A 57,671-nucleotide genomic window follows, 5' to 3' on the forward strand; every position below is an offset into this window, starting at 1 on the left:
TGGCGGTCATACCCAAGCCAGCCCAAATACCCGGCAACTGATCAAAGGTTTTGGTACCCGCAAGCTCAATGCCTCGAATATAACCACCCTTGTCGTTGTTCACGTAAGTTTCGAAAGCGCCGGCTTCCAGACCAACGGGAATTTCAATGCCCAGGGAATCAAACAGCGCCGTTCGATCTGCCTGGCTATCCAGGTAGATATACTGCTTTTCTACCAGGCTTTCGATATCTTTCCAGAAAATGGCTGCAGTTACCGCACCGCCATCTTCAAAATAGTGCTCATAAGCCAGGTCAAACTGGTTTGCACGGAAAGGATCGAGGTAGGGAGAACCTTTGGTCCATACATTGTATTCAGTATCGTTCGTTTCGTTATTAACGCTGTTCCAGGAACCAGCGCCGCCTTTCAGCTGCCCAACCGGTGGACGACCCATCACTTTAGCTGCAGCAAAGCGAATGTAGTCCTGCTCGGTCAGCTCAAAGTTCAAGTTAAGGGAAGGCAAGGTGTCTGTGTATTCGGGGCCGTACTCAACATAGTCGAAGCTATCTGAAGTTACACCCACGTCATCAGTAATTTCGATACCATTGCCGGCACCCACATTTTGGATACCGCTAGACTTCACATCGGTTTCAACAACCCGTACACCGAAATTACCAGTTACTGGAATGCTCCCCAGCTGAGTATCGATATTGGCCATCAAGTAGTAGGCAAAGACTTCCTCTTTCATCGTCCCGGACTCAACGAAAGTCCAGTCCTGGCTAAATACCTTTTTACCTTCGTAGTTACCAGCTCCAAAAATACTGGAAGCCAGGGCATCCATATCGTTGACTACGAACTGTGGTATCCCGCTGGTGGATTCAACACTCACATAGCCGTCCAGTAGTTGCGGCTCACAATCGATGTCGGACAGGTTATCCGCACAGTAGCCATTGAATTGGCCATCGCGGCTACCGTAAAGGAAGGCTCCACGCTCAGAGTCAAAAGTGCGCTCAGAGACACGGAATCCTGCCTCAATAGAGGCAATGGCTCGCCACTCCAAATCGAACTTGTAATCGAACTTGAAGGCTTCCACCTTATCGGTGTACTCGTGGGGGTATTCTTCGTAGCGCGACAAACGCATGGTATCCAGATCGGTAAAATCTACACCGGAGAAAACGCCTGAGGGAATACCATCGCCATTGAGGGAATAGGCAAAGCTCTGCCCAGCAGCTTCCTCCCAGGTATCTAAGTTACCATCGTCATCGTAGGTCAGGTCGTAAGCGTGCATGGACACAATCTGGTCCTTGCGCGTCTTGGTGCCCTTACTGTAGGAGTAGTCAACGGCCAGGGTGTGGCGATCACCTAAATTCCACTCCAGGTTTAGACCAATACTATCGCTGTCCGCCTGGGTGGATTGATCCTCAGAGCGGGATTCAAACCAGGGGCTGGAATCATCAGTTGTCTTAGGGTCGGTAATAATTACCGTACCATCGGTAACCACACCGCCATTCACTTCGGTATCGGAAAGGGTGTAAAAGTTTGTATTGGCCAGGCCACCAACCGTAATACCGTGGCGAGTATCAACACGCTCAAAGTCAGACTTAAAATAATCTAACTGGGCCTTGAAGCTATCGGTAGGCTCGAAAACGACGCTGGCCAGGTAACCATTACGAGTATCGGTACCATCACCGGATTGCCACTGGAACGCTCGCGGTAAAGCATCTTCACTGCCATCACCATCGAAATCGTTCCCTGGCTCATAACCGATTTGGCCGTCTGCACCCGTGCGGGACTTTACAAAGCTGTTCGGCTGCTCAAGGTGAGAATAACCCAGGGCTACGCCCACCTTGTCATCCATAAATTTACCCATGTACGACAGGGTGACGCGCTCACCGAATTCGTCGGCACCGACGTCGTCTGCTGCATCGTTATACGACATACGCACATTGGCATTAAAGTTGTGTTCTTTGTCGGCGTCGAGAGGATTGGCTGTTTTCAGCTCTACAGAGCCCGCTACACCACCTTCAATATGAGAGGCTTTCGGAGTCTTGTAGACCGCTGCCTGATTAATCAGCTCAGCTGGGTACTGGTCAAAAGACATCCAGCGAGTACTTTCGGTATAACCACTGGTAGAGGCCTGCTCGCGACCATTCAAGGTGGTTTGCAGGAAGTCGCCGTTCATACCGCGGATATTTAGCTGTGAGGACTGACCGTTGGATCGCACGGTGGTTACGCCGGGCAGACGACCCAGGGCATCGGCGATTGATTGGTCGGGAAGAGATGACAGAGCGCCCGCATCTACCACATCGGCCACAACATCGGCGGCGCGCTTGGCTTCAACTGAGTCCAAAACGCTGGTGCGAATACCGGTAACTGTTACTTCTTCCAGTGTTTCCTGCTCCTGCGCATAGGCCCCAACCGAGGTGGACACGGAGGCCGCGATGGCAGCAGATAGCAAAGTGGGTCTGAGCGCCCCTTTACCTTTATTGGATAGACTCATCATCTTCTCCCTGGACTTATCGTTATGTTGAGACCCTGCATCCTAGGGCGGCCCCTAATCCATAACATCCTCCCCCGAGGGGGGAGGAGACGGGAAAAAGTGTGAGATCAATCACAGGTGTAATTTAATACACGTTTGTCAGGCCATAACCCAACAAAAGTACCGAGTAATTACCCCTCAAGCTGTACTGCAGCGCCAATCAGAGCCTGATAACCCGCATTCAACGCGTATACCGGAACGGCCTCCATCCATTGAGCGACACGCCCTTTCGTCAGGAAACGCTGCTCAAACTCGCTCTCAGGTAGCAGTTCAGCGATCCTGGGCAGTATACCACCCCCCAAAAATACCCCGCCACGAGCGCCCATATACAAGGCCGCATCCCCGGCCGCACTGCCGAGGAAATTGAGGAAATCTATCAGAGCTTCACGGCACAGCGGATCTGAACCTTCAAGGCCTCGGGCGCTGATATCGGGGGGCGTCAAGTCCTCAGCGATCTCTCCGTTCAGCTCGCAAACTGCGCGATAGAGATTAACCAGCCCATTGCCCGACAAAACCCATTCGTTGAAAACGGGTAGCTGGGTTTTCATCAGGATTTGCAGCAACTGCAATTCACGCTCAGTGGAGACTGTCAGGTTGGCATGCCCGCCCTCTCCCGCCAGCACATGGTATCGGCCATCGGCTTCAGCCAGTCCGGCAACACCGAGGCCGGTTCCGGGACCGAGCACCGCCATAGGGGCACCTGCCTGCCGGGGAGTATCGCGCAGTACCTGGTAATCTGATTCGGCCAGACGGGGCAGAGACTGAGCCAAGGCGGCAAAATCATTAATCAGCTCTAGGTGGGGAAAGCTAAACTCTTGCGCCAGCTCGCCGGCGTCAATAGTCCAGCCCAGATTGGTCATATAAACCTTTCCACCTGTTGGAGTCATCTCCAGCGGACCGGCTGCTGCAATACACGCCTTCTCCGGGCGCGGCTGGTTTAACCCATCGAGCCAGTGCTGTAGTGCTGCATCAAATCCCTCGAAGCGTTGGCAATCAACGACTTTGAGTTCTTCCAGCTGGTAACCCTCTGCTACAGGCTTGGCGATGGCAAATCGGGCGTTGGTCCCACCGATATCCGCTACGATACTCGTCATAGTTATCCTTCTAACTTCCCCCTAAAAAAGGCGATATAACTTAAGGCGTCAGACAAAATATTGCCAGCCCCAAAGCTTACTACAGAGGACAACTCACCCTAGAAAGAAACCGCATGGCCCCAGTTTGACCCAGATAGACCTGCCGAAATACATTGCTTGAAACTACCTAAATGCTTTCAGTCACCTTTTTACCGGTCCGCTGGCGGGATACTTTTTACTTGCTGAACGAATACTTGGATCTCTTCCTGGCTGTAAGGCGTATTCACCCGCTTTTTTGAAGCCGGCTGATATTCGATGCTCACCCCATTGCGCCGTGCACTTTGCGGGCGAATCGGTCGTGAACAAAAGTTACCCCCGCAGTTTGGGCACACATTATTCAACAGCATCTCAACACAGAAGCGACAGAAGGTACATTCGTAAGTACAAATCATCGCCTCTTCTGAACTCGGTGGTAGATCCTTATCACAGCTCTCGCAATTTGGCCTTAATTCCAACATGAATTACCTCCCCTAACTTAAAATTTTGATCCAAACCGATAATCTCCATCAGCCCCTGAACCTTATACCGTAGAATTTAATTACAATACTTCGGGCAGTTTACTGAATTCACTATATTCAGGTACAGATTTGGATTTCAACCACAAGGCCATAGCTGCCATAGGCTTCATTGGGCCTTTAACCAGCAACCTATAACGCCACAGCCACCATGCGGAGCACTGCCCACAAGAGCGATAAATAATGGCTCAAAACCAGTTTAAGCTACTCGGTACGCGGCGTTTCCTACCGCTGTTTGTAACCCAGATTGTTGCAGTTTTCAGTCGCAATATGTACAAAAATGGGTTAATAGTTCTACTCGCATTCCGCATGGCTGAAGAGGAAGCTAACACACTGATCAATATTGCCTTTAGCCTAATGATTCTGCCCTACTTCCTCTTTTCCTCCTTGGCAGGTCAAATCTCCGATAAGTTCGATAAAAGCAAGCTCATTAGAATCTACAAATTGGCCGAAATAGGCATAGGTATCGTGGGTATTATCGCGATGTTTACCCAACATTATGCCCTGAGCATGGTGGTCTTTTTTTGCTATGGCACTTCCTCTACACTTTTCAGTGCGGCAAAATTTTCCCTGATACCCCAGCAATTAAATAGAAGTGAGCTACTCGCTGGTAATGCGTTGATCCAAATGGGGGCCTTTATTGGTACCCTGGCTGGAACAATTGTCGGTACTATATTGGTCGGATTCACCCATCCCGGACAACACGGATTGACATTTATCGCGGTCATTTTGATATTCATGGCCCTCATTGGTTTTCTGGCAAGTTGCGCAATTCCCAAGGCCCCGCCTTCATCCCCTAAACTGCACATCAATTGGAACCCGGTGGCACACGTCATACGTGTCATGTACTTAGCTTGGCAAACACCTCCAGTGTTTTACTCCATTTTCGCTATTTCCTGGTTCTGGCTGACAATCACAGCATTCCTTGCGCAGATTCCCAACTTTACCCGCGATACTCTTGGTGGAAACGAAGATGTTATTACTTTTTTGTTGAGCAGCCTCACTGTAGGCACTGCCTTGGGGTCGTTGCTGTGCAACTGGCTATCTCGAGGTCGTATCGAATCGGGTTTAGTGCCATTGGGTGCTATTGGCATCACTTGCGCTGGATTGGCGCTGGGTCTCCAGTCCAATAGCTTTCAAACACTTCCCAACGCAAACCCGACTCAATTTTTTAACCATCATGGCTCCTATTGGATCCTTCTCAATATGGCGCTCCTTGGTATTTTTGGCGGTATTTTTACTGTTCCTTTGTACGCAATGATCCAAGACCGCTCAAGTGTAAAGATCCGCTCGCAGATTATCGCGATCAGCAATATGGTCAATGCACTGTTTATGGTGGCCGCTACTCTCGTGAGTATCACTTTCCTGGATATCCTAAAGATCTCTATCCCCACATATTTCATCATTATCGCTTTACTAAACCTGATTGTGGTCGCCCTGATTTTCGCCAAGCTACCAGAGTTCATCATGCGCGGGCTGCTATTGCTGCCTGCACGAATCCTCTATCGGGTCAGCCTAAAAGGATTGGATCAAATCCCCAGAGAGGGACCCGCCCTCATTATCAGTAACCACATCAGTTTTCTAGATCCAGTAATATTAGCGGACACCATCGAGCGTTATGTGCGCTTTATCGCACACCCTAAAATCTATAAATCCCGCTTACTGCGCTGTATATTGCATATGAGCGATGCTATTCCCATAGGTTTGGATCTCGATGATCCAAACAGCCGTGAACGCACTTACAAAACCATAGTGGAGAGTTTTGAAAATGGGGAATTACTCTGTATTTTTCCTGAGGGAAAAATCAGCGAAGATGGCGAGTTGCAGCCATTTCTGAAAGACCTTGAGGAAATTTTAAAGCGCAAGTCTGTTCCGGTTATTCCCATTGCCTTACATGGAGCCGGTTCCCAAGCCGAGAATTCAGTGCAGCAGTTTAAAAAGAAAAGAAAACGACGCTTATTTCCCGAAGTTCTTGTTATCGCAGGGCAACCGGTAGAAAGTATTAATACAGATTCGGAAAGCCTACAAAAACAAATGCGAGATCTTAAGGAAAATCAGCAACCACCCGCATAGCGGGTGGTATGGTGAAAGCCCCCAGAGGGGGCTAGTTACAACCCTGCCAGTCGCATCTGCTCTTGGCGGCGCTCTTCAACCTCTTGATTTTTGATGTACTCTCGAATCACCCGCTCATCAAGCCCCTCTGTACTCACGCAGTAGCCCCGAGCCCAAAAGTGTCTTCCTGTGAAATTTCTCTGTACATGCTTGTACTTCCGAAATATCTGGATCGCAGATTTCCCTTTCAGAAACCCAATCGTATTGGAAACACTGAACTTCGGAGGAATCATTAACAACATATGGATGTGATCCTTCATTGCGTACCCCTCGACCAACTCAATGCCCTTTTGACGACATAAGTCTCGAAATATTGCTCCAATCTCCCGCCTTAATGTCCCAAATAACGCTTTCTTTCGATACTTGGGCACAAACACCACGTGGTACCTGCAATAATGTTTCACGTGAGCTTGGCACTGCCAATCTCGTATATGGCCTCCTTATAGAACTTGCCGGTTCATGGAGGCCATATTTTTACTCTGCACGCCGGAACGGCAGAGCCCTGTCAAGTCTCACCGCCAGAGGCGGTGGTTTACCTATGTGTTAATTAATAAGGAAGGAACGATAGAAACGAGAATGCGTACAGAGGCTTAGTTATTCTTAGCTCAGAAAATCAATAATTCCTTTATATTACCTGAAGCCAAGTTGTATATTTAACTGACTCATACTCACAGTAGGAAGCTACGCGCGCTCCTTCTATAGCATTCTCATGAGAGAAAGTGCTTTCTAGAGTTCGCCAATTTTCTATGTCTCGATCACTCTCATCACGGTGAAGCCACTTATAAAACTCCTGGGGTGAATCGCTCAAATATCTACATAGGTACCTGACACCAATGCCCTACGGATTAAGGGCTGCCCACGCGAATCTTTCAGAAATACTTCCCACTTTTTAGGGAAGCTTCCTCCTTATATAATTTCTTAACCTATTTTCTTAAACATTTTATCTCATTATCACCATTTTGAGATTGAGATTGAGATTTCGCTGTCTTTGTCATACTTATTCTACGGCTGGGCCTCTCGACCAATTTGCCTTCTCTACTTTCAGTTGATTAATGAGAACTACCACTCTAACTTTGAAATCTCTTGTGTATTCAATATACATGTTCTTCACTCTGTATTTTCACCATTTTTTTCCTACCCTATCCAAAAGGTTGGCGTCTACTCAATAGAGATAGATTTCCCACGCCCACGCCATAGCGTTGTAAATGTGGGCTACTAATCCGTTGCCGGGCGCGCACCTGTATCGCGGCTTTTGTATAAAACCTGCAAGAATGGCAATCCCTGCGACATTGGGCCCTGTTCATAGATCCATAGGACTGTGGTGGCCTGTTCGCTGCAGAGGCGGCAGACAAAGTGGAGCCCTGTGTGTGCGCACTACCGTAGAGAGTTGCAGCCAAGCCTCTATCATTGATGTGATCAGTAGCAATGAGAAGCCACACCCAAAGGTAAACCTGCGTAGAAATGGCTAATGACGGCAGTTACTTACCCGCGATAACGAAGCGGAACACAGCCAAGTGTGATAATCCCGTACTAGCCTAAATTACTTTATCGCCGTTAATTCTGAGTTTTATGACGTCAAAATTGACGCCGACAAGCACCTATATACAACAAGAGTTATAAAAAGATTAGTGAGTCAACTTTTTAAGTAATAAACAGGATGACCAACCTTCATGAAAAAGATTGTGATCATCGGTGGCGGAGCCAGCGGCCTTCATTTAGCAACTCGACTTGGACGCCATTTCAATTCTACTCGGATGTTTGGGCTTAAGCGTAAGGCCCCATCTGCTCAGATCACTTTAGTCGATAAGAATCGCACCCATATCTGGAAGCCCCTAATCTATCAGGTGGCCACTGGCATATTAGATACCAGCATGGATGCTCTTAACTACCAAATTCACGCCAGCTCTAATGGCTATGAATTCCAGCTCGGCTCACTACAATCCCTCGACAGGAAGCGCCAGATTTTGACCCTAGGGGCGGTGCTGAATGACAAAGGCTGCGAACTAATACCTCCGCGCGAGCTAGAGTACGACTATCTAGTGATCTGCGTTGGCAGTATAAGCGATGACTCCAATACACAAGGAGTGCGCGAGCACTGCATTCCTCTCGACAGCATTGAGCAGGCACACAAATTTCACAAGCAACTGCTCGATTACTTTTTATGCCTAGAAACACACCCCGATAGAACATTACAAATTGCCATTATCGGCGGTGGCTGTACTGGGGTCGAGCTTTCTGCCGAGCTGGTGGTGGCTATTAGACAGATTGGTCAATATGGGCGTATCCATACCGGTGCCATTGACATTACCTTAATCGAAGCCGAGCCTCATCTACTACCGAGATTACCGGTAAAATTGGGCAAAAGCGCCGAGTGCGAACTATGTAAAATGGGGGTTCGTGTACTTACTAACTCCCATATTACCAGTGTCAGTGCCAACAGCCTCACTACCGATGACGGCAGAGAAATACCAGCAGCAATTCGAGCCTGGGTCACCAGGGTTAAGGCACCGGAGTTCCTCACTCAGCTGGATGGTCTCTTCACCAACCAACTCAACCAGATAGAGGTGAAAACCACCCTGCAAAGCAAAAATGACCCCAATGTCTTTGCTATAGGGGATTGTGCCAGCTGTATCGACGGTAACAAGCAGCGTGTACCATCACGTGCACTAGCTGCGCAACAGATGGCCAAGCTCTGTTCCAGCAACCTGATCGCCCTGATAGAAAATAAATCCCTGGGGCACTTCTATTACCGGGATCGTGGTTCGCTTGTTTCTCTTAGTACAAACACTGCTGTAGGAAACTTAAGGGGTCCTTTTGTAAGAAGAAACCTTACTCTTGAGGGCCGTATTGCCAGTTTGGCCTACCACTCCCTTTACCAAATGCACTTGGCGGCGATCCACGGCTGGCCCAAGGCCATACTGCTCTATTTACTTAGCAAGGCCAACCGTGCAATGAATCCCCGTCTTAAATTGCACTGATAAGGACAAACAAAAAACTAACACGATAAAAAAAATGGCTACACACCGAGGCCGCCTTGTTTAAGGTTAATCCCCACCGGGGGGTCACTGAAGTAGTGCCAATGCATAGGATACTGACGCGCCAGCAGAGCAAAAGGTCTTCAGAGATCGGGGAGTGGGCTCATTAGTAATATCGACAGGAAGACAACCTCCCCATGAAAGAAATTATCTCCATACACAACTGCTTTACCTCACGTCGCAGGTTGCTGGTATTGGTTCCTACAGCCTCTGCAGTCCTAAAAAATGAATATCCTTGCTCAGAGACTAGAGCTCAGACACCTTTCTTGAATTCCAGCTTGAATTTCTTTCGTGTACTTTTTGTTTTCATACTTAACCTCGCTTGACAGTTTTACTATCTTAGCGAGGTACCCGGAAGGATCGAACCTTATTTTCCTCAGGGCCTACCCAAGGACCGACCTGCTTTACCGCCTAAAACTGCGCAAAATTTTTAGGATATGGCAAGCTATTCGAAATAGTTTAGACAGAAAACTATATTCAAGATAAACCAACTCTAAAATATTGTTTATGGCGAGCCATGTGATACCCCCACAAAATACAAAATCTTGTGGTCAGCGATATAACCATAACCATCTTTAAATATTGAAAGTGCATGCTTAGCAAGCTCACAATTGGCACTCCAAACAGCATCTTCCAAAACATACGTCTTGAAGCGAAATGAAGCACTTTGCGCAGTAGCCAGGACACATATGTGTGTTTCCACGCCAACAATAAAAACCGTATCAACCTCTAAACTTAGCAATTCCTCTTCCAGGGAGGTACCAACAAAGCCGTTATAAACATGCTTATCAACTACAACTACACCCTCTTCTGCCATCTGCCAAATAGGCTCTATTATTTCCGCACCCCAAGTACCTAACTTACACGGGTAGTGACACCTACCTCTATTTTCCTCGCCACGAAGAAAAGAATTACGATATTTATGATCTGGCTTAATAACTGTCTTCAACAGAAGAACAGGGATCCCTCTCTCTTTGGCAACCCTCATAGATAAAATAATATTATTAACTACCTTTTTCAGATCATCACCTTTGCGGATGATCCGCGGACTCCAATCTCTACTTGGTGACGGAGTTTCAAGCTCAATATTGCTGGAACCCTGTCGCCTACGGTCGTAATAGCCCCCCGCGCAACAAAAATCGTTTTGCATGTCGACAACAACCAGAGCCGCGCTGATATTTGTTGACAGGTAATTTACCACATTGCCATCTCCATCATCAGCCATACTCAAGTCTTAGTTGTTAAGGTTATCGATGAAACAAAACTGTTATAGCAGCCCCTCGGAACCACAGCAGGACTATCTTCTTAGTCTTAAATCGTGATACTTCGGATCGCGCTATCCGCCTATAGCCCCGTAATCACTATGCAGTTCGTAAATACTGGCAATTTTTTCACATCTTAGCCCCAGATCTAAGTCGTTGAAAATTATGTCCATGAGATGCCAGTTAAACTTATGGCGCTTCCAACAGGCAATTTAATAACCGTTGCTTCGTCTATTTCTTCTATTTTATTTAAATTTAGGAATGTCAATGCTGCATTTACCTGTAGATTGATAGCCTATTTTCGTGATGACTGGCAGTAGATTAGACCTGGATACTGTCTGGCATCTCTAAATGAAAATTCTATTTGAAATCTTGACTTGCAATAGGTCATCCAGTTCTGCGCCTGTCGAATACAGCAGTGAGCGATCATCTTTGTCGCCATTAATAAACTTTAGCATCACAACCCGAGTAGCTCTTTTCAATAAGCTGACATAGGAGTCTTTGCGTAAACCTCAATTATATTATTCGGAGCGCCAACATGTTTAAAACGACTCAAATTGGCAACAAAGTCAACCGTTCCATCGTATCTTCTTGGTCAACCTGTGCTGCTGTAAGCACTTTCATACAGCTACCGCAAGTCAGCGTCAGATCGCTACTTAACAACGAGATTTAACCTGACTGAAATAATGACCAAAATATATTTCGCCCTGGTGTAGAAAGTATCTGCAGCAAGATAATTAATATTTAGATAAAGGAATTTTGGTATATATTAGAAAGTATGGTGAGTATATAGCTCAATTTGAGATAAACCTTCTTCGTACAGTACCTGCTGGGCATCCATGGCATTAACAGTATTCGACTTCAGGTCAGTGACGCTAATCATAGAGATTTCAAGGCCACGGTGTGAGGCTCCGAAACCATCATTGTAATACCTGCCTGATTTCTCAGTCGTGTTTTCTGATTTACAGATAAAAACGACATCTTTAACAACCATATATTCATGGTTGCTTGGGAACGTCTGCCTGAAAAATTCTACATTGAACTTACCGAAATAAAAATTACGACGAGGCTATCGACGATTGCATTTTCTCATTAGCTAAACTGTACCGTTTCACGTTCAGAAATATCACCTTTCCTGAAAGTACCATCGGTACAGCAAGTAGCGTGAGTATGACGTTTCTTTGTAGTTTTTAATTGGAAATTCGAACGAAAATAACTTTCACTACATCTTCCATGGGCAGGAACTGCACCAAATAGATCTAAGAGCCTTATTTTCTCAATATCTGTTCATAACTCCGACCCATTTCACCTCTTAAAACTACCTGAAGTATTGTAATTAGTACCATCTAATAAAATCTGCAGACGAGCAGTATGAACCTCATATCGGATAAGCTGGATATTAAAATTAGCCCAATTGATATTTTTCAATTTATCGTCTATTTATACCTAGCCCTATACAGTCTACAGTCACTTTCCAATATTACTGATTCTACCGCTTTACATTCAGTAATATTGGTATTTAAATGACAAGAAATCGACCTATACAGTCATCCTGAAAAAGCAGACACCTTACGCTAGAGATCGCTTGAATGCAGATCCCAATTGTGAGCCGACAGGGATGCTTTCACAGTATATTTCGAGTGTAATGTCTTCTTTAAGGCCCAGCAGGACATAAACATCCCCTTAAATACTACCCTCAGACTCGACTACTAAAATGCGGGCCTCTCCGATAGGGTGTGCAACATGCTCGGTTCCTTCAGAGGCATAAAATATATCACCAGATTCCAACAGGGTGGACTCTGTCCTCCCCCCAGTTTTAAAAAACATCTCCACGCAGCCATCGAGTACAGCAAAAACCTCTTTTCCATCGTTGACATGCCAAACATAAGGCTTATCACTCCAATGCAACCTGATGGTAATTCCATTCATATTGGCGATTAATTTAGATGCCCAGGGATTTTCACCTGTAAAATCCCTACTTCGAAAAATATCCACAGCTTCAACTCTAATTATATATTTCAATTTATGATTCAAGAATAACTATTATTCTCTGTCAGCCTCCACTGGCACCTGTGAATTTTCACTGACAGCTTCATCACAGGTCTCACCGCCAAATTCATCCACTCGCCTTACGCCAAAAGTTACCGTCGGCGGTATTCCCATTCCCAGGTCAATATCGGCAACCCGGTAATTACAGCCCTTGGCTTGCAAAATAGCATTGACCTTTTCCTGCTTTTCAACGGCCTTAATCACAGTATTTGCTAGGACTTCATCGCTGCTGAATGCAGTTACTGACTCGTTAACTTTTTCACCAAGCTCCTTAGCTTTTTCAAAAATTCCCATAAGGCTTCCTCTCTCCCCTAATTATTGAACGGAGAAATCATAGGTGAAATATCAAAGAGAGGAAACTGGATAGTATCACTCCATACGGTAACTCACCCCTACCCTAAATGCTTAACATACCTTTGCTCCAAATTGATCTGCCACCATCGACTATCTTGCCCTCTAATTCAGAAGCCTTGGTCACGCTCTCCCGGCTCAAAGACTGCCAAGCTCTCTGACTAACCATCCACATGTGAAATATCAATCAAAAACCTGCCCTGTCTTGCCCACCCCAGATTGATGTGTCACTATCATTTTTTTGAGGTTTGGTAACGATAAATGAGTGGGCGCAAGCAGTTCGATGAGTCACAAGTACTAGACAAGGCCATGCGCGTTTTCTGGGAAAAAGGCTACAAAGCAACTTCCTTGTCGGATCTTGAATCGGCCATGGGGCTGAATAAATCCAGTATCTACAACACCTTCCAAAGCAAGGAAGGGTTGTATGGCCGCTGTCTGGAACATTTCCACACCCAATACGCCTGCGATGCTATGGATACCTTGAATCACCCGGACTTCCGCACAGCCATGGGCGGCTTCCTGGAAATGCTTCAGTCAGGTATGGAGAGCTCTGAAACTCCAGAAGGCTGTATCGCTACTATGGCAGCTATGGAGGTGGGTGCCAGTGAAGGATTTCTCGCTGACCTGGTAGCCAAGGGTACCAATGATATGCTGAACCGGATCGAAACCCGTATGCAGAAGGCTATTGACGATGGCCAATTGCAGGCCGGTGTCGATTGTGCCGCCCTCGCCGCGATGGTTATGGCGGTAAGCCGAGGCGTAGTGGCCCTGAATAAAGGCACGGGCAGTACCACAGCAGGCAAAAACAGTTACCAACAGCTATCCACAATTCTGGACCAGTATACACTTCCCTAAAAAAAGCCCACCCCAAAACTTCTTGCCTCTTTGGGGTGGGAATGGGGGTATTCCTGTGAGAATTAACTTTTAAAAATAGCGACGTAATTCCAACTGAAAATAGTCGTCGTTGCGCAAATTGTAGGTAGGGTCTTCTTCATCGGCATTACCGAAAAAACGCGCCTCTGCTTCCATTAACCAGCGGTCATTTAGTCGGTGGGTCAGTTCCAGATTGGAAAAACGACTACCGTTATCCAAATCGGTACTTACGGCAAATAAAAGCTCCGTATCCTGGGTATTATTTAGGGCGTATCGCGCACCTATCGCAATGTCATTTTGACTGGCCGTAGACCAAGGTCCGGTACGATCATCAAATTGATACTCCATTAATACCCCAAGATCTGAGACCGTTTCACCAATACCATAAAATGTATATTCGAAACCGCCGACAGCTGCTGTCTGTCGATCTTCACCGCGAGGTTTAAATGAAATAGCTTCAAACTTCCACAACCAATCTCCACGGGTAGTTTGGATGTCCACACCCGTCTGATCGATCTGTGCATAGTAAGGCGCAAGCAAGCCATCTTCCGTAAGCAATAATAATGGATCCCGATTAGTGCCGGAAAAATGGCTGAGGCCCAGGTCCCAATCCCCAAGTACATGGCTGTAACGCAAGGCCCAATCTATGTGCTTCTCTTCCCGGCCAGATTGATAGACCGCAGCATCCTCATCCACCGGCAGCGGAGCACGCAATCGCCCTTCCCGGCCAGCAAACTGACGCTCGCGAAAGCCCAGTAAACCGTACACCTCCAGTGTTCCCCAATCGCGCTCCATCAGGAGGTTAATCATGGGTTGGCCAAGCTTGTCTTCACCATCGATATTTTCCAGCGCATCATCCTGGTTAATCACATCCACCAAATGCACGGTTTCAGTAACTCCCCAAAATACTTTGCGCACCCCGGCGTAAAGCTCGAAACTATCGTAAGCTTTCCACCAGTAAAGCTCGCCGAGATCCGCGTGACTGCGATCGTTATCCTCACTGTCCCAGCGCCCAAAGACACTGGCCACAACACGCTGGTTTCCATCGTCAAAATCCCGGTAGTACTCGAGATTTAAAGACGCAGAAAGACCAGCATCACTTTGTGCTGAATCCAAAGGGGCTGCGGTGAATGCGCGGGCCTCCAGGCCCGCATAACCGCTCAACTCATTTGCTCCAGCCATATGACTCAACGCCGCCAATAGTGGCAACAAAGTGAGTATTTTTCGGTTAACCATGGACGCAATCCCTATTTCGCCCTGGAGAGACTATTTTTGGTGAAGTCGCGATCGGTAAAACCATTGCTAAATACCCAGTCGCCATACAACAACTCCGTGGATTTACCAGTCTGGTGATTAACCATTTCCATTTTATTGGCTCGCCAGTATTGATCGCCGTACTGGTTGTAGTCGGAAATCGTGAGGGTCTTCATCAGGTCCCCTTTTCGATCATAGTAATCCGTTCTCCATGCGCGGTACTCCTCTGTATCAACCCAAAGGTGTTGAATGGAATAACCGGATTTAGGATCAACCGGGTCCAGCTCCAGAACAAAGTGATCGCGGCCATCGAAAGACTCGTTGCGCAAATATTTGTAGGTGTATTTCTCCACCTCCTGTGAGGCGATATCTTCATAGGAGAATTCACTACCCATAAATGGTCCAGACTTGTTACTGGAGGAAATACGCTTTACTCGCTTTAAAGCAGGCAAATAGAGCCACTGGTCATCGGAGCCCACTTTATGAGTAAAGGACAAAAATGCTGTGCCCTTTACATCCCGAGGGTTGTCAAAAATCACCAGGGATTTATCTCCGTCATTTTCCTGCTCCAGAGTTTTAGTGCGCATAGCCCGCACACTCTCCTCACCATATTTATTGCGCAGGGTCATTGTAAGGCTGTTGCTGAGATCGCCGAATCCCAAGTCGCGACGGTCCGCCTCCTTAGCAATTTCCAGACCTTTTTCTGCGGCCAGGTCCAGTTCACTGGCAGAAACAGAGAAAGCTGCCAGAGCCAGGGCACCTGCTAGGGCCCGCGTCAAAAACTGTTTTTTAGAGCGGCTGGGTTGCATAGTTTTGCTCCTTATTTTCAATAGAGGTAATAGCGGGGTCGTATGCCTTGGCATCGAGCTTCATCAAGAGAATCGGAAGAAGTAGGAAATCCGCCAGCAAGGCCATCAAAATGCAAATTGCGGTCAGAAGTGCCATGGAGGAATTCATACCGAAGGAGGACTGGGCCAACACCATAAATCCGGCAATCAGAATGACTGAGGTAACAACTATCGCTACCCCCACTGAAGAGAAGGCGTAACGCAGTCCGTCCTCCACGTTGTAGCCTGCACGGCGCTGGCGCAGGTATTTACTGAGGAAGTGCACTGTATCATCTACCACAATACCCAGTGCCATACCGGTCACCATAGTGACAGCCACATTGACTTCAGCTACCAGTGCACCCCAGAGGCCAAAGGCCAGGCCGGCCGGCAACAAGTTGGGAATTAAGCTTAAAAAACCGAGTTTGACACTGCGCAGGGCAATACCAATCAGTGCAGAAATTAACACCAGCGCAACCAGAGTGCCCACCAACATACCCTCCATATTGCGCTCAGCAATATTGGCAAACATGATCGCCGGACCTACACCATAGGCAGTTACACCAATGTTTTTCTCCAGCCAATTACTGCCGGCATCAGCTACCGCTTTGAGTTCTTTCGACTTGAGATTATCGAGAGTTACAATAATCTGCGTTGACGACTTAGCCACATTCAGCTGATTATTTAAATCCAAGCCATAGGGGAGAGACAGCTCGTACAGTAATAAATACTGGGCTGCCAATTCCTGGTCTTCGGGCAACCTGTAGTAGGACGGATCGTCAGCATGCAGATTTTTGTTCAAGCGCTTGAAAGTATCGCCAATGGTATTGACATGGCGCACCCCGGGCTGGGCCTGCATCCACTCAGTGAAACGCTCCAGATTGGCAAGAAATTCCGGATTGCTGACACCATTGTTGTCACCGGATTCGATCGAGTAAATCAGCTGGTAAATACCAGAGAGGTTCTCATTGATATAATCTGAATCGGTTCGGAACTCCACAGATTCATCAAAGTAACCAACAAAGTCATCATTAATCTCATTGTTTGGAATCATTGCCAGTAATCCCAACGAGACAATGACTCCCACGAGTAATATCGGGCGCTGACGGCGAATCACAAAATCTCCCAGAGTATCCATGGAGCGTCCAATTTTGGACTCACTGGCGCGGCTCCTGGCTGGCAGTATCGCCATCAATGCAGGCAGTAAGGTAACCGATAAGAAGAAGGCCACCATCACACCCATCGCGGTAATATTTCCCAGATCGTGGAAGGGAGGCGCATCGGAAAAGTTCATCGACAAAAAGCCAATGGCGGTAGTGATCGAAGTTAAGAACACAGGCCCCATGTTGAGCTGCAAGCTCTCTTTAATTGCATCGTGCTTGCTGAGTCCACGGCGCATTGCAGCAAACAGACTCACCAATATATGTATCGAATCCGCCACTGCGAGAGTCATGATAATGGTGGGCGCAGAAGCGGAGGGCGGTGTCAATTTAACACCTATAAAACCGGCCAAGCCCATGCCTGCAGCCATGGAGAAGACGATAACCAACAGCGCTGCAAAAGTCGCACTGAAGCTCCGCACCAACAAAAATACAACTGCAATAATCACCAGGTACATGAGCGGAACTAAGGTGCTCATATCTGACTGAGAGGCTTCAAAAAATGCATTACTCAGTAAAATAATACCGGTCGCATAGACCTCTACATCGTATTTTGCTTCAATCTCTTCCATCAATGCCTTTGCAGCTTCAGCCGCTTCAGGGGTTTCATGCATGGATTTTTGTGGAAGCTGGAAGGTGATATTTATCCCTGTAACGGAACCATCACTATTTACCAGGCGCTCCTTCAAGGTGGGATCTGCCAGCGCTACAGCCTTGATAGAGGCCAGGGTTTCCGCATCTAAACTGCTGGCATTTTCCACCAAGTCCTGTACTAGTAGGTCATCTTCTTCGGCAATGGTGTGCTGGAAGTTGGTAATTGAATCCACCCGCAGCGCATAGGGTAACAACCAGGATTTCTCGGTCATCTCCTCTACGGCTGCCAGGGCATCATTGGAAAAGGCATTGCCATCTTTAGGCACTACCGCAAACAGAATATTGTCATTCTTGGTGTAAGTGCGCTGGATTTGCTCATAAGCTTGTAGTTGAGGATTAGCTTCACTAAAGAATGCCCGGTAATCATTGTTGAAACCCAGGAATCTTGCTCCACTTACCGCAAAGAAGGCTAACAGTAGTGCGCCAATGGCTACCAGCCATCGATATCGAATAAGCCAATCCGCATAACGGCTGACCCAATTCGAAGGTAATTGGGGGGATGACATTAAATCAGCTCCTTCAAACAACTTGATAGAAAAATAATTAATCAACAACCTAAGCAAATGGGTATTTACTTACGGCCACAGAATCCCGTAGTAGCCAATATAAGATCAGCTACAAAATTTGATAAAAAGGCACACTAATGCCATCAGCCAAACCGTAAATATGGCCGAGACATCAATAAAAAGTTATCGCTTTTGGCGCTATAAGAGCCACTTTTTTGTAATTAATGGTAGCCAACTATCAGGCAAAGCTTACCTTTCTCCAACACAGGGGCGACCACGAGAGAGCCGCCTAGTTAAGAGAATACCTAATTTACAGTGTCGTAAATCTAACAATAAATATAATAATTATTTATATATATCTGAGACATACAGATATATTAGTAACCTGCCTATTATTATCACTATAAATTAACTCGTTAATTATCCTCTAAGAGATAATTAGAGGGCTCGACAAATTAAACATCTCTAATTGTTTCCAACCATTACTTTAATCACGCATTAAGGCCCAAAGTGATTGGTCAGCAATACCAATAGCCTTGGACTTCATAGATACTTCTCGACATTCCATTGTGCCTACTAAAACAGCTTTCCCAACCTATGACCGATCAGTATCACCTTCTGTGTCACCCAGCTTCGTGAAAACCTAGAGAGCCTCCTGCAGCCCTCATTATTCTGTGGTTATAGCTCTTTCCACAATCTATGCAAAACATCTTGAACCGTTCGGTTCATTATGTCAACAGCGGAAATTCAAAATATATAAATGCAATCCAGCCTGAGTGAGTCTGCTGTGCAGAATCTGGGGTAGAATCGGCCGACGATAATGAGAATGAAGGAATTGTGCTGTGAAAAAACTGCTCCTGCCCATCGCAATCGGTGCATCGCTGCTAGCTACCCATGCTTCTGCAAGCGACCCTAAGCCTCAGCATTTGCTGGAAAATACTGAGTCCAAAGTGATTGAGTGGCGCCGCCACCTGCACCAGAACCCAGAACTGGGCAATCGCGAATTTGAAACAGCCAAATATATTGAAAAACACTTACGTGCACTGGATCTTGAAGTTGAAACCGATATTGCCCATACCGGCCTTGTGGGCTTTTTGAGAGGCGGCAAACCGGGACCAACTGTGGCCTTGCGCGCAGACATGGACGCTCTGCCAGTCACCGAGAGAACCGATGTGCCCTTCGCTTCCAAAGCGAGAACCACTTACCAAGGTAAAGATGTTGGCGTTATGCATGCCTGTGGCCACGATACCCATGTGGCCATGCTGATGGGCGCTGCCGAGGTCCTGGCAGGCCTTCGCGATGAGCTGGCTGGAAACGTCTTGTTTATATTCCAGCCCGCAGAAGAAGGCGCACCGGACAATGAAGAAGGTGGCGCGGAGTTGATGCTCAAAGAAGGGATCTTCAAGAAGTACAAGCCGGACGTGGCTTTTGGCCAGCATGTCACTTCATCACTACCCACCGGCGTCATCGGCTATCGCTCGGGCCCGCTTATGGCCGCTGCCGATGAATTCCGTATTACCATCAATGGCCGCCAAACCCATGGCTCACGCCCCTGGGGTGGAGTGGACCCTATTGTCGCCGCGGCACAAGTCGTAATGGGTACCCAAGCCATAGTCAGCCGCCAGATCGACATCACCAAAGAGCCCGCAGTCGTTTCCTTCGGACGTATTGACGGTGGTGTCCGCAACAATATCATTCCCGATAGTGTCTATCTGAATGGCACCATCCGTAATTTTGATATGGATAACCGTGCAGAAATTTTCAAACGCTTAAAAACCACTGCGGAGTTAATTGCTGAAAGCTCCGGTGCAAGCGCAGATGTGGAGATTCTAGAGGGCTATCCGGTAACGATAAATAATGCAGAGCTGACAGAAATGGCCCTGCCTGTTCTGAGATCTGCTGTCGGTGACAAGAATGTTGTAGAAGTACCCAAAATCACAGGGGCAGAAGATTTCTCCTACTACGCCAATGAGGTCCCTGGCTTTTTCTACTTCCTGGGGGTAACCCCTAGAGATCAGGATGCCAGCCAAGCTCCAAGCAATCACTCACCGCTTTTCTATGTGGATGAGGACGCTTTGCGCAAGGGTACTGAAGCGCTGACCCTGTTAACTTTGGATTATATGGCGAACTATAGAAAACAGTAATTATAAAAAGAGCCCCTTTTGGGGCTCTTTCAATTAATTTGTAGGAGTCAAATCATAAACTCTAATTGATGCGTTAAAAGTACTACTTTCTCCATCGTCATCGGTTAGAGTTATAGAAAAAACCAAACTGGTATTTTCAGAAGGTGCTGTAAATGTTGCCATAACGCTATCTGGATTAAAAATAGAGACAGAGGGACCAGATACCTGTTCCCAATGATAACTTACTACTTCACCATCCATATCAAAGGCTCCTGAAGCATCAAGGCTTACAGTGGAGTTAGCCTGAACCCCCTTTATTAGCTCTTGAGGTATCATAGGAGGTCTATTTTTTTCCACAAGGACACTAACCAAAGCTGTAGATTTCAAGCCATCATTATCTTCCACCTCAACTTCAAACAACAAACCAACTTTGAATCCTGGAGAAACCGTAGGTGCAATAAAACTAGCAGTACCATTTGGATAGTTGATTACTGGAACATTAGAAAGTGAACGCCAGTTATAACTAACGATATCACCATCAGTATCACTAGATTTCCTGCCATCTAGAAGTACCTCTTCCCCAGAAGTTACTGTTTGAGCAGTGCCTGCATCAGCAGTCGGATAAATTAATCCTTCAACTAAAACATAAGTATGTGATGTTCCTATTACTCCACCATTGTCTTCAACTTCCAACTCGAAGCCTAAAGATTCGATGAATGCTACGGAATTTGCAAAAATTGGGGCATAAAAAGTAGCGATACCATCGCCCAAGTCTTCTATTTCTACAGGAAGACCAGAAGTTTGTTTCCAACGATAGCTAACAATAGTGCCGTCTAAATCAAAAGATCGGCTGCCATCCAGACGAATTAAATCGCCCGGTCGCGCCATAGAGTGGGTACTTGGTACAGCAAGTGGCTCAGAATTTTCACCAACACTAATCGTTATCGTATCAGAATTTATAGACCCGATATCATCTTCAACTTCAAGATGAAACACTAATTTTTGTACTAAACCAGTAATTTCTTCCGGAGTAACAAAGCTAGCTAAGCCATCAACCGTACTAGTTAAAGCAACCGGGGTTCCCGAGATCTGTGCCCAGCGATATGTAACAATGCTACCATCTGAGTCAAAGGATTGAGTTCCATCTAGCAATACCGCTGTATTTCCTCCAACACTTTGCGCCTCACCAGCGATAGCCGTAGGTTCGCGATTAATATTTTCAGCATTGGCTTTTAATACTATTAATCCCTGAGAAGGGTTTGCTATTACAATATCTGAAGCTCCATCTCCATTAATATCACCAATAGCAACACTTTGAGGGTTTTGATAGCTTCCTTCTGGAATATCCACTTCTATCATTTGTTCCGAAGATTCACCATTCTGTAAAAGGTAGACCTTTACAGAGCCCCCCCTCCTTGGCAATAACAACAAATCAACAGAACCATTATTATCAAAATCTGTCGCCCGCACTTCTCCCGACAAATTTCCAGTAGCCACAATTTGTGGCTCCTGCAGTAGGTTATCTTCTCCCTGAGAATAAATCACTAGACTTGATTTTTCCGAACTTTCACCCACTGATACAGCAATATCATTACGGCCATCGCTATTTAGGTCTACGATTGAAATACCTGCAATCTGGGTATCTTTACCAACTTGTGGATCATCAGTTAAGTCATAACTGTTAAACCTATTCCATCCTAATTGACCATCATTGGGAAGTAGAGTCAGGCGATTATCAGGATAAGAAGTGGTGATCACTGCGATATCAGTTGTGCCATCACCATTCCCATCCCCTACGCTAAACTGCCCTGGGCTATCCATCAACAAATGATTAAGTATTCTCACATAGCCAAATGGCTCTCCAGCTTGTCGAAAGACTTCCAATCCATAACTTTCCCAGCCAATCCCGAAGATATCGTTTTTACCATCATTATCGAAGTCAGCAATTGCTACTCGAGTAGAATTAGATGATTCAAACGAGTCTGTAAGAACAAAAACACCGTCAAGATCCTGCAGGAACGTATCAATTCGGGAGCCATTAAACCCTACCACCACATCCTGAAGTCCGTCATCATTCAAGTCTCCAACAGCGATAGACTTGGGAGGGTTAACATTACTCCCATCCAGCGAGTAATCTATAGACTCCAGCAACTGTCCATATTCATCCTGTAAAAATATCTTCAACTTAAAATCGTTTTCAGGATCAGAATTGCTAGAAGTACTCACTACCACATCATCACGACCATCATTATTCAAGTCCGCAACGGCGACAGCCTCCGCTCTTGACCCTGTCGAATAAATCTCTGCTGGCTGAAATTGAACTTCCCCGCTCACAGCACTTGCACATAGTAAGGTAATAGAGGGTAGAACAAAGAATTTCGAGAGTAACTTAAGCTTCACAACATCTCCTTGTATAAAATCGCTTCAAAAGCGGAAGCAACTTAGCACAAAATATGAAAATGAAGTGTGATCAATTATGAAATAAAATATCAAGAAAAAGACACAAAAGCAGACACTAGTACCGAAAAATAAATTTGAAAATTAACCTTCAAAACGAAAAAATATATTTCTTTAAGTAAATTAGGCGGTAAATAGATAAAGTTAAAAGGGACCTCCTAGATTTTTTTCTAAGAAATAAAAAAACGGCCTAAGCCGCTTTTTTATTTCTTTTAATTAAACACGCTAAGCGCTTTCCGAACGTCCTCTACTAGGACGCCGTCTCGGAGCTCGTTGCGGTTTCTGTCCATCACTGCGACCAGCCTCAGCACCACGCCCTTTACCGTTACTGCCCGCGCGCTTAGCTGGGGCCCCTTTACCCGCAGAGGCGTTACCACTGCGGCCGCCAGAATTTCCACGCCCCTCAGGCTTACCGCGTCCATTACCGCGGTTGCCCCGACGCTCCTCGCTATTGCCGCGCGCTTCACGCCGCCCTTCACTCTTCTGTGAGTTACCCGCTGGGCGCTTGCTGGAGCCGGGCTTTTGCAACCCACCCCGCTTTGGATTTCCGGATGCGGGCACCTGGTGGTCTGGCTCAAACTCTTCGATTTCCTCGCGCGGAATTGGCTTGCCGATCAAGCGCTCAATATCGCGAAGCTGCTTAATCTCATCAGCGCTAACAAGGGATACCGCTTGTCCCTGAGCGCCCGCACGCCCTGTGCGGCCAATACGGTGGACATAGTCCTCAGGCACATTGGGCAAATCAAAATTTACTACCTGGGGCAGCTGGTCAATGTCGATGCCTCGGGCCGCGATATCAGTCGCCACAAGAATCTGAACCTTGCCAGCCTTAAAGTCCGCCAGGGCACGAGTTCGTGCATTTTGACTTTTATTACCATGAATGGCTGCTGCCAGGATGCCGTCACCTTCGAGCTGCTTCACCAGCCTGTTGGCACCATGTTTAGTTCGGCTAAAGACCAAGGCTTGGTGCCAGTTATTCTCCCTAATCAAATGACTAAGCAGTTTCGTTTTTCGAGCCTTATCCACAGGATGGAGTTTCTGTCGCACCGTTTTAGTAGTGGAGTTGCGTGGACTGACATCAATTTCCAGCGGATCTTTTACCAAGCCTTTCGCCAGCTGACGAATATCTGGTGAAAAAGTTGCGGAGAATAGAAGGTTCTGGCGCTTGGCCGGTAAAATCCTCAATACTCGTTTGATATCGTGGATGAAACCCATATCCAGCATGCGGTCTGCTTCATCAAGTACCAGGGCTTCTAAGCGATCGAAGCGAATTGCCCCCTGATTGTGCAGATCCAGCAAGCGCCCAGGGGTAGCTACCAAAATATCCGCTCCGCCTCGCAGGCGAGAAATCTGGGGGTTGATCTTCACACCACCAAACACCACCGCATGGCGCATAGGCAGGTACTGGCTGTACCCCTGCACATTATCGAAAACCTGAGCCGCCAATTCACGGGTTGGAGTGAGTACCAATGCGCGTACTTGCCCTTTTCTAGCGCGCTCCCCCTGGCTAAGACGATGCAGCAGCGGCAATGTGAAGCCCGCCGTCTTACCGGTACCAGTTTGGGCTGCAGCCATAATATCGCTGCCCTTCATTACCGCAGGAATAGCTTGTGCCTGGATTGGCGTAGGCGCAGTGTATCCCTGCTCTGCAACGGCACGGGCAATCTCCTGGGCAAGGCCCAGATCTTCAAACAACATAAATAAACCTCGAACTGCGCCGCAGGCGCAATCAAACACACTCACTCCCCCTTAGGGAATGAAGAGAGAAATCGGAGTCGACATCGGGAGCCTGTATTGCTCCCAGCGTGTACAGCCGTCTAATCGCCAGTCCTCGTAACCGGCGCGCGGCATTCAGTAGAAATTTCCTGGAAGAATTTTTGAAAAGTTCCGGAGGGGCTACCGGCGGATCACCGGCCTACAAATGACGCAGCTGAGAAAAATCAGCGGCGGTACTATACCACACAAAGGCTGACTGTATAGTTTCACCCAGCCAAACTCCTTTCCTTTATAGGTTTATACAGAGCAGTTGTTGGGGAGGTCATCTTCAGGACCGTAACATAGTTTCACGTTCGCAACGCGAGCGTCTATCTTTGAGGTACCCCATCCCGTTGCGAACTTGTAAAACAAAGCTGCTCAAAGCAGCCAGGATAGGAACCGTTATGTCACCCAACAACAGTGTGAATACTGAACACCAAGTTGAGCTGATCACCCTCGGCAATGGACGCAAAGTCTCAATACGCCCCATCTGTCGCAGTGATGGCCAGCTTGAGAAAGAACTAATTGAACAGTTGTCTCCAGAAACTCGCCGCGATCGCTTTATTGGCGGAAGCTGTAAAGCCAGCCAAAAGCTATTGGAGTTACTCACCGATAACGACCACCATGTACATGAAGCTTTTATTGCACTCTGCAGTAGTGACAGAGCACAGAGAGCCGTTGCTATAGCACACTACGCACTTGACGTTGACGGGCGCGCTTGTGAGTGTGCCGTTGTGGTGAGCGATGACTGGCAGGGGTTAGGTTTGGGACGCTTAATGTTAAAGCGACTCATCAACTGCGCTCAGGATCAGGGGCTTGAACGAATCTATTCGATTGAGTCAGCACAAAATAGACGAGTGGACAGTTTCGCAAAATCCATGGGCTTTACCTGTAAAGCCGATGCCAAAGACTATACCCTGCTCACCTATACACTAGAGTTGAAAACTAATCTTGAGACTAATGGCTTTAGTCACAAAGAGGAAGTTTCCCGAATAAATTTGGAGTAAGTGAGTAATTTAAGAATTTAAGTCCATATTTATATTTATTTATCTATATGAAGCAGGTGCCCTTGGTACTTGCTTCACCTATTTTCTACTTAACTTTACATCGTTTTCCTAATACAGCCTTGGCGACCTCAAAATTTCTTACAGTTATTGGTCTTTTATAATACGACCTCAAGAAAAGTTGGATCACCACCGTCCGCCAAATTTCCATATACTTATTTTGTATTTATACGCTCCACACCAGGGTACCGCTCACTTGCCCATTCATGGCAGATATCTGCCAAGTATTGGGCTAAATCTTTCTCACTAATTTCTGAAGGTATTGATATCCCGGCACTGCGACGCTTACCTTCATTGCCCTGATAGAATGTGGCCCAGCTATTCGACTGCCTTTCGATCAAAACCTCTCTACCAAAAACATTGAATTTAAGCTTTTTCATAAATAACTATGTACAACTAAAATGCCTCAAAGCTTTGCAATTGCTCACACAAATTTCGAAAACCTATTTTCTTTGCATGGATACAATACGCTCTCCATCAGATACAATAAAGTATTTGCAGGAGTTAATTTAACTCCTGCAAACCCAATAATTTCTTCTTTTATACCACTCTTCTTAATCAAAAAAAGCATCACACGCCAATGGCCCACTAAATTCGAGCAAGGCCTGAGGCATTTGAATTTGCTCCTTCAACTGTCCAAATTGATACAGATAGAAGTTGACATCTGCCTGCATGGATTTCATATAACTCTGCTCACCACCAAAAATAATTACAGAGGGAAACTCCAGTGGATAAAAGCTGGCAATGTCTGCCTTTGCTTCGACAACTAACTTGTATGAAATTTTGTTAAGTTCAACTTGTAGATAACCAGAACAGGCATCTGCTTCCCGCTTAACAGAGAAGCCATTAAAAGCCGGTAAAAAAATCAGGTCATACTCTTCAGAAACATATCGCCCCGCCCACATTTCAATCTCTGAGTCACCCAGTTTAGCTCCGGTAATCATATAGTAGAGGTCATCTGTTAGCCCCATTGAATAGATCATACCGGCACTGGATTCTTTGTCATACCAGCCCTTATCCAATTGCGCATAGCCAGCACCGGCTAGAGACATAGAACCATCAAAATAACTGTAATTGACTGGGGTACCGACCGTATAAAGGAACCACTTTCCTCCTACCCCAGGTATCTCAGGAATAAATCCAAAAGGGGTTTGACCGGGGTTTAACCCATGCCAGTAATGGTGGTGTTCACCAGCCCACTCCATATTAAACAGGAAATCTGGATGTAAGACCTGTACACCCTGCTCATCGGCCACAACTACTCCCGGTACTTCATAATAGAACTCATCAATACCTTCGGGGTGCTTCAAGATCACTTCATCAAAAAAGAGATCATACTTCGTGGTAGCTCCGGTCTCTGAAGAAAAAGCTAAATGGATATAGGCTTTAGGCTTGACAACTGCAAAGTCAGGTGCAATATAGGTTTGTAAACTAACTTTGAAATATCCTACATCGGGAATTGCAATGTTATAGAACCATTGCTCGGCCCAGGTTTCGTCAGAGCTAGGCTCATGTGCACTTAAGTCACTTAGAGTGGTAGCACCAACAAATATGGGAGATATCATTAATCCGATTACAATCAGTATTCTTTTTATCATAAAACACATTGAATAATCCTCTTTTACTCTTCACTAGTTACATTACGACAACAACATTTAAGCTAGGCATTAATCCAAAGCCGAATTGCCAGCCACAAGATACTAGCCGTACAGTGCAAGATTATTTTTTCATTTCTTATGGGTGTTAATTATTTGCGATCTATTCTACAAAGATAATCAAATACATTTATTTTAATTTTTTGGTCAATCAACCTTCTGCTCAGCAAAAGTGAATAGTCATAAAAGCAGCGTGATATTCCTCTTTAATCGCGAAAAAACACCTAAACTGTTGGATAAAATCCCCTCCTCTCGGCGCTTTAATTAACATGAATAAGAATATTCCTTCCAAGTTACCAATAATGATTGGTGGTGAGTGGATTCAGTCCAAAAGTACTGAGTGGCTGGATGTAACCAACCCCGCTACCGGCGATGTTCTTACACAGGCGCCATTGTCTACCCAGACTGAACTGGAGAATGCAGTAATTTCCGCCAAAGAAGCATTTGACCAATGGCGAAATACGCCGGTTACTGCAAGAGCACGGATTATGTTGAGGTATCAGGCGCTTCTGAAAGAAAATCAGGAGCTGCTGGCTGAAATCCTCAGCGAGGAAACAGGTAAAACTTTTGAGGATGCCAAAGGGGACGTCTGGCGCGGTATTGAGGTTGTTGAGCATGCAGCCAATATCGCTTCACTAATGATGGGTGAAACCGTAGAGAATGTTGCCAACACCATCGACTGTTACTCCTATCTACAACCTATTGGAGTTTGTGCGGGGATCACACCATTTAATTTCCCCGCAATGATTCCACTATGGATGTTTCCAATGGCGATTGCCTGTGGGAATACTTTTATTCTGAAACCTTCTGAACAGGACCCTGTCACGCCTTGCAAACTGGCCGAATTATTTGCTGAAGCTGGGGCTCCTGCAGGTGTTTTACAGGTAGTACATGGCGGCAGGGAACAGGTGGATTTTCTTCTAACGCATCCCGGCATTCAGGCCATTTCATTCGTTGGTTCAGTCCCCGTAGGGCGGCATATTTATCAGACGGGTACCCAGCACCTAAAACGAGTTCAAGCTTTTGCCGGTGCAAAAAACCATATGGTCGTGATGCCCGATGCCAATAAGGCTGCGGCTATAAATAATATTGTTGGATCATCCATCGGAGCTGCCGGGCAACGCTGCATGGCGATTTCCGTCGCTGTACTTGTTGGGGAGACACAACAGTGGGTAGACGACATTAAAGACGCTATGTCAGCTATCAAGCCCGGTCATTGGAAGGATACGCAAGCGGGCTTCGGCCCACTAATATCACCCGCTGCTCGTGAGAGGGTGCTTGGGTATATCGCCCAGGGCAAAAAGGAAGGCGCCCGCTGTGTGTTAGATGGCTCTGAAATTACTGTCGAAGGGTTTCCCAATGGGAACTGGGTTGGTCCCACCCTATTTGCCGATGTTACCTCGGACATGTCGATCTATACCGACGAGATTTTTGGTCCCGTACTTTGCCTGGTAAATGCCGACTCCCTGGAAGAAGCAATCCAATTAATCAATAACTGCCCCTATGGCAATGGCACCTCAATATTTACGGCTAGTGGCGCTGCCGCACGTAAGTTCCAACACGAAATATTAGTGGGGCAAGTCGGTATTAACGTGCCTATCCCAGTGCCGTTACCTTTCTTTAGCTTTACCGGCTGGCGAGCGTCTTTTTATGGTGATCAACACGCTTATGGAAAACAAGCTGTACGGTTTTACACCGAAACCAAAACTGTTACAGCACGCTGGTTTGACAGCGATATAGAGCATGCAGAGCACACCAATTTAACCATACAGCTCAAATAATGTTAACCGGAGAGCAGCATGACTAAAACAGTCGCATTTTTAGGATTGGGCCATATGGGACTGCCTATGGCCACCAACCTGGTCAAAGCAGGCTTTGAAGTTAAAGGGTTTGACCCGGTCACTGAAATACTGGATGCCGCTGTAGAAAGCGGTATCAAAAAGTGTTCCTCTCCCCAAGAGTCCGTCGAGGAAGCAGGTTTTGTGGTAAGCATGCTGCCTAATAGCGCGGCGGTTGAGTGCCTGTATATTGATACCGACAAACTGCTCGACAGTATTTCTCGCGACTGTTTGATTATCGACTGCTCCACTATTTCTTCCAACAGTTCTAAGCGCCTTATTCGTGAAGCCAGAATCAAAGGCCTGCAAGCCATTGAAGCCCCGGTATCCGGGGGAGTGTCGGGTGCTAGCAAAGGAACTTTGAGTTTTATGTGTGGGGGAGAGGCCGGTGATGTCGATAGGGCCCGGATAGTTCTAGAGCCAATGGGTAGCAATATTTTCTATGCCGGAGCAGCGGGATCTGGCCAAACAGCAAAGATTTGTAACAATATGCTGCTGGCTATTCATATGATTGGTACCGCTGAAGCCCTACAAATGGGGGTAGATAATGGACTCGACCCCAATGTGCTCTCCGACATTATGTTAAAAAGTTCAGGAGCCAACTGGTCCCTACAAAATTACAATCCCTATCCCGGAGTAATGCCCGAAGTTCCAGCGAGTAAAAACTATAGCGGTGGTTTTATGGTAAGACTTATGTGTAAGGACCTGGGGTTAGCCCAGGAAGCCGCCACTCAGAGTAAGAGCTATACGCCTCTCGGCTCAATGGCGCGCAATCTCTATGGAATTCTCAATTTGCGGGGAGGTAGTGATTTGGACTTCTCATCTATTCAAAAGCTATTTCAAGAAGTGGATTAGCTGCGTAGCAGGCTGGGTATCCCCAACCCCAGCCACAGCTCCACTTCTCTCCAGCGCCAGTTACTGGCTATGGTTGCATGACTTTACCGAGAATTCGGATTTCACGCACTTGATCCCACTCTATAGCAAAGTAGAACTTTTGTTTGCGTCCAGCATTACTGGGAATCGTGAGTTCTTCAGGGTTTCCTTTTCCCCTAAACAAGTTGGTTGCATAGCCATCCTGGTCAATAAGGATCACTGCCTCGGAGCTATCCAGGTCGATTAACCTCACGGGGAAGTCATTTTGATTTTTAAAACCAACTTCAACATAGCAACCACTCTCCGCATGGGCGGTCACTGCGATAACGTCGGTTTCCAGATACTTATTGAGATCTTCCAGCGTATTGATAAGTACAGCACCATCAGTACTCTGCCCTGTTTTACGTCCATCAACCACACCTTCACTGGCACCATCCATCAGGTTTTTACCAAATCTGACGATGTTAGACATCACTGATTTTGCCGTTTCCGCTACGCCACTCTCTTGCTCATCTGTATTTTGCTGTGCAAACGCAGAGGAACATAAAATCAGGCCGGCAATTAAAATCGTTCTTCGCACTGATATCTCCATATCCTTTACTATCCATTCCAGCCTAAGCCAGCTCCGGTTAGCTGGCTTAAGTTGGGAATATTAGCAAAAGAAATATTGCTTGGAAAAACGATTAGTGTTTGCGCGGTACAAAATCAGGATTACTGTCCCTGCCCTGTTGCTGCAATTTGAACCTCGCGAATATTTACATGCTGGGGCTGGGAGTACATGAACATTGCTGTACGAGCAATATCCTCTGCATTAATTGCACCACCAATGGATTCTTTCCATTGTTGATAGGCCTCAATAATTTCTGCTGAGGTAGTGTGGCTTAGCAGCTCTGTTTCCACCGCGCCAGGGCATATGGTCATTACACGTACTCCGGTAGGTGCCACTTCCTCACGCACGGTTTCACCAATAGCAGAGACAGCATACTTGGTACCACAGTACGCAGCATGATTGATAAATGTTTTTACTCCAGCAATAGAACTGATATTGATAATGGTCCCGGAATGACGAGTTTTCATATCATCCAAAACCGCCTGCATACCGTTAAGCAAGGCCAATACATTCACATCAAACATTTGCCGCCACTCATCGGGGTTCTGGGTTTCAATATTGCCCAGTAACATTTTGCCAGCATTGTTAATCAGACAGTCAACCGGGCCGAACTGAGTCTCAGCCTCACGAATTGCCTCGCGCAAGGCTGCCATATCAGTCACATCCACTTTCCTGCAAAGAGTATTTGGCAGATTTAAAGCTTCCAGTTTGTCCACACGCCTTGCCAACAATAATAGTGGGTGCCCGGCAGCAGACATATGTTGGGCAATGGCAGCACCAATACCTGAACTGGCTCCAGTAATAACAACGAGTGGTTTGGACATGGGCTCTCTCTCCTTCAATGAGTTATCCCGGCGGATAGTTTTGTTTAAGTAGACCCAGTATAGGAATTCCGACTAATATGATTAGCCCAACCAATTAGAAAACATTGTTTGGTTTTTATGAACAATATCTCATGGCGCGCTATTCGTGCATTTATTCAGGTGGCCGATGCCGGAAGCTTCACCGCTGCAGCGCGGGACAGCGGCTTTTCCAAGGCCAATTTGAGCCAACTGGTCACTGAGCTGGAAACAACCCTGGATATACAGCTTCTCTACCGCACGACAAGACAACTGCGTCTTACCGAGATTGGTGAGGGTTACTATTTGCGTTGCAAGCAAGCGATGCAGCAGTTGGATTCAGCCGCCGATTGGGCCAGTGAATCAAAGGGGGGACTGGAGGGAAACATCCGCATAAACGCTGTTGGTGGCGTTATCGGGGAGAGCTTAATTGCTCCGCTGGTGATCAAGTTTCAGCAGGCCAATCCAGGAGTTAGAGTTCATCTGGACTTTTCCAGTACCCGAGTAGATTTGATTCAAGACCAGTACGATTTGGTTATTCGTATGGGCAGTTTGCCGGACTCCTCTCTAATCGTGCGTAAACTTCACACTATCAAAACCCGATACGTAGCCAGCCCAAAGTTCCTTCAGGAATATGGACCTATAGAAAAACCTGCTGACCTAGCATCTGTACCGCTAATTTCCGGCAGTGTGGATCAATGGCTGCTAACACGAGGTAAGAATCAACAGGTTGTGCAAGTTGAAAACAGCACTAAATTGATTAGCGGAAGGGTAATGCATCGCGCTGCAATTGAGGGACTTGGAATTACCCGGCTAGCAGATATCTATGTCCAGGCAGATATTGCCAGTGGACGCCTGGTTGAAATTCTGCCCGGCTGGTCTGAGTCTACCGAGCTCTCGATGGTATGCCCGCCCCTACGCCACCAATTATTACGGGTGCGCAATTTGATGCAGTGGCTCAAGGAGGGTTTTGCAGATATTTATTTACAGGCTTTAACTGTTAGTCCTATTGAATAAAGTACCTCAAATAAACGCGAACAATTTGTCTCTGTGACTAGCTTTTCCTGATTATCGTCAAAGTTCACCTTCTGATTTTTTTATTGCCTGTAATTCCACCGGTGACAAAGCCTTGTAGCCACGCAAATAGGGCCAGCCATACCCCCAGCGAAATGGGGTGGGTAAAAAAGGCGTACCGCCAACCCGAACTCCAAGTAACATCATTAGTGCAACTTCTTCTTCCCCGGTTCCAGCTACACAGACTTCAAGATCTTTATCCGCCTGCTCGCGTTCATCGTATGTGCCCCCTTTCCAGTAGGCATAATCATGGGCAATACAGCAGTCGAGCCACAACTCCTGTTGATCAAAAGTTCCATCGGGAAATGCGCTACAACCATCAGTAGTAAATGGTTCTATTTCCTGCGCAAAGGCTTCCAAACTCAATAAGGAAATGAACAACAACCAGCGGCACATCAGTTCTACTCACACACTCGAAAAAAGTAAATCGGCTCGAACACTGGAATATAACCCCACCTCTTCGATAAACCACTAAAAATTGAATTTAAGCCCACTTGCCATTAGTGTCTATTGGACACATAATATTTCAAGACCTATTATTCAAGCCCTGGAGAGACCGGGGTTTATTCACAGCAAGGAGCTTGCTGCTATGGCCCAGCACTACGATTTTGCCGTTTTCATCGGTCGATTCCAGCCATTTCATTCCGGACATCTAAAAGTAGTCCAGTGCGGATTAGCTCAGGCCCAGCACCTGATTATCCTGATTGGCTCCGCCAACCAGCCCCGCAACCCTCGCAACCCCTGGACTCATCGCGAGCGGGAACAATTTATCAGGAAAAGCTTAAGCGAGAGTGACAACAAGCGCCTGACCTGCCTACCTTTAATGGATGTGCCCTATAACGATGAGCTGTGGGTACGCAATGTACAAAACTCCGTTAACGGCATAGTGACCGCTCATCACACCATTCCCCACAAGCCACCTCAAATTGCATTAATCGGGCACCAGAAAGACCAGAGCGGTTTTTACCTCAACCTCTTCCCCCAGTGGGAATCCCTTGGGGTGGAGAATCACAACGAAATCAGTGCAACCCCCTTTAGGGAGGCACTATTTACCGACAGCGCCGATAGCTTGTTGAATTCACTCAGTCAGGAAATGCAATTGCCAGAGGGCACTGTTGGCGCTTTAAGAGAGTTTGTGGAGACCAATCCAGCCTACGGCGAGATGCGCGAAGAAATGGCATTTATCCAGCGCTACAGATCCTCCTGGGCCACCGCTCCCTATCCGCCAACTCACGTTACTGTCGATGCTGTAGTGGTCCAATCTGGCCATATCCTGCTGATAGAGCGACGAGCTTTTCCCGGGCGGGGTTTATGGGCGCTGCCCGGTGGTTTTGTCGACCCCGGTGAGCGACTGATCGATGCTTGCCTGCGAGAATTGCGAGAGGAAACACGCCTTAAAGTCCCGACACCAGTGTTGAAAGGATCTATACGCCGGCAGGATGTATTCGATGAACCCTATCGCTCGGCCCGTGGAAGGACCATCACGCACGCCTATTACATAGAACTGGCTCCCAGCCAACAGCTTCCCAAGGTAAAGGGCGGTGACGACGCTCGCCATGCCCGCTGGGTTCCCCTCGCTGATCTGGACCCTCAGCAGCTATTTGAAGACCACTATTACATCATTCAATCCCTGATTGGCGGTGCCTAAAGCTTATAAGAGGTGGCCAATTGCCGCCTCTTGCACATTCAACAACTCGCATTACCTCCACCAATACCCAAAAAAACACGCCAATACTTGACAGCTTAGTATCGAAAAGACACTATTAACTTAGTTAGTGTCCTTTGGACAATAATTGGCAAGGCCCGCACTGGAGAGACCGGTGCTAACAACTACTCACGGAGGATTTCCGCGATGAACCAGTACAACCCAATCCTGAATGTCGACAGCTATAAAACCAGCCACTACCTTCAGTACCCAGAGGGAACCCAGTATGTCAGCAGCTATATCGAGAGCCGGGGCGGCCAGTTCAAAGAGGCTGTTTTCTTTGGCCTACAGGCATTTATCAAGCAGTACCTGACTACCCCGATCAACGCAGAGCACATCGAAGAGGCAGAGGAGCTCTGTCTGGCCCATGGCCTGCCATTTAATCGCGAGGGATGGGAATACATTCTCCAGGAGCATCAGGGTTACCTGCCCATTGAGATTCAAGCAGTTCCCGAGGGCAGCGTTATCCCGACTAGGAATGTCTTAGTCCAAGTAGTCAATACAGACCCCAAGTGCTTCTGGCTAACCAGCTATATCGAAACCGCCCTGCTGCGCGCAATTTGGTACCCCACCACAGTTGCCACCCAAAGCCGGGAAGCCAAAAAGGTCATTCAACGATATTTACTGGAAACTGCTGAGGGCCTCGACTCACTGCCCTTCAAGCTACATGACTTTGGCGCACGCGGTGCTAGCAGCGAAGAGACAGCTGCGATTGGGGGCCTGGCCCACCTGGTAAATTTCCAAGGCACAGACACCATTGCCGCCGTACTCGCCGGCCGCCGCTACTACGCAGCCCCAATGGCCGGATTTTCAATACCCGCTGCAGAGCACAGCACCATGACCAGTTGGGGACGCGAGCAGGAAGCCAAAGCCTATGAAAATATGCTGACGCAATTCAGCGGTGACAATTGTCTGGTCGCCGTAGTGAGTGACAGCTACGATCTTTGGAGTACAATCGAGAATATCTGGGGCGGTGAATTAAAAGAGAGGGTAGAAAATAATGGCGGCACCCTGGTAATTCGCCCGGATAGCGGCGATCCCGTTGATATAGTCACTCAGACTATTGAGCGCTTGATGAGAATATTCGGAGCGACCATTAATAGTAAAGGTTTCCGAGTACTTCCTGACTTTATTCGGGTGATCCAGGGTGACGGGATTTCTCTACACACCATTGAGGGCATCCTCAGCGCAATGAAGGCCAGAAAACAGAGCGCTGAAAATATTAGCTTCGGTATGGGAGGTGAGCTTTTACAAAAAGTTAACCGGGATACCATGAGGTTCGCCATGAAAGCCAGTGCGGTTCGAGTCGATGGCCTATGGCGGGATGTTTACAAAGATCCCGCCACCGATAGCGGTAAGCGCTCCAAGAGAGGGCGCTTGGCATTAATAAATCGTACCGACGGAACGCCCTACACTATTCGTGAGCAAGATATTGGCGGCCGTAATAATCTGCTAAAAACCGTATACCGCAACGGGAAATTACTCATAGAACAAGACCTGGATACTATTCGAGGGCGGGCAGTTATTGTTGAGGGTAGAGATATATTGGCTGTTGCCAGTTAATATTAACTAATCGGTAATCTTTTAGGGGGCTTTGATGTTATTGGAAATTGCAGTTGGAGATGCCTACGGAGCCGGATTTGAGTTTTGTAGCCGTGAGATTATTAACAATAACAATCATGCTAACGGGTATATCTCTCATCCCCTTGGCATCAAACCCGGTTGTTATACCGACGATACTCAGATGAGCTTGGCTATTGCTGAGCTCCTTCTTGAGAATTCGAATCCCCAAGAGTTGGACTTTGCACAAGCTTTTATCCACACTTATAAGCGTGATCCTCGCCTTGGATATGCATCAGGCTTTCAAAGCCTTCTCGATAGCTGTGAAACTGGAAAGGATTTAACTCGCAAGATAAGGCCTCACAGCAAACGTAACGGTGCTGCAATGCGCTCAGTACCCCTTGGGCTTATTCCCGATATTGATCAACTACTAACAGTGGCTAAATGCCAAGCTAGCGTTACGCACAATACCGAAGAGGGGATCTTATCTGCTCAAGCAGTTGCCCTAATGGCACATCTATTAATCTACCAAAAATCAACTCTAATTGAGTTGCCCAAGCTTATTGAGAAAAAGCTCAACCTAAAATTAATAGGAAGCTGGTCTGGCAAGGTCAACTGTGATGCCTTAGAAACCTTGGCTGCGGTAAATATAGCACTACAAAGTAATCGAGACTTCCTTGGACTATTGAAGACCTGTATAGATTTTGGTGGTGATACTGATAGTGTCGCCGCAATTGCCTGCGGGCTTGCAGCACTTACCAGAGAGTACGATTTGGAACTTCCTTTCAGTTTACTCTCTGGCCTGGAAAATAGTACTTATGGATACCAATACTTGATTGAGCTAGATAAAAAATTAGTTAATAATTTTTTATCTTAAGAAGCTAAACTATTTTTCAGTTAAAGCTCTAAATTTCTTATAAATTTATGATCAGCGGAGCTTTCACTCAAACGATAAAGCACTGCAGGCCGACCTTTTTCGGAACGTTTTTCACCAGTATCCACTAACAGATTTGCCTGCTCAATTCGCCTGCGAAATGATTTTTTCTGTATTGGTTTCCCAATTATTGCCTCATGTACTTGCTGCAACTCCGGCAAGGTAAAAGTTTCCGGTAATGCAAATGCAGGCACAATAGTATAGAGCGCTTTTTGAACCAAACGCTCATGGGCACGACTAATAATTTCCTGATGATCAAAAGCCAGAGATAATTGAGATATCTGAGAGTAAGGCAACCAGGCCACACTCGACACAGTATCGATTGCACTTGCACAGCATTGGTGGGCAATCAAGGCAGTATAGGCAACCGTTACCGACCACCCCCGTTTATCCCTGCTGGGCCCTCCAAAAGTATAAAGCTGCTCTAAATAGGGCGGTATAACTGATGTCTTTTCTTTTAGCTTTCGGTTAGCTGTCGCCTCCAGACTATTATCTTCGGTTTCAGAGACAAATCCTCCAGGCAAAGCCCACTTCCCTTTCTCTGGGTGAGCAGAGCGCTGCACCAAGAGCACCTTGAGTAGCCCTTCGTGATAGGTAAATAGAACTGCATCCACAGTAACTAAAGGAGCGTCAAAATTACGCTTCTCATAGCGAGCTATGTAGTCTTTTTCATTCATAAGGATAGACAAATATCATTTAGACACTTAGTGTAACTCGAAGGTATTGGTGGGATAAAGTTATTTACTTTCAGGTAATTCTGAGCTGTCAATTTCCTCTTGTAGCTTTTCCAAGTCGTCCAGAATTCTCAGGAATTTCTGTCCAAATTCTGTAACGTTATATTCCACCCGAGGAGGAATCTCTGCATAGCTAATCCGCTCCAGTATCCCGAACTCCATATTTCTTCGTAAACATTCATTCAGGACCTTGGTAGTCAAACCCTCAACGCTGCGAACCATCTCCCCCGGTCGATTTACCCCTCTAGCCAGAAGCTGATAGACAGTAAGGGACCATTTACAGCCATAGATAGTCTCAACCATTCTGGAACTTCTCTTGGGCGGGCGCTTTCGCGTGAGCATGTTTTTCTCTGATTTCATCAATACTTACCAAAAAGTAACTAGTGCACCATTTTGTGCTTACTTTTCAACCTATCCGATTCTTTTCTAAACTCCACTCACGTAATGAGCATATCTCAGTGAGGAAATAATATGAGTGACTCCACTAAAAGACCAGATTCTGCTGAACAAAAAGAAGTTGCCTTAATCGTTGGTGGTTCCAGTGGTATGGGACTCGCCATTGCAAACCTGCTGGTGAAACAGGGAATCCACACAGTTATTATTGGCAATAATCTCAACAAACTTGAAAGAGCCCACAACGAATTAACTCAGATGGGCTCTGCAGAAGCACTTCAGGCAGACCTCTATCAACAGGCTGATATCAGCAATATTATCGAATACATAAAATCCAGTAATCATCATTTTAAATACCTGGTAAACGCCGCTGGATATTTTAATCCTACTGCATTTCTTGAACATACCCAGGAAGACTACGACACTTATCTCGACCTCAACCGTGCCACCTTCTTTATTAGCCAGGCCGTAACAAGAAACATGGTAGACAACGGCGGAGGCAGTGTAGTGAATATTGGCTCCATGTGGGCCAAGCAATCCGTAAAGGCGACACCCTCCTCAGCCTATTCAATGGCCAAAGCCGGTTTACATTCGCTCACCCAACATATGGCGATGGAACTGGCCGATCACAATATTCGTGTTAATGCAGTATCCCCTGCGGTGGTTAAGACGCCTATTTATGAATCTTTTATCGATCCGGGGGAAATAGACCAAGCACTTGCCTCCTTCGATAGCTTTCACCCTATTGGCAGAGTTGGTACTCCCCAGGACATCGCTGATGTCGTAGATTTTCTTTTAAGCGACAAAGCAAGTTGGGTAACTGGAGCCATTTGGGACATTGATGGCGGGGTAATTGCTGGGAGAAACTAGAATACCAAAACGCCCGGATAGAAGTATTTTATTCGGGCTCAATTTAGATAAATTCCTGCACTGCAAATCCTGCTAAAGAATTGTTATTTTAGCTTTTATTTAAATATCCAGAGTAAACCATCAAAACCATCTGAAGTATAAAATTAAATCCTAAGACATAACCAATCGCTTGTGCAACAAAATACCACTCACGATAAGGTATTTTACAGCATCAACAACATTCTGATCGGCTTGCAATAAGCTATCACTCTTCTCTAAAAATCTAATTGCCTTCTTATGATCCAAAAACGGCATATCCAAAGTTGCACGGCTATGAACAATATCCTTCATATATTCATGAAGTTTCCTGTTTTTCTTATCTGTAAGTGGCGGAGTCCAAAGAGGCTGTTTTTGCTTCTTGTATACTTGCTCTATTAATACAGGCTTCATGGCTTCTCTGAGTATATATTTCTCCGTTAACCCGCGAATCTTGTATTTATCCGGCAATACTGAGACATACTCAACCAGGTGATGATCCAGAAACGGTAGGCGCCCTTCGATAGAGTGAGCCATTTCTGTTCTATCCCCCATCATTGTAAGAACATAGTGGGGCAGCATAGACTTGGTAAAGGTATATAGACTTTTTGATAAAATAGACCTGTTCTTAACTGAAAAGGCACCTCCCAAGTGTTGCAACAGGGTTTCTGCGGGCTGTAAGTGCTGTATATACTTGGCATAATCCTCACAAAACAATGGGAATATCTTTGTGCCCATATCCATAAAGCTCTGCATCCAGTTTGGAAAGAAGCCAAGGGCTGACTTCACCACCTGTGACTGATGCATTCTTGTAGAGGCCATAAAAACGCCTTCGGAAACAGGATCACCAGACTGCAATTTCTGCAAGATAGCTTGCTTTTCTTTTTTTGGAATTGTATCTAAATAATTTTCGATAAAATCTTGCCTGAACCAACCGTAACCAGAAAATACCTCATCTGCTCCATCCCCAGTAATAACCACTTTATAACCGTGCTCTCGAACAACTCGGCTTAGAACATATTTAGTGATAGCGTTACCGTTAAAGAACATTTTTTCGCCGGTATAAGCAGTATCCTCAAAGCAAGAGATCAGTGTGTCACAACCAATTTCAACAGGGTGATAATTACTTCCCAAGTAATCAGTCATGGATTTTGCGTTAGAGGACTCATCATAGGCCGGATGATCAAAAGATAAGGTGAATGCATCGATCGGCTTATCCACCATACCTTGCGCTATACCAAGCACGGAAGAGGCATCTATACCACCACTCAAATAGCAGGCAACAGGTACATCAGCTTTGAGCCTTAACTTAATCGATTCAGAGAAGCGCTCGCGCACCTCACTAATAACCTCTTTCTCATCGAAAACACTACTTCCTTGTTCCGCAATAGTGGGGAAGTGTAAATTCCAATAAAGATGAGCCGAAAATTGTAGATCATCCAAATAGGCCAAACCATAATGACCAGGAGGAAGCTCATGAATATTGTTAAACAAACTAGAGGCTGGAGCATGCAAGAAGCTAATTTCTTGCCAAAAAGTATGTGGATTCCAATCTATCGGCAAGCCAAGCGCTTTGAAAGCCTTAACTTCTGATGCAAAACACAAGCATCCATCTGCCCAATAATAAAATAGAGGTTTTATTCCAAACCTATCCCGAGCAGAAAATATTAAGTTTTTTCTTTTATCGTAAAGTACGAAAGAAAATTCCCCTCGTAGATATTCCAGGCAATAAACACCAAACTCTTGATATAGGCCGATAAGTATTTCACTATCCGATTGTGTAAGAAAACGATAGTTCCGCCTTATCAAATCATCCTTTATCTCTAAATAATTATAAAATTCACCATTAACAATGCAGACTACCTCTCCATCATCACTCAAGAGTGGCTGCTGACCACCTTCCAAGTCAATAATACTGAGGCGCTTATGAGCCAGCCAGGCCCGTCCATCTCCTGATGACCAGAACCCTTCACCATCAGGCCCTCGATGGGAAAGGGTCTGTAATGCTTGATAAATCTGTTCCCGATTGTATGCAACGGTATTTGAAAATACAGCTAGTAGCCCACACATTTTGCTGCCTCCCCAATATCGATAGAAGGACTGCCTCAGATTAGCAAAAAAGTACTTCGCGCCATCTACTCAAAAAAAAGCGAACAAATACTTATGCATTAAAGAATTGAACTAGATATAAGTATGTGATTAAAGTTTAGAACCAAACTCACATTTCACTAGCTGAGCTTGATTACAAGCTCAGACTTAAAGAGAGTTATAAATTTTAAAGATATCCTTTTCTTTCACTATCCAGCTAAGCTTTAGCAAAAACTCTAGATATATTGCTGCTCTAGGAAAATCTTTTGATTTACCTGAGCAGCCTAAAATCTATACTTAGAATAAAGATCTCTAAAATTTACATTGTACGTATTCCGATCGGTCTAGATTAATGATAACAATACCATTTAAACTCAAACAACTAACTTTATACGTAAATACAAATTATACAGCCCAATTAATAAATATAGACCGCTCCTGCATTTTCAGCTTCATTGCTCTCAGGGTTTGCGAACAAACCGCTATCCGTTCCATCCTCACCGTTCGCCCCTACTGCTAAACTAGCTCCATCTCCACTTAGCGCAACAGAGCCACCAAAATGGTCTCCCGAGTCTGTGTTGCTCGCCTTAATATAAGCTTCACTAGACCAGTCTACGCCATTAAATATATAGGTATAAACTGCTCCTGCTCTAGTTGAAGATTCGTCTGTACTATCTCCGAACAATCCTTTGCTATAGCTTTTCTCTCCCCATGCTCCCACGGCGATAAAACTGCCATCATCACTCAGCTTTACCGCCTCTCCAAAGTTAGAAAATGCATGAGTATTGGAAGCTTTCAAATAGGCTGTTTGCTGCCAAGCGTTTTCTTTTCGAGAAAAAATGTAGACAGCGCCACTAGAAGCTACATTTCGATCATCCTGATTTTCATTAGACCCATCTTGATATGGGGCACCTACAGCTAGAGTTTTCCCATTACCACTTAAATTAAGTGCAAATCCAAACCAATCACCAACATATGTATTACTAGCCCATATCTTGCTATCTTCTACCCAAGATTCACCATCCAACTGGTATAGATAAACGGAACCTGCCTCTGCATTGTCAGCATAAGCCCCAACTGCGAATGAAGCCCCGGCATCATCAATGCTTATCGAAGAACCAAAACCTAACCCCTCAGAACTATCAGTAGCCTTAATGTAGGCATACTGTGACCAACTTCCCTCCTCATTACGGAACACATATACCGCTCCAGAATCTTCAATAGAATCGCCATCAAGACCACCATCTTCACTGGGTGCGGTTACTGCTAAAGTAGAACCATTCCCACTAAGGCTAAGGGCATAGCCAAATAGGTCATTATTTCCTTGATTGTCTGCTTGAAGTCGGGCGCTATGGACCCAACCTTCATTACTTCGGGAAAAAATATGAACAGCGCCCGCAGAAAAATTATCATTTTCCCCGTTCTCCTTGAATGCCCCTACTGCAAGCGTATAACCATCATCACTAAGACTCAATACAGTTCCAAACTCTGCAGCTTCTTGAGGGTCTGGAGACTTAAGATAGGCTTGCTGTGTCCATTCGCCATCTTCCCGACTAAAAATATAAACTGCACCTGAATCAGGTGTCAGGTTATCCTCTTGGTCACCACCGCTATCTTCGAGAGGAGCACCTACTGCAAGCAGGTTGCCATCATCGCTAATTGCTAGATTCCAACCAAACTGATCGTCAGCATCCGTATTACTGGGTTTAAAATAACCGATACTGCCTATCACATCCTGATCAATCGCTACTGCATCAGAATCGATACATCTCTGATCATCGCAGGTTTGCAATAAGTATTGGGCATTAATCTTTTTGAATAAAGGCACCACTAATTCAATGTGCTCTTCTTTTGGCGCAATGGGGTTTCCAATAGGTTCAAACCCCAGGGCTGTCCCATATAAATCAGTCTAAATGGTGGCTGTAATTATCTTGTCCAAGGTTTCATTATCCCAGCCAGCCTTTTTCCGAAGCCTTTTAATGCTCATGTCTTTTTTAAAGCTGGGCTTTGCCGCTTGCAACTGATTGAGTGCCGAATGCCTCAAGATCGCCATGTTTTCTGGTGCATTTCCTGATCTGAAGCGACTATCATCCTCACGAAAAACCACATCTAAAATCCAGTGTAACGAGTTTTCAACACCCCAGTGAGAGCGAATAATATGATTAAGTTCTGCTGAGCACGGCTCTAAACTACTGATATAGTAGCGCGTTTCGCAACTAGTTCGCCCATCTACAGTTCGCTTCGCCTGGACTGCGATAACACTTCTTAGACCGTGCCATTGCTCTTTACCTCCGAGCCAATCAATACTGTTAGTAGAGAGACATTTTCTGGATTCTATTCGGCCTCGGCTCACCTCTTCCACACAATCAGTATCGACATCCTTGTGGTACTGCATATCGAACAAATTATTAAAATGCGTGGTAATTTGCTGGTGCAGTTTGTCCTGATTGCCCTTCACAGCAATCACATAATCGCCGCCTCGTTCGATAATTTTCTGGGTGATCGTTTTCTGGCAGCCCATGGCGTCAAGCGTAATAATCGCACCATTAAGATCAAGAACCTCCAGTAACTTCGGTATGGCCGTAATCTCATTCGACTTTTCTTCTACTTTTTGCTGAGCAAGGACAAGTCGCGCCTCGGACGCAAAAGCACTCACCATATGTATAGGAGATCGCTTGCTGGCCTGATCGAAGCTGCGCCTTAGCGCCTTGCCATCGATCGCAATTACGTTACCGAGTTCTTGCTGAATACCTTGGACCCACTGCAGAAAGCAGCGCTTAAATTGTTCGGGGTCTAAGCTTGAAATAACACGGCTAAAAGTGTTTTTTGAGGGTATTCCGCTATTTAGCGGGGTGAATCGTTTTAGGTAATCTATTTTAGATTCTGCGAAATCGACAAAATCTCTACAGCTTTCAGCACCACAAATAACACCGCAAAACATGATAAGTAAAATATCGGGCAGGGCGTGCAGCTTGTGCCGATCAACTCGAGGATCTTCCATGTCGTCAAAGTGATGTAAAAGGCTTACGCTATCCATTTTGTCTGAAAAACACTCTATTTATCAAAAAAGATAGCTATTCTAGGTCTATTTTGTTCGTTTTTACACCGATTTATATGGGACAGCCCTGGTTCAAACCCAGAGTGCCCATCAGCATTTTCAAATAACTGATAATAAGTTGCCCCAGAAACATCGCTCCATCGAAAGGTTAGCGTTTTAGGTTTCTCATAATGGACCGCCATGGTAGCAGCTGTAAGCTCGCCACCTGTGTCTGGATCATCTCCCCCACTCGAAGATCCATTACAACCTGAAAGATATACACTGAACATCAAGATTGCTAGGTTAATATTAAATTTCACTATATGCTTTCCTTATAGGTCATCGTATAATTTTTCAAAACTCTCTTATCCTTAGCTCTTAATTAGATATAATTTTTATTGTCAACACGAAAATACAGACTATTCTCGCATCGCCTTAGCACTAAAATATCTCCAACAAGAACCACTGCGAGAGGTAAAATTAGAATAAACTTCGAATATATTCGTAAATAAACAACCCCTTTCATAGATTTAGGTTTAATTCTCTTTTAAAGCCTTGACAGGATTAAGGGCTAAGACTGCTTTATTAATTTTCCAGTTAAGACTTAGAAATTCACTTCTTGAACTCACAATAGCTAATATGAACTTTAAGACTGAAATAACCAGCATAAAAAAACATATAAAGCAGACGAGTAGACATTATTATATATATTTTATTTGCTCAGCAGCCGGCAGTAATAACTACTAAACAAAGTGTAAAACTCTAATAAACGTCTACACTATTTATCTTTTATCATTGGGTTTGCGCCAATTATCCTGCACACCAAATGGAACAACCGACCAATACGAAACCAATAGTAATGTCTATAAACATAATTTATTAATTTAACCTATAAACTATCACTCTTCACATTACATCCGAGACTGTATAAGGCACTTATAATGAAACGACCATCTAAACACACTGATACTTTTAAGCAGCCTACAAGATTCAACTGACAGAGTGAACTTTTTTTAATAAATATATTATTACCCTCCGAATTAGAGCAATAGGTCCAACTAAAAGTCTTTAATGGCTAGATATCTGTCCGAACTTGAGGGTACGTTTTCATAAAGAAGTGTGACTCAAAACCTCTTAGCAAGCCAAAATATGGATAGCTTTTTAGCAATTTGAAGCTAGATAGCCCATATAATTACACAAAATAAATCAATAAAGAGATGGCAGCTTAAAAATTTTCGCGCATCAAAAATAAGAAATTTGGGCTTCTAGCCATTTGGATAATAGAGTATTATTTTTATCGTATCTCATACCTTTTATGCATGAAAGCAGTTTAAAAAGGTGTAGTAGTAATTTCTTGTAACAAAAACCTGTGAGTATTCCAATATTTATTTGGAGCTCAAACTATTGGATACTCAACTACTCTTCCAGCTCGCCCTGTATGTAATTTTCGAATTCACGGCTTCATCCTGGATTTACTAACTCCCATGACCTCACAATATTCATTCATTATATATTTTGCCTGACTATCGGTTATACAACCTAATATTGGTACTCGGAGAGAGAAAATACCTCTTTCACAACTTGATCATTATTGATCTTGTTGAATGTAGTGCGACCAGTGGCCAAATTTAATATGACGATTCCTTTTACAACATCTAGATAAATCACAGCCCTATTAAGGCATGATTTAAGATTAACCTTTAGAATCACCCCTATTACTAATTGAATTTGGTAAAACCAAATCTACTGGTTTTCTTGAATTAACATAATCACGGAACTCGGGAGCTACATATTCAGAGCGCAACTCCCATATCCTTTTAAAAGGTGCCATTGATAAGTATGCTGTATATTGACGAGTCATTGAGTCCCAAATAGTAAAATCGAGTCTGTTTGCCTTGTATTGGAAATAAGCTTCTTCCCAGATCTTAAAAAAACGATATACAAAACCAATGACTCTCAAGGTGTCAGCACTAGATAACGAATCGAAATCCTTCATCGCACTCGCAAAAACATCTGCCATTGGACCTTCACAAATTGCTGCTACAGCTTCTCGATGAGCAATAGATATCTCATGCATAGAAGCAATCTTGGATTCTTTATTCTGAACTCTTATTAAAGCAGCAAGATAGACCAAGGATGCGACAACCGCGAAGGCTCCAACAAGCTCGCCAACAGCACTTAATGTATCCCATACCATAATCCGGCTCTACTCCTTCGAACAAGACGGTAATTTGCATAACTTTTAGTGCCAACTCTTATATTTTACAGATTTACCAACAGATAACGTTCTATTACCAAAATTATATAATCACCTACCCTGTAACGTTCATTTCCTATTTCTAGGCATCTGGAAGACTGACGACCTAAGAAAACAAGAAGAAGGTTAACGTATCCATAACTCTAATATTATTGTCATCTAATAGATCTCACCAAGCAGAAACAAATACTTGCACGCCTGAATACCCTATATACAATCAGCCAACGACATAACCTTTAGATAAAAGCAAAAACAATTCCTCTGCAATTAAATTTCAGAAATTTTAAATTAGTAAGTGAATGCACCCGCCAAGATTAAACCGAGAAGGAAGAGATGACGTATATCAACCTAAAGAAAATCGCGGCCATATGTGTTAAACATATTTCTATGCCAACAGAAAACAGGAGAGGAGGGTGAAAGATGAGTTGTGAGCGAAATGAAAAAGGCATTTCGCTCAGTTATAGCTACCTAGCCGAGAATTTTCTTAACGTGTCTTCTGATTTTTCTGTGTACATTTCTATCATTAGCGATAGAGTTCAGAAATTCCTTGTACTCACTTTTATTAACCGTACCTAGTGCTTTGCAGTACCAAGCGAGTGTATCGATATGCAGTTTATCTATAGGCTGTCGAACATCCTTCTCTACCGCCTGGTAAAACCACTCCTGAATTGCAACTTCAGCAGTTCCGTCACGGACAACTTCCTCAGCGGCAAATCGCTGCATAATCATATCGTTACTATTGAGCAAATTTAATAACCGTGTAGTATGCAAGCTATTAGTGGCTACATGGCCTTCCATATTCTGCATCAATGCATTGCGCTTTTGATAAAAACTAAACTTGGTCAGCACATGCTTCGCTCGATTTCTAATCGCACGATTACCACTTTCGCGCATTATCTTATTGATAGTGGGGGAATATTTTGTATTCCCAGATGACGAAAGTGTACGTAACAAATTAACGATTTCACTAATCACTTGTTCATCACGTTGAGCAACTGTCATATTCGCCTGGTGTTTTTCCAGGAGAAGCTGTTCAGCCACATCAAATAAACGTTCATCACTTAATCCAGATCCTGTAATACGATTAGCAGCTTTGGTTAAAGCTAAGTTATCTTCACCTTTTAATTCAGCTATAAAGTTATCTACTTCCTGATTTAACAAAGACTGAATGTCTTTGGCCAATCCGGTTAAAGGAGAAACTAAAAAAACAAATAAGATAAATAAATGGCTTAAATTCACAAAATACCTTCCATAGAGCTTTAAATTGTTGCCCTAGTAAACTAAGGCAACCTAAGAAAAATAGATCTGAGATTAATTAGAATTTAACCTACTTCAGCCAGATTCCCTTTACTTTCCAGCCACTGCTTGCGGTCTCCGGCACGCTTTTTAGCCAGGAGCATATCTAGTAGTTGATTACTGTCATCTCCTGAATCTATGTAAAGCTGTACGAGACGTCGGGTATTGGGATCCATCGTAGTTTCACGCAATTGCATAGGATTCATTTCTCCCAATCCCTTAAATCGGGTTACCTGAATCTTGCCCTTTTTCTTTTCTGCACTGATACGATCAAGGATGCCCTGTTTCTCAGATTCATCCAACGCATAATATACGTCTTTACCGATATCAATTCGGAACAGTGGGGGCATGGCCACATAGACATGACCGTTAGTAACCAACGGACGGAAATGACGTAAGAAAAGCGCGCATAACAGCGTAGCAATATGCAGCCCGTCTGAGTCGGCATCGGCGAGGATACAGATCTTGTTGTAACGCAAGCCTTCCAGGTTATCGCTGCCCGGGTCCACCCCGAGAGCTACAGCAATATCATGCACCTCCTGGCTAGCAAGAATTTCCCCTGAGTCAACTTCCCACGTATTCAGGATTTTACCGCGCAAGGGCATGATAGCTTGGAACTCTCGGTCTCGCGCCTGCTTGGCAGAGCCACCGGCTGAATCTCCCTCTACCAGGAAGAGTTCAGAGCGCGTGGTATCGCCACTGGAGCAGTCTGCCAGTTTGCCAGGTAAGGCCGGTCCCTGAGTAACTTTTTTACGTGCAACTTTTTTCGCGGAGCGCATGCGCTTCTGTGCATTGCCAATACACAGTTCCGCCAGTTTATCGCCCTCTTCCGTATGCTGGTTCAGCCACAAGCTGAATGCATCTTTGGCGACACCGGAAATAAATGCGGTCGCTTCACGAGAGGAAAGTCTTTCTTTTGTCTGGCCAGAGAATTGAGGGTCAGCCAGCTTGGCAGAGAGAACGTAAGAACACTGGCTCCAAATATCTTCTGGTCCCAATTTAATTCCGCGCGGTAGCAGATTGCGAATTTCACAATATTCGCGCATTGCTTCCAGCAGGCCAGCCCGCAAACCGTTGACATGGGTACCGCCCTGAGCGGTGGGAATCAAGTTTACGTAGGACTCAGCGGTGACCTCTCCACCCTCTGGCAACCATTGAACCGCCCAGTCTGCCGCCTCAGTAGTAGCTGCAAAACTGCCTACAAATGGCTCTGCTGGCAGTACTTCCCAACCCTGATTTGCAGCGGCCAAATAGTCCTTGAGGCCATCTTCGTAATACCACTCATCGGACTCGCCATCCTGCTCATTGATAAACGTAACCGTGAGACCCGGGCAGAGCACCGCCTTGGCACGCAGAAGGTGTCTTAGGCGCACCACTGAAAATTTGGCGGAATCAAAATATTGGGGATCTGGTAAGAAGCGAACACTGGTGCCTGTTGTGCGCTTGCCGCACTCACCTACTACTTCCAGATCTGAGGCCTTTTCACCATCCTTAAAGCCAATGCGATGAACCTTGCCATCTCGCTGGATAGTAACCTCCAGAACTTTTGAGAGGGCGTTAACCACCGAAACACCGACGCCGTGAAGGCCACCGGAGAATTGGTAATTATCATTGGAAAACTTACCGCCGGCGTGCAAAGTGGAGAGGATAACCTCTACACCAGGCCGTCCCTGCTCAGGGTGAATATCGACAGGCATACCGCGGCCGTTGTCGCTGACAGAAAGCGAGTGGTCCTTGTGTAACACCACTTCAATTTTCTTGGCATGTCCGGCCAGGGCTTCGTCGACACTGTTGTCGATTACCTCCTGAGCCAGGTGATTTGGGCGTGCGGTATCGGTATACATCCCGGGGCGCTTACGCACCGGATCTAGTCCCGTGAGTACCTCAATATCTTCGGCGGAATAATTAGCCATAATTCTTATTGATTACTGCTCGTTAAATAGAAATTCGGTGATAGGGTCGCAATAGCGTGCGAACTCCTGAAAACTATGATCGCCACCGTCTTCAATGGTCTGGCGTTGCCCTTGGTAGAAATCCTGCGCATCGCGATAATCCAGAACTTCATCCCCGCGCTGGGCGAGTAACCAGTAGCGACTCTGTAACGGCTTCTCCAATTCAGCCTGTACCCGCTGCATGGCATCTACATCAACCTGGGTAAGACGGAATTCCTCTTCTTCACCGCTATAGGGTTTTAAAACCTTCCCCACATAGGCTGGAATAAAGCGCGCGGGGCGCACTGCGGGATTTATCAGTACAGCGGGCAATCGGAAGCGCTCACCAAGGTAAGTGCACCAAAATCCCCCCATAGAACTCCCTACCAGTCCAATGGGCCCCCTATCGGACTGCCGAAGGAGATCCTCCACAAGAGCCACCAAAGATTTCTGCGCCTCCTCTGTATAGGGAGGAATCTGCGGTGCACAGAAGGTAACATGCGGGTATTGGGCCTGGAGCCGTTCTCGCATCAACTGGCATTTGAAGGACTGTGGTGATGAAAGGAAGCCGTGCAGATATATCAGCACCGGCCTTCCCTGAAGATCATTAGTTTGCATAGGCGGTGATTATAGCGCCCATATCGTCAATCGGGGGCGCTATGTAACCAGAAGCCTCAAACCGTGTGGGAATCACAGCAATGTGCGATTCAAACTGGCAAAGGCCCGCCCCATATCTACACGCATATCAGACCAGAAAGTAACACTGGTAAAGCGCTCCATGCGCCCACCCGGGCCATAGGCACCAAAGTTCTCACCGATATCGCGGCGATCCCGGAAGCGCATCACTGCATTGCCCTCTCGATCATAAAGAGTTCCAACCAGTACCCCATAGGCACTCTGCTCGGTGTAGACGCGCCAGGTCCAGGGAGAGGGGTCCAGTGGCGCAGCTACCGAAAATTTCTCCAGGGATAAGGACAATGTGTAATCTGCCTCTTCCTGCTCCTCTGCTACCACGCTGTTACGCGGTTCGAGAAACTTCTCGGCAAACGTTTTGACCAACAGTGCATTCATCTGCTGTAGGTCCCTATCATCCAGCTCGTAATCTTTCTCTCTGTAGCGGGTGCGCGGCAACGAAGAAAAACGCTTGGTGTAGTCAATTTGCACAGGGGCAATAAACACTTTGGAGCCGCTCATATCAAAAGCAAAGGCTGCGGCAACTTCATCCAGCGAGCTGGATCTGGGAACCAAACCTTGGCTATCCTCCTGTTCAGCCAACTTTGAGTCCCCCACCTTACTGGGATCATGAGCACAGGCACCGACTAATAACGCCAAGCCAATGAGCGGTAAAACAAATATTCTGTTCATTATTATTCCTCACTTCCCGATGTTATCCACTTAGCGGACGGAGTAGCTGCAAAATACGCATGAAATGAGGGGCAGTAGCGCAAATAAAACCCCAGTACCTATTAGCGTATTTTATCAACTGTCAAATACTACTATTGATTCTGGTATGCCCCATTAAACAAATATCATCAATGATCATAAGTCTGGGGAAATTTCATTGTACGGTCAGAAGACAAAAAAGATAATGGTAAGTTCGTAAAGGGAGGCTTTACAAATAAAGGCGAGCTAGAAACTCTCAAATAAAACGATAGAAATCCCACAAAGTGGGACTTCAAAAAAGCAGGCACACCTCAAGGAGAAGTGACTCAGTAGCCGGAAGATGCAAAATCGACAGAGTATTTTGAAACCTCAACCCGTTCGACCCCGGTTTTATAGCTACCGTCATCATATAAATCGAACCAACGATATCCCGGCATCTCGTCGTCTACAGCAAAAGGCCCACTACCCGGAGTAAATTGTACAGATGTGGAAGGTGTCGCATGTAAGCCGACCCGACCCTCATGATTATCAAACTGCTGGTGTACATGGCCCCACACGAGCGCTTTGACTTGGGGCGCTTTGGATACCATTTGCAAGAGTTGCTCACGTCCATCGCGCAGCATATGGCCATCAATCCACTTACTACCCACCTGTACCGGCTGGTGGTGCATCATGATCATTACCGGGTGTTCCCGGGTTTCCCAAAGCAGCAGCTGCAAACGCTCAAGCTGAGCTTCGCTGAGACCGCCACATATCTGGTTTTCAACACTGGTATCGAGAAGCAAGAGGCGCCAATTTCCTAGGGCAACCACTTCTGTACAGCGTTGTGGGGCCAGCTGTTTCATACGAGAGCTTAAGTCGTGATTCCCCGGTAGCCAATACCAAGGTTTCTGCACCCTGCGCATTTTCTGAAGAAACCGGCGGTAAGAGGCCTCGGCCCCATTCGCGCTAATATCTCCTGTCGCCACCAGCAGCTGCGCTGCCTGCTGCCTGGAAACGATTGCGGACAGTACCTCATCCAAAGTATGACCGGTATCCAAACCCAGTAGTTGATAATCCGGCCGGCTGCCAATGTGTGGGTCTGTTATTTGGATCAGACGATATGAATTGGTCTTATCGGACCTGCTAGGCTCATTGTGCTCGCGAATCACTTGCTCACCTTGTAATCACATCCATGTGTTCTACCGCAGAATTAAATTTTTCGGCCATCCAGCACTAATTGAAATTCTGCGCGACCATTTGCAAGACAGTACTCAAGCCACTCACCGAGAAAACGGTTGGCCTGAGGCCTCTCATCTGCGCGCTGCATACGGGAATTTGGGTAAGCGATATCCACTCCTTTACCACCTACCGGTCCACAGCCATTAACTGCTATCACCTCTGCCATCCGCGCATCGTGATAGAGACGAGCGGTCAGGTTGGGAGATGCCAGCCAGTGGCTTTCACTGAGATTTACCTCTGCGTCCAGTGACACTTCTGTGGTGTACCTGGATCTCGCTACCACTCTCAGCTTTAAGCTGCCACCAGGGATTTGATAGCACCATTGCTCTCTCTCTGAAAGCTCAGGTAGCAGCCTCAGTAGACGTAGGTAGTTAGCGTCGCAGTCGGCATGATAAGACGGTAAATCGACGCGATATACTGCTTTACCGTTGCCATTTGGCGACATTTTCATCTGCCTGCGCTGGCGCGCACCTACCTCACGTACTAGAGCCATTATCAACACTCCAATTCATTTGCCGCCGTGACTTACATCTCAGTTTACCTTTTGTGCGGGTAAAGTAGCGCAAAGAGCTGTGACCGCTCAGGAGGGTGGCGTCATATGAGTAAACTGCTTCCGATTTAACTCTAGCCACTGCACCGAAATCAGTGTGGTGGCATTGTCTATCGGGTTTTCTCCCGGGCCGTAATTCCCCCGCATCGCATCTACGACGTTCTGCCTCGGGAATACCCGCAAACGGATATCCTCATTTTCTTCAACCAAGCCGAATACGCCCTCGGCCTGCTCCAAATCTACCAGGGCACAATACAGATGTATCCGCTCCGAGCTGCCCCCTGGGCTGGGGATATAACTGTGGATAAAATGCAGGTCGCCCACAGTGCATCCAGACTCTTCCAACACCTCTCTGCGCGCTACATCCTCCAGGCTCTCCCCTTTCTCCACCATACCGGCTACCACCTCAAGACACCAAGGCCCTGCTGGGCGTCCCAGGGCACCTGTTCGGAACTGTTCGGTTAGTGCCAACAAGTCCCTGACAGGATCGTAAAGTAGGACTCCAACAGCCTCACCGCGCTGAAACAGTTCCCGCTCTATTTCATTGCTCCAACCCCCGCGAAACAAGCGGTGGCGCAATCGCAGGCGCACCATAGTGAAAAATCCCTTAAACACGGTTTCCCTGGAAATTATGTCTACCGAATCAGCGGTGAACTCCGGGTTTAAATCAGTTCGACTGTTATGTTGTGGCATGGTTCGTCTTTCCCTAGGTTTCGGTTTTGCTGCGCTGCTTCCGCGACAAGACCGGGGTACCAGCTGTTATACTCTGCGCCCACCGTACCAGCCGCTGACTGCAGAGGCTATCCGGGTTTCCGTGTTGAATTTCGAGAGTACACAACATGAGAGTGCTGAATATCGCCTATCAGCAGCTACGGCGCTATGGCAAGACAAGGGTTAGCTGGGCACAAAAGCTCACCTTCGGCCTGATTAAAAATGACCACTACACCCAAGTGTTCAGCGACCGCGATATCGCCGCATTTGAGGCACCCTTTGGTATTCGCGACCTGGGTGTAAAAAAGGCGAACCGACGCTTGATGGAAACTGTCGAGGCCTTTGAGCCAGACCTGATCATCGCAGGCCACTGCGATATGATCACTAACGACACCCTGAAGGCCATTAAGCAACGCCTGCCCAATTGCTTTATCGCTCACTGCAATAATGATCCCCTCTTTGTTCCCAGCAATGTCGAGCGAATCAAATACCGCGCGGAAGTCGCCGATGCAGTTTTTGTATCCACCGGGCGAAGAGAACTGAAAATATTTGAGGGCTTTGGTGCTCGTGTTTACCACATGCCGAACCCGGTTGAACCCTCGATTGAAAACCTCAATAACGCTGAACGCACAGATTTAGCCATCGACCTGCTTTTCTGCAGTAACAGTAATAATTTCACCAAGCGTCTGCAAATGGTTAAAAACCTGAAAGATGCCTTGGGGGATTCGCTGAACTTTAAAACCTATGGCAGCTTCGGCGAGGCACCCGTTTGGGGCCGCGACTACGACCACGCTCTATCTCAAACCAAAATGGGATTGAATTTCAATCGCCAGGATACCCATTACTGGTATTCCTCAGCACGTATGGCGCAGTTGGCGGGCAACGGTATTTTGCAGTTCACCAGTGATAAATTACATTTTGACGACTTGTTGCCTGCTGAGAGCGTCGTTTATTTCTCCGATGAGCAGGACCTATTAGAAAAAATCCGCGAATTTAACGGTGACGATGCCAAGCGACGCGCCTGGGCCGCACGGGCCAGGGAGTTTTTCCACAATGAAATGAACTCGAAGCTCTACGCTCAGTACATTGTCGAAGCCACAAGCTTACAGCCTTTTAGCCACGACTATGCTTGGGCTCAAGATATCAATCTGGATGGCACACTCAGGTAGTGTTGCACCCACCCTATTCGATCAGATGCAATAGATTATGAGTAATAACCCAATTCGAGTCGCACAGATACTCGCCGGTGCTGAGCACGGTGGTGCTGAGAATTTCTTTGTGCGTCTCGTCAGTGGATTAAATCCCCGCAGCGAAATTACAGAAAAAGCGTTTATTCGCAACCACGATCACCGGGTACAGGCACTGCGTAGCAACAATGTTGAAACCGAAGGTTTTAAATTTGGTGGCAAGCTGGATTTTCTCGGCCGAAAAAAATACCGGGATGCCCTGAACCAATGGCAACCGGATATCGTGATGACTTGGATGGGACGTGCAACTTCAATCACCCCCAACTCTGAAAAATACCGATTGGTAAGCCGCCTAGGGCACTATTATAACCTGAAGTATTACCGTCACGCAGATTATTGGATCGGCATCAGTGAAGGTATCTGCCAGCATTTAAGGGACGGAGGCATCCCCAAGGATAAGATTTTCCATATCCCCAATTTTGCCGATGAGACACCAGTTAATCCGCTGCCTAGAAATAGCTTCAATACTCCGGAAGACCGGCCCCTGATCCTGGCTGCAGGCCGCCTACATATCAATAAAGGGTTCGACACCCTCCTGCATTCACTCACCCAGGTACCCAACGCCACTCTGTGGCTTGCAGGTAGTGGCCCTGAGGAGAGCAAGTTGAAATCCCTGTGCCACCGACTCGGCCTGGAAGAGCGGGTTCGCTTCCTCGGTTGGCGCAATGATGTCACCACCCTGATGCGCACTGCGGATATGTTCGCGTGCCCTTCTCGACATGAGGGCCTGGGCTCTATTGTGATGGAGTCCTGGGCCCATCGCTGCCCTATAGTAGCGACAGACTCTCAGGGCCCTGGAGAAGTGATTACCAATGGCAAAACCGGTCTGATTACCCCTATCGATAATGCCGATGAACTGGCCAAAGCCATGAAGTCCGTTATCGAGTCGCCGGAATTGCGCCAAAGCCTGATCGAAAATGCGGCCGAGGAGTACGCAACGACTTATGCGAAACAGGTTATCGTCGACTCCTATATCGATCTATACGAAAACCTGATGAAGAAAGGGCGCTAGCGGTGAATGGCAGCCACCGAATACCCGGTGGCTGCTAAATCGTATTTTTCGTTTCGTGCCAAATCGTACTTATTGATAGGCCGGGGGCAAATCCCGCAAAAGAGCGCTAACCCCATTGGAGATCAGTCGTTGACGCTGCTCAATACTATCGGGGCGTGTTAACAATTCGCTGGCTCTCCCCCCCCAAATCACAGCCCCGCCCGGGCGCCCAATACCCACACTCATAATCACCAAGGGGGCATCTGTCAGGGGCGGTAGTTCCACCACATCCTGTGGCGCATTGCTATCAAACTGTTTGTCCCAGCTGGGATCCCGGGTATCACCGGAGAAAAACTCATCGACTACCGCAACCTGGTAATCCACCACCATATCCGCATCCTGGTCCTGGGAGACTTGGCGATATCCTCGTTGCTGTAACTCTGCGGCAACGGTATCCCGCATTTCTTCATCCAACTCCACCAGCTGGGCAGAGGCATCTTCTGAGCCACTCAACGGCGCTACCCCCCATTTAAACGTGGCAAAGGCAACCGGTGGCTCCCCGGTAGCGGCTTTTTCAACCTGTATCTCCTGGCAACCCGCCAATACCAAGATACTCAGCAAGCCTGTTAATAAATAGCGCATAAAAACTCCTACATTCCCGTACTTATTTTACTGGTTCGACCGTGCCGTAAAGTTCTATCTTAGGACTCCAGGTATACCACTTGGGTTCAGCTTTCGGGTAGAGAGGGAAATGGCTGCCCGACTCCACTTCAAATCCCATAAAAGGGGCTTCTGGCGTGGCAAATGCGATCCCCCCCTGCAACAGGGCCTGAGCCGATTCTGTGTTGATATTAAGCCCACTTTTCAGACCGAAATTCACATCGACGCCACTGGCATTCCAAAACACCGTGTACTCTCGCACCAGGGGCTGGTATTGGGGTTCGATATGAACATAGATATACACTCGATCAGCATACTCCCCCAAGGAAAAACCTGTAACCTCTCCCACTTTTACCTGGCGATAATAAACCGGACTCCCTGCTACCAGAGATCCTCGCCTCGCAGCATCCAGGATAATTCCCAGTCCAGGGCGAGTAAAAGTTTCTGCAAGATCCTCTTCCGGTGCCTGTTCCAAAGCGTAAAACTTTGTCTGTGGATCTCCTAAGCCAGGCTCAAGCGCCAGGTAGCGCCCTGTAATCAGGGTATCCAAATGGGCAATCTTATCGATGCTAATTTGCGGGGAAACCACCCATATACGTGTGCCCTCCCGAGCAAACTGCTCTCCGCGATGATAAAGCTTGGCCCTGGCCCACACCTCGCCCAAAGAGCGATCGAGTCTCAGGCGAGTAATCTCTCCAACTTGTACCCCGCGGTAGCGCAGCGGTGCTCCAACTCTCAGCCCCTCGGCACTGACAAGGCTGACTTGAATTTGTATTCCCCCCTCCATAGCCGCTTCCCGACTGCTGAAAAGAGGGAACTGGTCTCCATTTTTTGCCTGCCCGCCTTTTCCAAGGTCTTCCCGGCGTATGCCAAAGGCGATACCGCCACGCAGAAGTGACATCAGCGAATCTGCCTCCACTTCCACCCCCTCGGTCAAGCTTGCTGTAGCCCGCAATCCGCTCACATTCCAGAACCGAACGCCTTCCTGCACAAAGTGGGCATAGCGGGGCTCTATCACCACATAAACCTCTACCCCCTCGCCATCCCTACGCAATTCCATTCCCTGCACTTTTCCTACCTCTATACGGCGAAAATAAACCGGCGCGCCCCGCTGCAAAGACCCGGGATTGCGTGAAGTGAGGCGTAAATGCAGCCCCGGCACACGGGGGTCCATCGGTGGCGCAGAGGTTCGCGCAGTGAAATTGCGCTGGGAGCGCTGTCCTTTGCGCAAATCTACTTCTATGCGATTACCTTGGATTAAATCGTTTAGTCCGCCAGTAAAATCGAAGCTCGGGGGGGCTAGCCAAAAACGGGTATTTTCGGTGAGCAATTCATCCGTTGTAGGATCCATCAGAACTTTGACTTCCATACCATTCAAACGGCGGTTTGCCTTGGTCCCACTGACTTCCCCTACCTGGATGCCCTGATAGTAAACCTTCGTAGAATCCGGAGTAACATTCACCCCCTGATCGAAATTTAATGTCACAGGAATTCCCGCATCTGCTGCGGCAAAATTTTTATATAACTCAAACTCACTACCATTTACAGCAAGTG

The 57,671-nt window shown here is 46.4% G+C and carries 47 protein-coding genes (2 of these 47 only partly in view); 14 read left to right on the forward strand and 33 right to left on the reverse strand.

The window, feature by feature from the left end; genetic code table 11:
- The 3 genes from ACJJI8_RS03670 to ACJJI8_RS03680 form a co-directional block, all read right to left on the reverse strand.
- A protein-coding gene (locus ACJJI8_RS03670) for a TonB-dependent receptor (RefSeq protein WP_444907118.1) crosses the window boundary here: on the reverse strand, window positions 1-2,476 show its 5' portion. It extends 389 nt beyond the left edge of the window; 2,476 of the gene's 2,865 nt are visible here — the first part of the coding sequence; its start codon is at window positions 2,474-2,476; its stop codon lies beyond the left edge, outside the window.
- A 170-nt stretch (window positions 2,477-2,646) separates the two neighbouring features.
- A complete protein-coding gene (gene glk, locus ACJJI8_RS03675; RefSeq protein WP_282931051.1) occupies window positions 2,647-3,609 on the reverse strand; it encodes a glucokinase in 963 nt (320 codons plus the stop codon).
- A 188-nt stretch (window positions 3,610-3,797) separates the two neighbouring features.
- Window positions 3,798-4,106: a DUF1272 domain-containing protein gene (locus ACJJI8_RS03680; protein ID WP_444934309.1), complete on the reverse strand. Its 309-nt coding sequence runs from the start codon at window positions 4,104-4,106 to the stop codon at window positions 3,798-3,800.
- Between the two features lie 240 nt (window positions 4,107-4,346).
- Between ACJJI8_RS03680 and ACJJI8_RS03685 the strand changes: the two genes are divergently transcribed.
- The gene (locus ACJJI8_RS03685) at window positions 4,347-6,236 is read left to right on the forward strand and encodes an MFS transporter (protein WP_444934310.1); all 1,890 of its coding nucleotides are present in this window, start codon (window positions 4,347-4,349) and stop codon (window positions 6,234-6,236) included.
- Between the two features lie 35 nt (window positions 6,237-6,271).
- On the opposite strand, the gene tnpA is transcribed toward ACJJI8_RS03685, so the two are convergent.
- Window positions 6,272-6,706, reverse strand: a complete 435-nt coding sequence (gene tnpA, locus ACJJI8_RS03690) for an IS200/IS605 family transposase (protein WP_444935136.1) — start codon at window positions 6,704-6,706, stop codon at window positions 6,272-6,274.
- Window positions 6,707-7,945: 1,239 nt separating this feature from the next.
- Here tnpA and ACJJI8_RS03695 point away from each other — a divergent pair.
- The gene (locus ACJJI8_RS03695; protein WP_444934311.1) at window positions 7,946-9,253 is read left to right on the forward strand and encodes an NAD(P)/FAD-dependent oxidoreductase; all 1,308 of its coding nucleotides are present in this window, start codon (window positions 7,946-7,948) and stop codon (window positions 9,251-9,253) included.
- 562 nt (window positions 9,254-9,815) lie between these two features.
- Here ACJJI8_RS03695 and ACJJI8_RS03700 read toward each other — a convergent pair.
- The 3 genes from ACJJI8_RS03700 to ACJJI8_RS03710 all read right to left on the reverse strand — a co-directional run bounded on the left by ACJJI8_RS03700 (window position 9,816) and on the right by ACJJI8_RS03710 (window position 12,915).
- Complete coding sequence (locus tag ACJJI8_RS03700) at window positions 9,816-10,535, reverse strand: cysteine hydrolase family protein (RefSeq protein ID WP_444934312.1); 720 nt, start codon at window positions 10,533-10,535, stop codon at window positions 9,816-9,818.
- Window positions 10,536-12,255: 1,720 nt separating this feature from the next.
- Window positions 12,256-12,567, reverse strand: a complete 312-nt coding sequence (locus ACJJI8_RS03705) for a cupin domain-containing protein (protein ID WP_444934313.1) — start codon at window positions 12,565-12,567, stop codon at window positions 12,256-12,258.
- 48 nt (window positions 12,568-12,615) lie between these two features.
- Window positions 12,616-12,915 (reverse strand): hypothetical protein, encoded by a 300-nt coding sequence (locus ACJJI8_RS03710; protein ID WP_444934314.1) that lies wholly within the window; start codon window positions 12,913-12,915, stop codon window positions 12,616-12,618.
- A 318-nt stretch (window positions 12,916-13,233) separates the two neighbouring features.
- Between ACJJI8_RS03710 and ACJJI8_RS03715 the strand changes: the two genes are divergently transcribed.
- Window positions 13,234-13,827 (forward strand): TetR/AcrR family transcriptional regulator, encoded by a 594-nt coding sequence (locus ACJJI8_RS03715; RefSeq protein WP_444903287.1) that lies wholly within the window; start codon window positions 13,234-13,236, stop codon window positions 13,825-13,827.
- 69 nt (window positions 13,828-13,896) lie between these two features.
- On the opposite strand, the gene ACJJI8_RS03720 is transcribed toward ACJJI8_RS03715, so the two are convergent.
- The 3 genes from ACJJI8_RS03720 to ACJJI8_RS03730 are packed head-to-tail and all read right to left on the reverse strand — an operon-like array spanning window position 13,897 to window position 18,246.
- Window positions 13,897-15,081 carry a hypothetical protein gene (locus ACJJI8_RS03720; protein ID WP_444934315.1) on the reverse strand — a complete coding sequence of 395 codons (1,185 nt, stop codon included), beginning with the start codon at window positions 15,079-15,081 and terminating at the stop codon, window positions 13,897-13,899.
- Between the two features lie 11 nt (window positions 15,082-15,092).
- Window positions 15,093-15,908: an outer membrane lipoprotein-sorting protein gene (locus ACJJI8_RS03725; RefSeq protein ID WP_444934316.1), complete on the reverse strand. Its 816-nt coding sequence runs from the start codon at window positions 15,906-15,908 to the stop codon at window positions 15,093-15,095.
- On the reverse strand, window positions 15,889-18,246 hold the full coding sequence (locus ACJJI8_RS03730; RefSeq protein WP_444934317.1) for an efflux RND transporter permease subunit: 2,358 nt from the start codon (window positions 18,244-18,246) through the stop codon (window positions 15,889-15,891). Before ACJJI8_RS03730 ends, ACJJI8_RS03725 begins: the two co-directional genes overlap by 20 nt.
- An 842-nt stretch (window positions 18,247-19,088) precedes the next feature.
- Here ACJJI8_RS03730 and ACJJI8_RS03735 point away from each other — a divergent pair.
- The gene (locus ACJJI8_RS03735) at window positions 19,089-20,390 is read left to right on the forward strand and encodes an amidohydrolase (protein ID WP_444934318.1); all 1,302 of its coding nucleotides are present in this window, start codon (window positions 19,089-19,091) and stop codon (window positions 20,388-20,390) included.
- Window positions 20,391-20,423: 33 nt separating this feature from the next.
- On the opposite strand, the gene ACJJI8_RS03740 is transcribed toward ACJJI8_RS03735, so the two are convergent.
- Both ACJJI8_RS03740 and ACJJI8_RS03745 read right to left on the reverse strand, forming a co-directional pair.
- On the reverse strand, window positions 20,424-22,769 hold the full coding sequence (locus ACJJI8_RS03740) for an FG-GAP repeat domain-containing protein (protein ID WP_444934319.1): 2,346 nt from the start codon (window positions 22,767-22,769) through the stop codon (window positions 20,424-20,426).
- Window positions 22,770-23,051: 282 nt separating this feature from the next.
- Entirely contained in the window at window positions 23,052-24,524 is a 1,473-nt protein-coding gene (locus ACJJI8_RS03745; protein WP_444935139.1) for a DEAD/DEAH box helicase, read from the reverse strand.
- A 461-nt stretch (window positions 24,525-24,985) separates the two neighbouring features.
- Between ACJJI8_RS03745 and ACJJI8_RS03750 the strand changes: the two genes are divergently transcribed.
- Window positions 24,986-25,588 (forward strand): GNAT family N-acetyltransferase, encoded by a 603-nt coding sequence (locus ACJJI8_RS03750; protein WP_282931039.1) that lies wholly within the window; start codon window positions 24,986-24,988, stop codon window positions 25,586-25,588.
- A 212-nt stretch (window positions 25,589-25,800) separates the two neighbouring features.
- Here ACJJI8_RS03750 and ACJJI8_RS03755 read toward each other — a convergent pair whose 3' ends face one another.
- On the reverse strand, window positions 25,801-26,025 hold the full coding sequence (locus ACJJI8_RS03755) for a DUF7661 family protein (protein ID WP_444934320.1): 225 nt from the start codon (window positions 26,023-26,025) through the stop codon (window positions 25,801-25,803).
- Between the two features lie 174 nt (window positions 26,026-26,199).
- A complete protein-coding gene (locus tag ACJJI8_RS03760) occupies window positions 26,200-27,243 on the reverse strand; it encodes a hypothetical protein (protein ID WP_444934321.1) in 1,044 nt (347 codons plus the stop codon).
- Between the two features lie 326 nt (window positions 27,244-27,569).
- On the opposite strand from ACJJI8_RS03760, the gene ACJJI8_RS03765 reads away from it, so the two are divergent.
- The gene (locus tag ACJJI8_RS03765; RefSeq protein ID WP_444915376.1) at window positions 27,570-29,081 is read left to right on the forward strand and encodes a CoA-acylating methylmalonate-semialdehyde dehydrogenase; all 1,512 of its coding nucleotides are present in this window, start codon (window positions 27,570-27,572) and stop codon (window positions 29,079-29,081) included.
- Window positions 29,082-29,099: 18 nt separating this feature from the next.
- Window positions 29,100-29,993, forward strand: coding sequence for a 3-hydroxyisobutyrate dehydrogenase (gene mmsB, locus ACJJI8_RS03770; RefSeq protein ID WP_444934322.1), 894 nt, complete (start codon window positions 29,100-29,102; stop codon window positions 29,991-29,993).
- Window positions 29,994-30,060: 67 nt separating this feature from the next.
- Here the strand turns inward: mmsB and ACJJI8_RS03775 are convergent, their stop codons facing one another.
- Together ACJJI8_RS03775 and ACJJI8_RS03780 are read right to left on the reverse strand one after the other, a co-directional pair.
- Window positions 30,061-30,591, reverse strand: a complete 531-nt coding sequence (locus ACJJI8_RS03775; protein ID WP_444934323.1) for a hypothetical protein — start codon at window positions 30,589-30,591, stop codon at window positions 30,061-30,063.
- A 131-nt stretch (window positions 30,592-30,722) separates the two neighbouring features.
- Window positions 30,723-31,445: an SDR family oxidoreductase gene (locus ACJJI8_RS03780; protein ID WP_444934324.1), complete on the reverse strand. Its 723-nt coding sequence runs from the start codon at window positions 31,443-31,445 to the stop codon at window positions 30,723-30,725.
- A gap of 117 nt (window positions 31,446-31,562) precedes the next feature.
- Here ACJJI8_RS03780 and ACJJI8_RS03785 point away from each other — a divergent pair, with 117 nt between their 5' ends.
- Window positions 31,563-32,477 (forward strand): LysR family transcriptional regulator, encoded by a 915-nt coding sequence (locus ACJJI8_RS03785; protein WP_444934325.1) that lies wholly within the window; start codon window positions 31,563-31,565, stop codon window positions 32,475-32,477.
- 57 nt (window positions 32,478-32,534) lie between these two features.
- Here the strand turns inward: ACJJI8_RS03785 and ACJJI8_RS03790 are convergent, their stop codons facing one another.
- Complete coding sequence (locus ACJJI8_RS03790) at window positions 32,535-32,930, reverse strand: hypothetical protein (protein WP_108734714.1); 396 nt, start codon at window positions 32,928-32,930, stop codon at window positions 32,535-32,537.
- Window positions 32,931-33,012: 82 nt separating this feature from the next.
- Here ACJJI8_RS03790 and ACJJI8_RS03795 point away from each other — a divergent pair, with 82 nt between their 5' ends.
- The 3 genes from ACJJI8_RS03795 (at window position 33,013) to ACJJI8_RS03805 (ending at window position 36,676) form a co-directional block, all read left to right on the forward strand.
- The gene (locus ACJJI8_RS03795; RefSeq protein ID WP_444934326.1) at window positions 33,013-34,182 is read left to right on the forward strand and encodes a bifunctional nicotinamide-nucleotide adenylyltransferase/Nudix hydroxylase; all 1,170 of its coding nucleotides are present in this window, start codon (window positions 33,013-33,015) and stop codon (window positions 34,180-34,182) included.
- A gap of 204 nt (window positions 34,183-34,386) precedes the next feature.
- The gene (locus ACJJI8_RS03800; RefSeq protein WP_444934327.1) at window positions 34,387-35,802 is read left to right on the forward strand and encodes a nicotinate phosphoribosyltransferase; all 1,416 of its coding nucleotides are present in this window, start codon (window positions 34,387-34,389) and stop codon (window positions 35,800-35,802) included.
- A gap of 34 nt (window positions 35,803-35,836) precedes the next feature.
- Entirely contained in the window at window positions 35,837-36,676 is an 840-nt protein-coding gene (locus tag ACJJI8_RS03805; protein ID WP_444934328.1) for an ADP-ribosylglycohydrolase family protein, read from the forward strand.
- A gap of 20 nt (window positions 36,677-36,696) precedes the next feature.
- Here ACJJI8_RS03805 and ACJJI8_RS03810 read toward each other — a convergent pair whose 3' ends face one another.
- Both ACJJI8_RS03810 and ACJJI8_RS03815 read right to left on the reverse strand, forming a co-directional pair.
- Window positions 36,697-37,410 carry an NUDIX hydrolase gene (locus ACJJI8_RS03810; protein WP_444934329.1) on the reverse strand — a complete coding sequence of 238 codons (714 nt, stop codon included), beginning with the start codon at window positions 37,408-37,410 and terminating at the stop codon, window positions 36,697-36,699.
- A gap of 60 nt (window positions 37,411-37,470) precedes the next feature.
- Complete coding sequence (locus tag ACJJI8_RS03815) at window positions 37,471-37,827, reverse strand: winged helix-turn-helix transcriptional regulator (protein ID WP_444934330.1); 357 nt, start codon at window positions 37,825-37,827, stop codon at window positions 37,471-37,473.
- A 111-nt stretch (window positions 37,828-37,938) separates the two neighbouring features.
- Between ACJJI8_RS03815 and ACJJI8_RS03820 the strand changes: the two genes are divergently transcribed.
- The gene (locus ACJJI8_RS03820) at window positions 37,939-38,730 is read left to right on the forward strand and encodes an SDR family NAD(P)-dependent oxidoreductase (protein WP_444934331.1); all 792 of its coding nucleotides are present in this window, start codon (window positions 37,939-37,941) and stop codon (window positions 38,728-38,730) included.
- A gap of 150 nt (window positions 38,731-38,880) precedes the next feature.
- Here the strand turns inward: ACJJI8_RS03820 and asnB are convergent, their stop codons facing one another.
- From asnB to ACJJI8_RS03880, 12 genes are all read right to left on the reverse strand, one after another.
- Window positions 38,881-40,815, reverse strand: a complete 1,935-nt coding sequence (gene asnB, locus ACJJI8_RS03825; protein ID WP_444934332.1) for an asparagine synthase (glutamine-hydrolyzing) — start codon at window positions 40,813-40,815, stop codon at window positions 38,881-38,883.
- A gap of 436 nt (window positions 40,816-41,251) precedes the next feature.
- Entirely contained in the window at window positions 41,252-42,661 is a 1,410-nt protein-coding gene (locus tag ACJJI8_RS03830; protein WP_444934333.1) for a hypothetical protein, read from the reverse strand.
- 81 nt (window positions 42,662-42,742) lie between these two features.
- Window positions 42,743-43,870: an ISAs1 family transposase gene (locus ACJJI8_RS03835; protein WP_444932648.1), complete on the reverse strand. Its 1,128-nt coding sequence runs from the start codon at window positions 43,868-43,870 to the stop codon at window positions 42,743-42,745.
- A gap of 17 nt (window positions 43,871-43,887) precedes the next feature.
- Complete coding sequence (locus ACJJI8_RS03840) at window positions 43,888-44,190, reverse strand: hypothetical protein (RefSeq protein ID WP_444934334.1); 303 nt, start codon at window positions 44,188-44,190, stop codon at window positions 43,888-43,890.
- A 1,373-nt stretch (window positions 44,191-45,563) separates the two neighbouring features.
- On the reverse strand, window positions 45,564-46,067 hold the full coding sequence (locus ACJJI8_RS03845; protein WP_444934335.1) for a hypothetical protein: 504 nt from the start codon (window positions 46,065-46,067) through the stop codon (window positions 45,564-45,566).
- Window positions 46,068-46,595: 528 nt separating this feature from the next.
- Entirely contained in the window at window positions 46,596-47,366 is a 771-nt protein-coding gene (locus ACJJI8_RS03850; protein WP_444934336.1) for a hypothetical protein, read from the reverse strand.
- Window positions 47,367-47,449: 83 nt separating this feature from the next.
- Window positions 47,450-49,336, reverse strand: a complete 1,887-nt coding sequence (parE, locus tag ACJJI8_RS03855) for a DNA topoisomerase IV subunit B (RefSeq protein WP_282931020.1) — start codon at window positions 49,334-49,336, stop codon at window positions 47,450-47,452.
- A gap of 12 nt (window positions 49,337-49,348) precedes the next feature.
- On the reverse strand, window positions 49,349-49,942 hold the full coding sequence (locus ACJJI8_RS03860; protein ID WP_413663541.1) for a YqiA/YcfP family alpha/beta fold hydrolase: 594 nt from the start codon (window positions 49,940-49,942) through the stop codon (window positions 49,349-49,351).
- A gap of 102 nt (window positions 49,943-50,044) precedes the next feature.
- Window positions 50,045-50,719: a hypothetical protein gene (locus tag ACJJI8_RS03865; RefSeq protein ID WP_444934337.1), complete on the reverse strand. Its 675-nt coding sequence runs from the start codon at window positions 50,717-50,719 to the stop codon at window positions 50,045-50,047.
- A 344-nt stretch (window positions 50,720-51,063) separates the two neighbouring features.
- Window positions 51,064-51,888, reverse strand: coding sequence for a 3',5'-cyclic-AMP phosphodiesterase (cpdA, locus tag ACJJI8_RS03870; protein WP_444892187.1), 825 nt, complete (start codon window positions 51,886-51,888; stop codon window positions 51,064-51,066).
- 41 nt (window positions 51,889-51,929) lie between these two features.
- A complete protein-coding gene (locus ACJJI8_RS03875) occupies window positions 51,930-52,451 on the reverse strand; it encodes a DUF1249 domain-containing protein (protein ID WP_413663544.1) in 522 nt (173 codons plus the stop codon).
- 87 nt (window positions 52,452-52,538) lie between these two features.
- Window positions 52,539-53,201 carry an NUDIX domain-containing protein gene (locus ACJJI8_RS03880; RefSeq protein ID WP_444934338.1) on the reverse strand — a complete coding sequence of 221 codons (663 nt, stop codon included), beginning with the start codon at window positions 53,199-53,201 and terminating at the stop codon, window positions 52,539-52,541.
- 146 nt (window positions 53,202-53,347) lie between these two features.
- On the opposite strand from ACJJI8_RS03880, the gene ACJJI8_RS03885 reads away from it, so the two are divergent.
- Together ACJJI8_RS03885 and ACJJI8_RS03890 are read left to right on the forward strand one after the other, a co-directional pair.
- Window positions 53,348-54,388, forward strand: coding sequence for a glycosyltransferase family protein (locus ACJJI8_RS03885; RefSeq protein ID WP_444892190.1), 1,041 nt, complete (start codon window positions 53,348-53,350; stop codon window positions 54,386-54,388).
- A gap of 37 nt (window positions 54,389-54,425) precedes the next feature.
- On the forward strand, window positions 54,426-55,478 hold the full coding sequence (locus ACJJI8_RS03890) for a glycosyltransferase (RefSeq protein ID WP_444934339.1): 1,053 nt from the start codon (window positions 54,426-54,428) through the stop codon (window positions 55,476-55,478).
- A gap of 69 nt (window positions 55,479-55,547) precedes the next feature.
- Here ACJJI8_RS03890 and ACJJI8_RS03895 read toward each other — a convergent pair whose 3' ends face one another.
- Together ACJJI8_RS03895 and ACJJI8_RS03900 are read right to left on the reverse strand one after the other, a co-directional pair.
- Window positions 55,548-56,099, reverse strand: a complete 552-nt coding sequence (locus tag ACJJI8_RS03895; protein ID WP_444934340.1) for a DUF4136 domain-containing protein — start codon at window positions 56,097-56,099, stop codon at window positions 55,548-55,550.
- 22 nt (window positions 56,100-56,121) lie between these two features.
- Window positions 56,122-57,671: the 3' portion of a PqiB family protein gene (locus ACJJI8_RS03900; protein ID WP_444934341.1), read on the reverse strand. The gene runs 835 nt beyond the window's last position; the window shows 1,550 of its 2,385 coding nt (coding positions 836-2,385); the start codon falls outside the window, past its right edge; its stop codon occupies window positions 56,122-56,124.

This window comes from Microbulbifer maximicatervae (SeqCode) (assembly GCF_052467695.1).

Coding starts and splice junctions, on each gene's coding strand:
- glk (WP_282931051.1), bottom strand. CDS start 3,609: ATGACGAGTATCGTAGCGGATATCGGTGGGACCAACGCCCGATTTGCC.
- ACJJI8_RS03680 (WP_444934309.1), bottom strand. CDS start 4,106: ATGTTGGAATTAAGGCCAAATTGCGAGAGCTGTGATAAGGATCTACCA.
- ACJJI8_RS03685 (WP_444934310.1), top strand. CDS start 4,347: ATGGCTCAAAACCAGTTTAAGCTACTCGGTACGCGGCGTTTCCTACCG.
- ACJJI8_RS03695 (WP_444934311.1), top strand. CDS start 7,946: ATGAAAAAGATTGTGATCATCGGTGGCGGAGCCAGCGGCCTTCATTTA.
- ACJJI8_RS03700 (WP_444934312.1), bottom strand. CDS start 10,535: ATGGCTGATGATGGAGATGGCAATGTGGTAAATTACCTGTCAACAAAT.
- ACJJI8_RS03710 (WP_444934314.1), bottom strand. CDS start 12,915: ATGGGAATTTTTGAAAAAGCTAAGGAGCTTGGTGAAAAAGTTAACGAG.
- ACJJI8_RS03715 (WP_444903287.1), top strand. CDS start 13,234: ATGAGTGGGCGCAAGCAGTTCGATGAGTCACAAGTACTAGACAAGGCC.
- ACJJI8_RS03720 (WP_444934315.1), bottom strand. CDS start 15,081: ATGGTTAACCGAAAAATACTCACTTTGTTGCCACTATTGGCGGCGTTG.
- ACJJI8_RS03725 (WP_444934316.1), bottom strand. CDS start 15,908: ATGCAACCCAGCCGCTCTAAAAAACAGTTTTTGACGCGGGCCCTAGCA.
- ACJJI8_RS03730 (WP_444934317.1), bottom strand. CDS start 18,246: ATGTCATCCCCCCAATTACCTTCGAATTGGGTCAGCCGTTATGCGGAT.
- ACJJI8_RS03745 (WP_444935139.1), bottom strand. CDS start 24,524: ATGTTGTTTGAAGATCTGGGCCTTGCCCAGGAGATTGCCCGTGCCGTT.
- ACJJI8_RS03750 (WP_282931039.1), top strand. CDS start 24,986: ATGTCACCCAACAACAGTGTGAATACTGAACACCAAGTTGAGCTGATC.
- ACJJI8_RS03755 (WP_444934320.1), bottom strand. CDS start 26,025: ATGAAAAAGCTTAAATTCAATGTTTTTGGTAGAGAGGTTTTGATCGAA.
- ACJJI8_RS03760 (WP_444934321.1), bottom strand. CDS start 27,243: ATGATAAAAAGAATACTGATTGTAATCGGATTAATGATATCTCCCATA.
- ACJJI8_RS03765 (WP_444915376.1), top strand. CDS start 27,570: ATGAATAAGAATATTCCTTCCAAGTTACCAATAATGATTGGTGGTGAG.
- mmsB (WP_444934322.1), top strand. CDS start 29,100: ATGACTAAAACAGTCGCATTTTTAGGATTGGGCCATATGGGACTGCCT.
- ACJJI8_RS03780 (WP_444934324.1), bottom strand. CDS start 31,445: ATGTCCAAACCACTCGTTGTTATTACTGGAGCCAGTTCAGGTATTGGT.
- ACJJI8_RS03785 (WP_444934325.1), top strand. CDS start 31,563: ATGAACAATATCTCATGGCGCGCTATTCGTGCATTTATTCAGGTGGCC.
- ACJJI8_RS03790 (WP_108734714.1), bottom strand. CDS start 32,930: ATGTGCCGCTGGTTGTTGTTCATTTCCTTATTGAGTTTGGAAGCCTTT.
- ACJJI8_RS03800 (WP_444934327.1), top strand. CDS start 34,387: ATGAACCAGTACAACCCAATCCTGAATGTCGACAGCTATAAAACCAGC.
- ACJJI8_RS03805 (WP_444934328.1), top strand. CDS start 35,837: ATGTTATTGGAAATTGCAGTTGGAGATGCCTACGGAGCCGGATTTGAG.
- ACJJI8_RS03810 (WP_444934329.1), bottom strand. CDS start 37,410: ATGAATGAAAAAGACTACATAGCTCGCTATGAGAAGCGTAATTTTGAC.
- ACJJI8_RS03815 (WP_444934330.1), bottom strand. CDS start 37,827: ATGAAATCAGAGAAAAACATGCTCACGCGAAAGCGCCCGCCCAAGAGA.
- ACJJI8_RS03820 (WP_444934331.1), top strand. CDS start 37,939: ATGAGTGACTCCACTAAAAGACCAGATTCTGCTGAACAAAAAGAAGTT.
- asnB (WP_444934332.1), bottom strand. CDS start 40,815: ATGTGTGGGCTACTAGCTGTATTTTCAAATACCGTTGCATACAATCGG.
- ACJJI8_RS03835 (WP_444932648.1), bottom strand. CDS start 43,870: ATGGATAGCGTAAGCCTTTTACATCACTTTGACGACATGGAAGATCCT.
- ACJJI8_RS03845 (WP_444934335.1), bottom strand. CDS start 46,067: ATGGTATGGGATACATTAAGTGCTGTTGGCGAGCTTGTTGGAGCCTTC.
- parE (WP_282931020.1), bottom strand. CDS start 49,336: ATGGCTAATTATTCCGCCGAAGATATTGAGGTACTCACGGGACTAGAT.
- ACJJI8_RS03865 (WP_444934337.1), bottom strand. CDS start 50,719: ATGAACAGAATATTTGTTTTACCGCTCATTGGCTTGGCGTTATTAGTC.
- ACJJI8_RS03875 (WP_413663544.1), bottom strand. CDS start 52,451: ATGGCTCTAGTACGTGAGGTAGGTGCGCGCCAGCGCAGGCAGATGAAA.
- ACJJI8_RS03880 (WP_444934338.1), bottom strand. CDS start 53,201: ATGCCACAACATAACAGTCGAACTGATTTAAACCCGGAGTTCACCGCT.
- ACJJI8_RS03885 (WP_444892190.1), top strand. CDS start 53,348: ATGAGAGTGCTGAATATCGCCTATCAGCAGCTACGGCGCTATGGCAAG.
- ACJJI8_RS03890 (WP_444934339.1), top strand. CDS start 54,426: ATGAGTAATAACCCAATTCGAGTCGCACAGATACTCGCCGGTGCTGAG.
- ACJJI8_RS03895 (WP_444934340.1), bottom strand. CDS start 56,099: ATGCGCTATTTATTAACAGGCTTGCTGAGTATCTTGGTATTGGCGGGT.